This window comes from Streptomyces sp. NPDC058239, assembly GCF_042882185.1.
In the GTDB taxonomy this organism is placed as follows: domain Bacteria; phylum Actinomycetota; class Actinomycetes; order Streptomycetales; family Streptomycetaceae; genus Streptomyces.
In genome coordinates this window covers 113845-157128 of sequence record NZ_JBHVWS010000016.1, presented here as the reverse complement: position 1 = coordinate 157128, position 43284 = coordinate 113845, and the positions used below count along the sequence as shown (strand labels likewise).

General features: G+C 69.6%; 38 protein-coding genes, 3 pseudogenes and 2 riboswitches (1 of these 43 only partly in view). Of the genes and pseudogenes, 20 read left to right on the top strand and 21 right to left on the bottom strand.

Translation table 11 applies throughout. The annotated features are described in order from the left end of the window. The first annotated feature begins 1457 nt into the window (after positions 1-1457). A complete protein-coding gene (locus tag ACFVYE_RS19645; RefSeq protein ID WP_389606569.1) occupies positions 1458-2954 on the top strand; it encodes an IMP dehydrogenase in 1497 nt (498 codons plus the stop codon). 218 nt (positions 2955-3172) lie between these two features. Here ACFVYE_RS19645 and ACFVYE_RS19640 read toward each other — a convergent pair whose 3' ends face one another. The 4 genes from ACFVYE_RS19640 to ACFVYE_RS19625 form a co-directional block, all read right to left on the bottom strand. Continuing rightward, complete coding sequence (locus ACFVYE_RS19640; RefSeq protein WP_383977247.1) at positions 3173-3811, bottom strand: response regulator; 639 nt, start codon at positions 3809-3811, stop codon at positions 3173-3175. Continuing rightward, positions 3808-5043, bottom strand: a complete 1236-nt coding sequence (locus ACFVYE_RS19635) for a sensor histidine kinase (protein ID WP_389606567.1) — start codon at positions 5041-5043, stop codon at positions 3808-3810. The genes ACFVYE_RS19640 and ACFVYE_RS19635 overlap by 4 nt, the downstream gene beginning before the upstream one ends. A gap of 68 nt (positions 5044-5111) precedes the next feature. Further along, positions 5112-5840, bottom strand: coding sequence for an ABC transporter permease (locus tag ACFVYE_RS19630; RefSeq protein ID WP_383977251.1), 729 nt, complete (start codon positions 5838-5840; stop codon positions 5112-5114). Positions 5841-5906: 66 nt separating this feature from the next. Next, positions 5907-6824: an ABC transporter ATP-binding protein gene (locus ACFVYE_RS19625; RefSeq protein ID WP_383977254.1), complete on the bottom strand. Its 918-nt coding sequence runs from the start codon at positions 6822-6824 to the stop codon at positions 5907-5909. 573 nt (positions 6825-7397) lie between these two features. On the opposite strand from ACFVYE_RS19625, the pseudogene ACFVYE_RS19620 reads away from it, so the two are divergent. Together ACFVYE_RS19620 and ACFVYE_RS19615 are read left to right on the top strand one after the other, a co-directional pair. After that, positions 7398-7593 (top strand): annotated as a pseudogene (locus ACFVYE_RS19620) (RNA-binding protein); the annotation flags it as partial. 282 nt (positions 7594-7875) lie between these two features. Next, entirely contained in the window at positions 7876-8904 is a 1029-nt protein-coding gene (locus tag ACFVYE_RS19615; protein ID WP_383977256.1) for an NlpC/P60 family protein, read from the top strand. A 223-nt stretch (positions 8905-9127) separates the two neighbouring features. Here ACFVYE_RS19615 and ACFVYE_RS19610 read toward each other — a convergent pair whose 3' ends face one another. Then, a complete protein-coding gene (locus ACFVYE_RS19610; RefSeq protein WP_389606564.1) occupies positions 9128-10093 on the bottom strand; it encodes a pirin family protein in 966 nt (321 codons plus the stop codon). 178 nt (positions 10094-10271) lie between these two features. On the opposite strand from ACFVYE_RS19610, the gene ACFVYE_RS19605 reads away from it, so the two are divergent. Beyond that, a complete protein-coding gene (locus tag ACFVYE_RS19605) occupies positions 10272-10637 on the top strand; it encodes a tetratricopeptide repeat protein (protein ID WP_383961110.1) in 366 nt (121 codons plus the stop codon). Here the strand turns inward: ACFVYE_RS19605 and ACFVYE_RS19600 are convergent. Both ACFVYE_RS19600 and ACFVYE_RS19595 read right to left on the bottom strand, forming a co-directional pair. Beyond that, on the bottom strand, positions 10634-10870 hold the full coding sequence (locus ACFVYE_RS19600; protein ID WP_383961113.1) for a hypothetical protein: 237 nt from the start codon (positions 10868-10870) through the stop codon (positions 10634-10636). The genes ACFVYE_RS19605 and ACFVYE_RS19600 overlap by 4 nt on opposite strands. Before the next feature lie 53 nt (positions 10871-10923). Further along, positions 10924-11106: pseudogene (locus ACFVYE_RS19595) on the bottom strand (SDR family oxidoreductase); the annotation flags it as partial. A 261-nt stretch (positions 11107-11367) separates the two neighbouring features. Here ACFVYE_RS19595 and ACFVYE_RS19590 point away from each other — a divergent pair. Further along, positions 11368-11874: a GNAT family N-acetyltransferase gene (locus ACFVYE_RS19590; protein ID WP_383961116.1), complete on the top strand. Its 507-nt coding sequence runs from the start codon at positions 11368-11370 to the stop codon at positions 11872-11874. Between the two features lie 128 nt (positions 11875-12002). On the opposite strand, the gene ACFVYE_RS19585 is transcribed toward ACFVYE_RS19590, so the two are convergent. Together ACFVYE_RS19585 and ACFVYE_RS19580 are read right to left on the bottom strand one after the other, a co-directional pair. Next, positions 12003-12776, bottom strand: a complete 774-nt coding sequence (locus tag ACFVYE_RS19585; RefSeq protein WP_383961118.1) for a CbtA family protein — start codon at positions 12774-12776, stop codon at positions 12003-12005. 28 nt (positions 12777-12804) lie between these two features. Continuing rightward, on the bottom strand, positions 12805-13020 hold the full coding sequence (locus ACFVYE_RS19580) for a CbtB-domain containing protein (protein ID WP_124720415.1): 216 nt from the start codon (positions 13018-13020) through the stop codon (positions 12805-12807). Between the two features lie 45 nt (positions 13021-13065). After that, positions 13066-13158: riboswitch (adenosylcobalamin (AdoCbl) riboswitch) on the bottom strand. Between the two features lie 122 nt (positions 13159-13280). On the opposite strand from ACFVYE_RS19580, the gene ACFVYE_RS19575 reads away from it, so the two are divergent. The 3 genes and pseudogenes from ACFVYE_RS19575 to ACFVYE_RS19565 all read left to right on the top strand — a co-directional run. Beyond that, a complete protein-coding gene (locus tag ACFVYE_RS19575) occupies positions 13281-13874 on the top strand; it encodes a histidine phosphatase family protein (RefSeq protein ID WP_383961121.1) in 594 nt (197 codons plus the stop codon). 58 nt (positions 13875-13932) lie between these two features. Next, positions 13933-14152, top strand: a riboswitch (cobalamin riboswitch). A 163-nt stretch (positions 14153-14315) separates the two neighbouring features. Next, complete coding sequence (gene metE / locus ACFVYE_RS19570; protein ID WP_389606561.1) at positions 14316-16640, top strand: 5-methyltetrahydropteroyltriglutamate--homocysteine S-methyltransferase; 2325 nt, start codon at positions 14316-14318, stop codon at positions 16638-16640. 206 nt (positions 16641-16846) lie between these two features. After that, positions 16847-17707 (top strand): annotated as a pseudogene (locus ACFVYE_RS19565) (family 16 glycosylhydrolase); the annotation flags it as partial. 87 nt (positions 17708-17794) lie between these two features. Here ACFVYE_RS19565 and ACFVYE_RS19560 read toward each other — a convergent pair. Further along, positions 17795-19237 (bottom strand): dihydrolipoyl dehydrogenase family protein, encoded by a 1443-nt coding sequence (locus ACFVYE_RS19560; protein ID WP_383961127.1) that lies wholly within the window; start codon positions 19235-19237, stop codon positions 17795-17797. 116 nt (positions 19238-19353) lie between these two features. On the opposite strand from ACFVYE_RS19560, the gene trxA reads away from it, so the two are divergent. Beyond that, complete coding sequence (gene trxA, locus ACFVYE_RS19555) at positions 19354-19725, top strand: thioredoxin (protein ID WP_383961130.1); 372 nt, start codon at positions 19354-19356, stop codon at positions 19723-19725. A gap of 88 nt (positions 19726-19813) precedes the next feature. Here trxA and ACFVYE_RS19550 read toward each other — a convergent pair whose 3' ends face one another. After that, positions 19814-20095 (bottom strand): hypothetical protein, encoded by a 282-nt coding sequence (locus ACFVYE_RS19550; protein WP_327271353.1) that lies wholly within the window; start codon positions 20093-20095, stop codon positions 19814-19816. A 71-nt stretch (positions 20096-20166) separates the two neighbouring features. Then, on the bottom strand, positions 20167-21189 hold the full coding sequence (locus tag ACFVYE_RS19545; RefSeq protein WP_383961133.1) for a LacI family DNA-binding transcriptional regulator: 1023 nt from the start codon (positions 21187-21189) through the stop codon (positions 20167-20169). A 49-nt stretch (positions 21190-21238) separates the two neighbouring features. On the opposite strand from ACFVYE_RS19545, the gene ACFVYE_RS19540 reads away from it, so the two are divergent. The 3 genes from ACFVYE_RS19540 to ACFVYE_RS19530 all read left to right on the top strand — a co-directional run bounded on the left by ACFVYE_RS19540 (position 21239) and on the right by ACFVYE_RS19530 (position 23728). Beyond that, positions 21239-21457, top strand: a complete 219-nt coding sequence (locus tag ACFVYE_RS19540) for a hypothetical protein (protein WP_383961136.1) — start codon at positions 21239-21241, stop codon at positions 21455-21457. Between the two features lie 138 nt (positions 21458-21595). Beyond that, complete coding sequence (locus tag ACFVYE_RS19535; RefSeq protein ID WP_383961138.1) at positions 21596-23110, top strand: flotillin family protein; 1515 nt, start codon at positions 21596-21598, stop codon at positions 23108-23110. Positions 23111-23260: 150 nt separating this feature from the next. Then, on the top strand, positions 23261-23728 hold the full coding sequence (locus ACFVYE_RS19530; RefSeq protein ID WP_383961141.1) for a type II toxin-antitoxin system PemK/MazF family toxin: 468 nt from the start codon (positions 23261-23263) through the stop codon (positions 23726-23728). Here ACFVYE_RS19530 and ACFVYE_RS19525 read toward each other — a convergent pair. Then, complete coding sequence (locus ACFVYE_RS19525) at positions 23713-24549, bottom strand: TIGR02452 family protein (protein WP_383961144.1); 837 nt, start codon at positions 24547-24549, stop codon at positions 23713-23715. The genes ACFVYE_RS19530 and ACFVYE_RS19525 overlap by 16 nt on opposite strands. A gap of 150 nt (positions 24550-24699) precedes the next feature. Between ACFVYE_RS19525 and egtA the strand changes: the two genes are divergently transcribed. The 4 genes from egtA to egtD are packed head-to-tail and all read left to right on the top strand — an operon-like array spanning position 24700 to position 29094. After that, on the top strand, positions 24700-26019 hold the full coding sequence (gene egtA / locus ACFVYE_RS19520) for an ergothioneine biosynthesis glutamate--cysteine ligase EgtA (RefSeq protein WP_383961147.1): 1320 nt from the start codon (positions 24700-24702) through the stop codon (positions 26017-26019). Next, complete coding sequence (gene egtB, locus ACFVYE_RS19515; RefSeq protein WP_389606557.1) at positions 26016-27380, top strand: ergothioneine biosynthesis protein EgtB; 1365 nt, start codon at positions 26016-26018, stop codon at positions 27378-27380. The genes egtA and egtB overlap by 4 nt, the downstream gene beginning before the upstream one ends. Further along, positions 27380-28135, top strand: coding sequence for an ergothioneine biosynthesis protein EgtC (gene egtC, locus ACFVYE_RS19510; RefSeq protein ID WP_383961152.1), 756 nt, complete (start codon positions 27380-27382; stop codon positions 28133-28135). Before egtB ends, egtC begins: the two co-directional genes overlap by 1 nt. Beyond that, the gene (egtD, locus tag ACFVYE_RS19505; protein ID WP_383961155.1) at positions 28132-29094 is read left to right on the top strand and encodes an L-histidine N(alpha)-methyltransferase; all 963 of its coding nucleotides are present in this window, start codon (positions 28132-28134) and stop codon (positions 29092-29094) included. Before egtC ends, egtD begins: the two co-directional genes overlap by 4 nt. Here the strand turns inward: egtD and ACFVYE_RS19500 are convergent. The 3 genes from ACFVYE_RS19500 to ACFVYE_RS19490 form a co-directional block, all read right to left on the bottom strand. After that, positions 29037-29936, bottom strand: a complete 900-nt coding sequence (locus ACFVYE_RS19500) for a lysophospholipid acyltransferase family protein (RefSeq protein WP_383961158.1) — start codon at positions 29934-29936, stop codon at positions 29037-29039. The genes egtD and ACFVYE_RS19500 overlap by 58 nt on opposite strands. Then, the gene (locus ACFVYE_RS19495) at positions 29933-30748 is read right to left on the bottom strand and encodes a GNAT family N-acetyltransferase (RefSeq protein ID WP_383961161.1); all 816 of its coding nucleotides are present in this window, start codon (positions 30746-30748) and stop codon (positions 29933-29935) included. Before ACFVYE_RS19495 ends, ACFVYE_RS19500 begins: the two co-directional genes overlap by 4 nt. Before the next feature lie 173 nt (positions 30749-30921). Beyond that, positions 30922-32178 (bottom strand): extracellular solute-binding protein, encoded by a 1257-nt coding sequence (locus ACFVYE_RS19490; RefSeq protein WP_383961163.1) that lies wholly within the window; start codon positions 32176-32178, stop codon positions 30922-30924. A gap of 201 nt (positions 32179-32379) precedes the next feature. On the opposite strand from ACFVYE_RS19490, the gene ACFVYE_RS19485 reads away from it, so the two are divergent. After that, the gene (locus ACFVYE_RS19485; protein WP_266355349.1) at positions 32380-32595 is read left to right on the top strand and encodes a dodecin; all 216 of its coding nucleotides are present in this window, start codon (positions 32380-32382) and stop codon (positions 32593-32595) included. 51 nt (positions 32596-32646) lie between these two features. Here ACFVYE_RS19485 and ACFVYE_RS19480 read toward each other — a convergent pair whose 3' ends face one another. Both ACFVYE_RS19480 and ACFVYE_RS19475 read right to left on the bottom strand, forming a co-directional pair. After that, positions 32647-33135 carry a hypothetical protein gene (locus tag ACFVYE_RS19480; RefSeq protein WP_383961167.1) on the bottom strand — a complete coding sequence of 163 codons (489 nt, stop codon included), beginning with the start codon at positions 33133-33135 and terminating at the stop codon, positions 32647-32649. A gap of 12 nt (positions 33136-33147) precedes the next feature. Next, on the bottom strand, positions 33148-34299 hold the full coding sequence (locus tag ACFVYE_RS19475; RefSeq protein WP_383961170.1) for a hypothetical protein: 1152 nt from the start codon (positions 34297-34299) through the stop codon (positions 33148-33150). Positions 34300-34496: 197 nt separating this feature from the next. Between ACFVYE_RS19475 and ACFVYE_RS19470 the strand changes: the two genes are divergently transcribed. From ACFVYE_RS19470 to ACFVYE_RS19460, 3 genes are all read left to right on the top strand, one after another. Beyond that, positions 34497-35867, top strand: coding sequence for a polysaccharide pyruvyl transferase family protein (locus tag ACFVYE_RS19470; RefSeq protein WP_389606553.1), 1371 nt, complete (start codon positions 34497-34499; stop codon positions 35865-35867). Between the two features lie 201 nt (positions 35868-36068). Continuing rightward, positions 36069-38492 carry an ABC transporter gene (locus ACFVYE_RS19465; protein ID WP_383961176.1) on the top strand — a complete coding sequence of 808 codons (2424 nt, stop codon included), beginning with the start codon at positions 36069-36071 and terminating at the stop codon, positions 38490-38492. 248 nt (positions 38493-38740) lie between these two features. After that, positions 38741-40504, top strand: coding sequence for a glycosyl hydrolase family 18 protein (locus ACFVYE_RS19460; RefSeq protein ID WP_383961179.1), 1764 nt, complete (start codon positions 38741-38743; stop codon positions 40502-40504). 72 nt (positions 40505-40576) lie between these two features. On the opposite strand, the gene ACFVYE_RS19455 is transcribed toward ACFVYE_RS19460, so the two are convergent. The 3 genes in view from ACFVYE_RS19455 to ACFVYE_RS19445 are tightly spaced (at most 1 nt apart) and all read right to left on the bottom strand, a layout consistent with a single transcriptional unit that may run on beyond the window. Continuing rightward, the gene (locus ACFVYE_RS19455; protein ID WP_383961182.1) at positions 40577-41323 is read right to left on the bottom strand and encodes a succinate dehydrogenase/fumarate reductase iron-sulfur subunit; all 747 of its coding nucleotides are present in this window, start codon (positions 41321-41323) and stop codon (positions 40577-40579) included. Next, positions 41320-43269 carry a fumarate reductase/succinate dehydrogenase flavoprotein subunit gene (locus tag ACFVYE_RS19450; RefSeq protein WP_389606550.1) on the bottom strand — a complete coding sequence of 650 codons (1950 nt, stop codon included), beginning with the start codon at positions 43267-43269 and terminating at the stop codon, positions 41320-41322. Before ACFVYE_RS19450 ends, ACFVYE_RS19455 begins: the two co-directional genes overlap by 4 nt. Position 43270: 1 nt before the next feature. Further along, positions 43271-43284, bottom strand: the final stretch of a protein-coding gene (locus tag ACFVYE_RS19445; RefSeq protein WP_389606548.1) for a succinate dehydrogenase. It continues 694 nt past the right edge of the window; the window shows 14 of its 708 coding nt (coding positions 695-708); the start codon falls outside the window, past its right edge; its stop codon occupies positions 43271-43273.

Sequence of the window (43284 nt, the reverse complement as noted above, 5' to 3'; positions counted from 1 at the left end):
GGTGGCGACGCCGGCGACGGACATGGTGCGGAGGCGGGCGATGCGGCTGGTGCGGGTCTGCGTGTTCGTGGTCATACGGAAGGAACTCTCCAATGAGGGGACGTCATGGTGTTGCCGACCGGTTGCGGTGGCTTGCGGGGCGGTGCCCCGCACTGCGGGCCGGAGCGAACGGATCCGAAGGAATCCGTCCAGCCCTGTCGCGGCTTCCCGCAACGACAGCCATGGTTAGCGACGTGCGGCGCCGGGCGCAATGATGTGACGTACTACCCAACTTCGGAGAAATGTCCGAAATGATATGTTCTGTTGCGCTTCCGTGCTGTCAGGGCGGCCTCCGGACCTACTACCCGCCATAGAATGTGACACAGCTCCTATGGGTGGCATCACATCCGCGGCACCGAATCGGCCGTCCCGACGGGGGCGAGCGGGACACCCAGGCACCCGACCGGCGGGGGGCCGCTCACGAACGGCCCACCCCCGCCCGACCGACCCACCGCCCGCACGGCCCGAGACCTCGTCGCGGCCACAGGGTCGAACCGGATGCGACGCCGGCCGGGCCGCCGGTACGGCCACGCCAGGTGCCGCGCCGCCGATGCGGACGTGGAGGGCTTCCAGGACGACGGTCCGCTTCCCGGTGCCCTGCACGGTCAGCGCGAGCAATCGGTCGCCGCCCGGCACCGCATCGAGCGCCCCGGCCCATCCGGGTGCGTCCTGCTCGGAAGGCGGCGGGGGCACTTGCGCGGGCTGCCGGTCCACCAAGTAGTGCTGGCTGCACGGGTCTTCCCACTTGTACGGGTTGGTGGCGACGGTTGGTGCGGTGGCCTCTTCGGCGGACTCACCCGCGAAAATCTTCGGGGCGCCCGTACCGTTCCGAGACGTGGATCCGGATGGCGTCGGGCCCTTGCTGCCCGTGACCTTCGTGGTGGTCCGGTGAGCCCCGGGATGACTCCGAACCCTCTTCGGGAGCCACGAGCGGCAAGGGCCACAGGGCCCCGGTCCGGATGCTGTCGGCGTCCGGCTCCCCTTCCGCCGAAGCCTCGAAGAAGTCCAAGCCCATCAAGTCCGCGCTGCGGCCCAGCCCTTCGGGGCACGCGACACCCACGCGGGCCGCAGCCCCGTCCTCGCCGACCTGACCGGCATGCACCGCCGCACCGCGATCCGCTGGTCGCCCACGCCGGACGCGACTGGGCCGAGCAACTCGCAGCACGCGCCGAAGACCAGAAGGAGCCACCCGCGACCGGCGATCGCCGGTGAAGGAGAGGATTCGTGCAACAGCGGGGCAGTCGATAAGGTGCCAGGTCACGACCGCACCCGGTTCGACACGGGCTGGTCAGGGCTCTGCCGCAGTTCGTGGCACCTCCACAACTGCCATGCCGACACCTGCCTGCCCGGATCCTGGAACATGGGGCGATCTTCACGGCCGGGCAGTCAGGCCCCGGTCGACGGGTCAGGAGGAACGAGTGGCACAGATCATCGCCGAGGTCTCAAGGACGTTCAACGAGTTTCTGCTCCTGCCGAACCGGACCCGGACCGACTGCTCGCCTGCGACAGTCGACCTGTCCACGCCCCTGGTGCGGCACGTCGTGGGCGAGCAGTCGGCGATCGAACTGGGCTCCCCGTTCACGTCCGCGATCATGCAGGCTGTCAGCACACCGGAACTCGCGATCGCGCTCGCGCGCAACGGCGGACTGAGCTTCCTGCACCACAACCAGTCGATCCAGGACCAGGCCGCAGCCGTCCGCCAGGTGAAGAACTTCAAGGCCGGGTTCGTCACCAGCGACACCAACGTCCGCCCGGACGACAGCCTGAGCCACCTGGTCACCATCATGCAACGCACCGGTCACAGCACCGCCGCGGTCACCCACGACGGCACCGCCACCGGCCGCCTGCTCGGCCTGGTGACCTCCCGCGACTTCCATCCCCAGCGCCACGACCTCGACGGACCGGTGAGCGGTCGAATGACCGCCATCGCCGACCTGCCCCACGCCCGTGCCGACACCACGCTCTCCGAGGCCAACGCACGGCTGTGGGACCAGCGGCTGGACTGCTTCCCGGTGCTGGACGCCGAGGGCCATCTGCAGCATCTGGTGTTCCGGTCCGACTACGCGGACAACAAGCGCTTCCCGAACCAGGCCGTGGACACCGCCAAGCGCCTGCGCGTGGGCGCGGGCATCAACACCCACGACTACCGAGAGCGCGTCCCCGCCCTGCTGGAGGCGGGCGCGGACGCGCTGTGCTTCGACTCCTCCGACGGCTACAGCGACTGGCAGGCGCAAGCCCTCACCTGGGTGAAAAAGCACTACCCGGAGATCCCGGCCGGCGGCGGCAACGTGGTCGACGGTGAGGCCTTCACCTTCCTCGCCGAGGCCGGCGCGGACTTCGTCAAGGTCGGCGTGGGCGGCGGCTCCATCTGCATCACCCGCGACCAGAAGGGCATCGGCCGTGGCCAGGCCAGCGCGGTGCTGGACGTCGCCGCGGCCCGGGACGCCTTCCGTGATCGCACCGGCGAGTACGTGCCGATCTGCTCCGACGGCGGACTGGTACACGACTACCACGTGGCCCTGGCGCTGGCGATGGGAGCGGACTTCGTCATGATGGGGCGTTACTTCGCCCGCTTCGACCAGGCAGCCGGCGCGAAGCTCCCCGCCCGCGAGGGCTTCGTGAAGGAGTACTGGGGCGAGGGCTCGAACCGTGCCCGCAACTGGCAGCGCTACGGCCAGGGCAGCCAGGGACTGATCTTCGAGGAAGGCGTCGACGGCTACGTCCCCTACGCCGGCGACCTCGACGAAGGGCTCGCCCTGACCATCGCCAAACTCAAGACCACGATGGTGTCCTGCGGCTCCGCCACGCTTCCGGAATTCCAGTCCACAGCCCGGCTGACCCTGGTCTCCGACCAGAGCTTCCAGGAGAGCCACGCCAATGTCACCCTGCGGGACACCCCGGCGACCGTCGCCTGAGAGGCTGCCAGGAGCCACGGCCTACTGGCCGGAGGGGGAATAGCGCACAGTCGGAATAACCTGCCTTCCGCAGTCGTGACGGCATCCACAAGCTGCTGGACGTCGAGACCGCCCGAGCGGCCATCGATACCATCACCGGCCTCCGGGAAGACCTGATCACCTTTCAGTTCCGAGCCACCGCCGTCGCGGCACGGCGTACGGTCGGCGGGCGTCCGGGCTCAGGTCACCAGACCTCGACGGAACGCCTCGCCGACCGCGCCCGCTCGGTCGCGCACCCCGAGCTTGTCGTAGATACGCAGCAGGTGCGTCTTGACACTGGCCTCGGTGATGAAGAGCTCGCTCGCCACTTCCTTGTTGGACGCCCCGTTCGCGATGGGGCGCAGCACTTCGAGCTCTCGTGCGCTCAGTATGCCGTTGCCCGGCCGCCGTACCCGGTCCATCAGGCGCCTCGTGACGGCAGGGGAGAGCACCGCCTCGCCACGTGCCGCTCCCCGGGCAGAGCGGAGCAGTTCTTCCGTGGGCGCGTCCTTGAGGAGATAGCTCGTGGCGCCCGCCTCGATCGCGGGCAGCACGTCGTTGTCGGTGTCGAAGGTGGTCAGCACCAGCACACGTACGTCCGGTGCCGTCTTGCTGAGCCGTTGGATCGCGGTGACGCCGTCCATCACCGGCATGCGCAGATCCATCAGCACCAGGTCGGGCCCCAGCTCCGTGACCAGGTCGAGGGCTTCCGCGCCGTTGCCCGCCTCGCCGACCACCTCGAACTCGGGGCTGCCGGTGAACGCCCCGCGCAGGCCGTCGCGGACGATCGGATGGTCGTCCACGATCAGCAGCCGGATCGGTGCCGGCTGTTCGCTCATTCGCCACCACCCCGGCGGATCGCGGGCACGCTCGCGTTGATCGCGGTGCCCGAGCCGGGGGCGCTCTCGATGGTCAGCGTCCCCAGCACCCGGTCGAGCCGCTGCCGCAGGCCGTTGAGCCCGAAGCCGCTGTCGCTGTCCCCCGGCGGCGGCTCGCTGTGCTCGGTCACGGTGAAGCCGACGCCGTCGTCGCGAACGTCCAGCATGACCGTGTCCTCCAGGTAGGAAATGGTCAGTCCGACCTTCCTGGCACCGGCGTGCTTCGCCACGTTGGCGAGCGTCTCCTGGGCGACCCGGAAGAGGGCGACCTCGATGTCCGTCAGCAACGGCACCGGGTCACCCGTGGCCTCGACGCACGCCGGGACGCCCTGGAGGGACGACCATCGCTGCGCGAGGTCGTGGATCGCGCCCGGCAGGTGCGCCTCGTCCAGTTCCGCCGGCTGGAGCGCGGCCACCGACCGCCGGGCAGCCGCGAGGCCCTCCTTGGCCAGCACCCGCACCTGCTCAAGGTGCCACTCGCGTTGGTCGGGCTGCTCCCGGGCCTTGTCCGCGGCCTGGAGCTGCGTGACTATCCCGGTCAGTCCCTGGGCGATGGTGTCGTGGATTTCCCGGGCCATGCGCTGCCGCTCGTCCTGCATGCCCGCCTCCCGGGCCTGGGTGAGCAACTGGGCGTGCAGGCCGTTGTTCTCCGCGATGACGGTCTTCAGCTTCGTGACCAACCTCCGGCGTTCCTCACTGCGTTCGTTGAAGCGGTGCGAGAGATTGCCGAACCAGCCGATCAGGAAGGTCTGAAGGCACACGGACGCGACCGCGATCGCGATCCGCTCCGAGGTGTCGGGTACTCCGCCGGGGATCAGGTTGATCATCAGCGAGGTGGCGCCGATGCTGACGAAAGCCCACTGCGGCGGGAGCAGGTCGTACGCCTGGACGAAGCCGATCACGGCGAACACGAAGAAGATCGGATGCTGCGTCATCAGCACTGCGGCCAGGACCTGCTGGACTGCCACATAGGTCAGCATCGGACCGGTGCGGCTGGTCCATTCCCGTGACCGCAGTGTGTACATGGCGAGCGTCCACAGGGCGGTCACCGCGACCAGGGGGATGACAGCCGCGCGTGCGTTCACCGTTCCCTCGTCGGGCTGCACGAGGCACAAGACGGTGGCCACGCCCAGCAGCGCCAGGGGCAGGGGGGCTGAGAAACGGCGGAGGTCGATCGGTTCGTCGCTCTTCATGTTGATCCCCAGCCCCCGTGTGGTTCAGGAAGTCCGTTCAAGACCATACGTGGTCATGAAGTCCCGGCCTACTCCCAGCGGAAGAGACGGGCGGCCGCGACACCGCAGACCACCGCGTAGGCGGCCAGGACCAGGAGCGCGGTCATGCCGGGCCAGTCGCCCCGGGCCGCGTCGCCGAAAGCCAGGACGGACGCGCCCAGCGGCGTGAAGTCCCCGATCCGGTCGACCGCGGCGGGCATCTGCTCTCGGGGCACATAGAGCCCGGCGAAGAACATCAGCGGGAAGAAGAGAACGCTGCCCGCGCCGGTGGCGGCCTTGCTGGTCTTCATCACCGAGGCCAGGAAGAGCCCGATGGCCAGGACCGCCGTGACCGAGAGCACGAAGGCGAGCAGGAAGCCGCCGGCGTTGGCCGGCAGTTCGACGTCCCAGAGCAGCGCCGCGGTGCCGAGTACCAGGACGGTGGTGGCGGCGGTGACGGCCGTCTGGACCACGAGCTGGGCGATCAGCACCCGGGCCGGGCCCACCGGCGTGGTCGAGAGCCTGCGCAGAATGCCCTTTTCCCGGTAGCTCACCAGGTAGGTCGGCGTGATGAACAGGCCGACCAGCGCGAATGCCAGCACCACCAGGACGGGCGTGAAGTAATCGATGCCGCGCCGGCCGATTTCCGCGCTGACCTCACGGGACGACGGGAGGCTTCCGACGATCACCACGAGGGCGACCGGGAAGAGCAGCGTCCAGAAGTATGCGGTGGGGTCTCGCAGGAAGAGTTTGAACTCCACGACCGTGAGTCGGTTCATCGCCCGCACTGTTGTCTCGTCTCCTTACGGGGGGATCCGGGGTCTGCTTCGAGGGGGGCCGTCGGGCTACTGGGCGGGGCGGTCGAACCGGCGGCCGGTCAGCGCGATGAACGCGTCCTCCAGGCCGGCCGGCTCGGCCCGCAGGTCCGCGGCGACGATCTGGTTGCGCGCCAGTACCGACGTGACCGCGTGCACCAGGTTGCCGGTGCCGGTGACCACCACCTGCGAGCCGTGCCGCTCCACGGAGACCACCTCCGGGAGTGAGACCAGGAGTTCGTCGTCGAGTTCGGTGGTGGGCCGGAAGCGCACTTTCTGCTCGGCGTCCGCTTTGGCCACCAGACCGGCCGGGGAGTCCAGCGCGACGATCCCGCCGCCGTCGATGAGGGCCAGCCGGTCGCAGAGCCGTTCGGCCTCCTCCATGAAATGCGTGACCAGGACGACGGTGATGCCACGGTCGCGGACCTGCTCGATCAGGTCCCAGGTGTGCCGGCGGGCCGCCGGGTCCAGTCCGGTGGTCAGCTCGTCCAGTACGGCGACCTTCGGGTTGCCGACCAGCGCCAGCGCGATCGACAGACGCTGCTTCTGTCCGCCGGAGAGACTGCCGAACGGGCTGTCGCCCTTGTCCTGCAGATTCAGTTCCGCGAGCAGCTCGCGCCAGTCGGCCTGGTTGTCGTAGAAGGAGGCGTACAGTTCCATCGCCTCGGCGACCCGCAGCTTGTCCGGCATCTCGCTCTTCTGCAGCTGCATGCCCAGGATGTGACGCAGCTCGGCCGCGTCGCGCTGCGGGTCGAGACCGAGCACCGAGATGCTGCCTCCGTCCGGCTTGCGCAGACCGGCGATGCACTCGACGGTCGTGGTCTTCCCGGCTCCATTGGGGCCGAGGATCCCGAAGATCTCGCCCTCCTCGACCTCGAACGAAATGTCGTCCACGACGACCTTCTGGCCGTACTGCTTTCGCAGGTTCGATACGACGATCGCCGGCACGGTGTCGGTCTCCGTCCTCTTGGGTTCGACCAGTATTCGGCCGGCACCGCGCCGCGCGGATCGACCCGGCGACAGACAAACGGTGGAACTTCCAGCGATCGAACGGTTGACACCCGGACTGCCTCGCATGCTCCCAGCCGTCGGTCTGCCGAGTCCCGGCACCCCTGTGAATCCTTCCCGGACACTTCAACCCCTCGACGCGCTGCTCGACACCTACGCGTCCGACGCCGTCCCGGTCGCCTGGTGCGACACCAACGAGGCCCGGATGCGCCACTACGACACGCTGGTCGCGGACGCCGGTCACCGGCCCCGCCATTGCAGCCGACGACCCGCTGTGCCGCCGCGCGGGCTACCCGGACGGACTGCGCAGCGTCGCGGTCGGCATCGGCATCGGCATCGGCATCAACCGCAGCCTGACCACGGGCACTCCGGTCCGCCTGACGGACCTGGGACTGCGCCTGTCCTGAGCTCTGTGGAGGCCGGGGCACGCCACGCGCCCCGGCCTCCGGGTTGACCACGCCGTTCACTGCGTCCGCTACGACTCCGCCGCCGAGGGCAGTCGAATGCGAACAGCGCTGTGTGCGGGTGCTGTTCAGCAAGCCGGGTGTCACGGCGGACGAGCTCATCCGTCAACCGGCGCGTGGAACCGTCCGGACGGCCCGTCGCGTCGGTCTCCACTGACCATGGAGGTTGCCGACGGGGTGGCGAGGCGGGGGCCGTACCCATTGCGTCCGTCTTGCTCCTGGAGCACCTTTCGCCCGCCTGGTGAGACTTGTTGCGACTTGCCGGAAATAACGAAACGGACCGTCAAGTCGCCGCTACAACGTGTGCGATGTGAGTAAAGAAGTACCTCGTGTGACGAGATTTTTCCTGTGAGGATTTGAACTGATCACAAGATGGTCACTAAAGTCGGGCCTCGAACCTTCGCACGATTGATCACCCATCCGGGGTGGCAGCGAAGACACCGCCGAGTCCGTGACGTGCACGGAGCCGGGGATTCACTTCCCCCCACAGCCCGGTAGGCGGCTCGAGGAAGAAGGAGCTCGCCTTCGTGGCGTCCCACCGTCGTCCCAAGCAGCCGAGCCGCACCCGCGTGACCGTGCTCACCGCAACCGCCGCCGCAGCCGTGGCCCTGACCTCCCAGGCCGCCCACGCCGACCCGAAGCCCTCCAAGGGCGAGGTCAAGGCGAAGGTCGAGAAGCTCAACCACGAAGCCGGCGCGGCCAATGAGCAGTACTACGGCGCCAAGGAGAAGCAGCAGAAGCTGGAGAAGGAAGTCGGCGCGCTGCAGGACAAGGTGGCCCGCGGCCAGCAGGAGATCAACAAGCTGCGCAACGGCCTCGGTTCGCTCGCCGCCGCCCAGTACCGCTCCGGTGGCATCGACCCGTCGGTGCAGCTCTTCCTCTCGTCCAACCCGGACACCTTCCTCGACGAGGCCTCGGCCCTCGACCAGTTGACGGCCAAGCAGACCGAGACCCTGGGGAAGATCCAGGAGAAGCAGCGGGTCCTCGCGCAGGAGCGCAAGGAGGCCCAGGACAAGCTCGGTGACCTCGCGGACGTGCGCAAGACGCTCGGCGCGAAGAAGAAGAAGCTCCAGGACAAGCTGGCCGAGGCGCAGCGCCTGCTCAACACGATGACCCAAGCCGAGCGCACAAAGATGCGCGAGGACGAACAGCGTGCCAGCCGCGCCGCGAGCGACCGGGTCGACCTGGGCAACGAGGTCCCCGCCTCCGCCTGGGGTGCCGCCGCCCTGAATGCCGCCGCCACCCAGGAGGGCAAGCCGTACGGCCGCGGCGGCACCGGCCCCGGATCCTTCGACTGCTCCGGGCTGACCCAGTGGGCCTACGCCCAGGCCAACGTCCAGATCTCCCGGGTCACTTACACCCAGGTCAACGACGGCACCCATATCGGGCGCAGCGCACTGAAGCCGGGCGACCTGGTCTTCTTCAACAACACCGAGCACGTGGGCCTCTACGCGGGCAACAACACCGTCCTGCACGCCCCGTACCCGGGCACGTTCGTCCGCTACGAGTCGATGAACACCATCGGCAGCTTCCAGTTCGGCGTGCGCGTCGGCTGACCACGCCCGAACGGGCGAATTCCCGCGCCCGCGCAGACAGTCCGCCCCGCCGGAGACCACAGGTCACCGACGGGGCGGACCTCGATTCACCGACGCCCGACCGCTCCGCCACCAAGAGCAGCACCGGATCTTCCGGAGGCGCGCAGAACCGGTCCCGCCGTCGCGCGTGCGGCTGGTTCGCAGCCATCACTCGAACACCGGACCCCGACCACCTCAGTGCAGCTCAGCGCACCCTTCCGCGTGGTTTCAGCGCCACGGGCGGCAGTTCGGGAGCGGGCAGCCGGCCCCCGTCGTAGCCCTTCACCTCGCCGAAGCGGGAGCTCTCCATCCAGCCCCTCCGGGCCTCCTCGATTTCCTCGTGGGAACGGCCGATGAAGTTCCACCACATGACGATCTCCTCCTCGAAGGGCTCGCCGCCGAGGAGCATGAGGCCCGCGTCGGTGTCCGCGCGCAAGGGGAGTTCGGTGCGGCCGCAGCCGAGGTAGAGCATGGAACCGGGCAGCACGGGTACGCCGTCGACCTCGGCCTGCCCTGACATCGAGAGCACCGCGTACTCGAAGTCCGGGTCGAGCGGCAGACGGGCCTCGGCGCCGGCGGACAGGGCCAGGTCGGCACCGACGATCGGGGTGTACGCGGTGCCGGGCGAAGTGGCGCCGTCGAGTTCGCCCAGGATCAGGGTGGCGGTGAGGCCGGGGGCGGTGACGGTCGGCAGTTCGGTGTGGTGCTGGAAGTGCGGCTCGACATGGCGGTGGGCGTCGGGCAGGGCGACCCAGAGCTGGGCGCCGTGCAGAAACCTCGCATGCGACTTCGGGCTCTCCTCGGAGTGGCTGATGGCCCGGCCGGAGGTCATCAGTCCGAGCTCGCGCGGGCGGATCGTGCGGAGACTGCCGAGGCTGTCCCGGTGCAGGACCTCTCCGTCGTGCAGCCAGCTGACCGTCTGCAGGCCCATGTGGGGGTGGGGCGGTACTTGCATCCCTGGTTCGCCGGCAATGTCGTCGGGGCCGTAATGATCGACAAAGGCCCATGCGCCGACCATTCGGCGGCCCAGATTGGGCAGCAGTCTGCGGACCTCGGTGGACTCACCCAGCCGGACATGGCGCGGGGTGAGGAGTTCACGTACTGGCTCGGCGACGACGAAGCCCCGTCCTCCACAGACGGAGAGTGCGGCCTGGCGATCGAGATTGCTCATGGCGCTCAACCTATTCCCGTGCGGGCCCGGGGTGCCGGTACCCACGCCGATAATTTAGTGGAATATTCAACCAGTGTGCCATGTTCCGGTGACTGGAGCACGGCTGAGCGTACGGCCGGGTCAGCGGCAGGACAGGGCCGGGAGCGATCCCGGGACGGTCCGTGAACGAGGAGATCAAGTGAGCGACACCTATTTCGAGTTCGGTACGACCGCCGACCGCTGGGACCGTGCGCAGATGTTCTTCGAAGCGAAGGAGTACATGACTGCGGCCCGGATTCTGGAAGGCCTGGTCGAGGAGGCGCCGGAGCAGGTCTCCCCGCGTCTGCTGCTGGCCCGGGCCTACTACCACTCGGCTCGGCTCGGCAGGGCCGAGACGGAGCTGCGGGCGGTTCTGGAGCGCGACCCGGTGGAGCACTACGCGCGGCTGATGCTCGGCCGCACGCTTGAGCGCCAGGGGCGGAGCGCGGAGGCGACCGGTCATCTGCGGATGGCGGCGGCGTTCTCCGGGGACTTCGACTTCGACACGGACCGGACAGGGCTCTAGCGGTCGCGTGGAGCGTTCGACAGGCGGTTCGGCCATTCCGTCAGGAGGGCGCCCTCGGCCGCGCCGAGTACCGGATCCGACGACTGCCGCAGCAGCGTGTTCAGCCGAGCGGCGGTGGACGGCACGTGGGCCTCGGACACGGCGGCCCCCGTGTCGTCCGCGTCTGCGGAGGCGCCGGACGCATCCGGGGTGAAGACCGCGGCATGCACGGCGTCGCGTACCCGCCGTGACACGCTCGCGTCGCCGAAGGTCGCGGGGCGGGCGGGGCAGTGCTCCGGCGGGTAGCTCAGACGATGCCGCCGTTGGCGCGCAGCACCTGGCCGTTGGCCCAGCGGGCCGGGCCGGCGAGGAAGGAGATCACCTCGGCGATGTCCTGCGGGGTTCCCAGCCGCTCCAGCGGTGCCTGGCCGGCCGGCCTCGCGATGGTCTGCTCGTCCTTGCCGTCCAGGAACAGGGCGGTGGCGGTCGGCGTGTGGTGGCGTGCTGCTCGCCCATGGCGGCGCTCCCTGTCTCAGGTGGGCCGTGAGTTCCGCACCCCGGCGAGAGCAACGCTAAAACCGATACCGTAGCGACGCTACGCTACGCAATCTGCTGACAGCGCTACCCCGCGCCCCGCAAGGCCTCTGCAGGGCCTCAGCAGGACCCCACCGGAGCCCCCGCGCCGCTCCGGACGCTCCCGTCGGACAATCCCGATGCCTTCCGCCCGTCCGTCGTGATACTTCACTCGGTCATGACCGACCTTGAGACTCCCCGCCTCTTCCTTCGCCTGATGAGCGCCTCCGATGCCTTGCAGGTGATGGCGGGCAAGCCGGGAGACGGTGCCCGCTGGGCGCCCGGATACCCGTCCCCCGGCGAGATGGCCGCAGCCGAGCGCTTCCTCGACACATGCGCGACGACGGGTGATCCCAGCCCCTTCGGTTCGTACGAGATACGTCGCCGCGACGACGGAGAGGTGATCGGCGGGCTGGGATTCCATGGCGCTCCGGACGAGAACGGACACGTCACGATCGGCTACGGCCTCGTCCCCTCGGCCCAGGGCATGGGTTACGCCTCCGAGGCGCTGCGCGCACTGCTCCTGTTCGCCCGCGACCAGGGTGTGAGCTGCGTGCACGGCGACACCGATCTGGACAACCTCGCGTCGCAACACGTCATGACAGCCGTCGGTATGCACCTGGTGAAGGAGGATGCGCAGCTGAAGCACTACCGGATCGACTGGGATCAGCAGGCCGAGGGGTGAGCCCCCGGTCGCCCGGCCCCTTACGCGTACATACAGCCGCCGGCTCAGCCGCGCACCATGGGACGACGGAACCCGCCGGGAAGCTCCCGGCGGGTTCCGATGTCTGCTGGTGGCCAGTGGTGCGTCGGTCAGCCTGCCGCGGTGGCAGCCCGGTTCGCCGCACCGTTTCCGGTCCTGACGGAGTCGGTCCCCGGCACGAGAAGCCGTTCCGTCAGCCAGCCGAAGACGAGGCCGAAGGTGATCCAGAGAGTCGCCTGCACGGCGAGCGTGGCGAGGCGGAACTCCCACAGCAAGCCGGCCGGGAAGTCCTTTCCGACCTCGTTGAACGAGGGCAGGAACGCATAGGCGATCCCGATCACGACGACGTAGGCGGCGGATGCGGTGATCGTCGCGTTCCAGTTGCCCAGGCGTGGAGCCAGCCGCTTGCCGAAGATGACGACAGCGACGGCCAGCAGCACGCTGAGGGCGACCATCAGGAAGAACAGGGCGGTGCGTCGGCCGATCGTGTCGGGGTTGCCGACGGCCGGCGGGTTGGCCGGGTACTTCAGGAACGGCACGATGTACACCGTCAGCAGAGCCGCACCCGCGATCAGGGCGGCCGTGGCCCGCGGGCCGAATCTGCCGATCCGGCCGAGGGCGTAACAGAAGACGAGGGCGGCGATGCCGCCGATCGCCACACCGAAGACGAGCACACCGGTGGCAAGGCCGGCGGTGGACTGCATGGTGCGGCTGACGAGTTCCTCGCCGCCGCCGTGGTCATGGCTGTGCGCCTCTTCGAGAGCGATGGCCGCGTCCACCCGGGACTCGCCGAGGAAGTAGGCGACGACCAGAGCGAGCGCGCCCGCGGCGAGGCCGGCCAGCATGCCGCGGACGAGCAGGGCTCTGACAGATATGGAGTTCATGAGGATTTCCCCTGGATCGGACGGTACGTCAGTGGCAGGGGAAACCGAGGAGGTGGCGGCCGTCGTGGACCCACTCGTGAACACCTTCGCCGGAGATGACCGCGGTGGCGCCCTGCTCGGCGCCGACGAAGTACAGCAGTACGAGCATGAGGATGCCGAAGAAGACCGCCCAAGGGGCAATGGCCTTCAGGGAGATGGGGGTGATCGCCGGTACGGCGGTGGCGGGGGCAGCAGTCTGTGCCATGGCAGAACCTCCTGAGGGAACACGCGTCCCGTTCGTGGTGCCTGAGACGAAGGTGCTGGGTCTGACTTCCCGTACGGGTACGGGTTCACAGTGGCGCGACCGTGCCGGATTCTCACCGGACTTCCGTCACACTTCGTCATGCTCATCGGACGATACCGCCTGGGGGCAGGCGCGGCCATGGTGCCGTCGGTGGGGCCGGAAGGCCCGGATGCCATGGTGGGTGCACTTGAGGGGCCAGACTTCAGGGAGTTGACCCGGTCATGACGATAAAGGTGATGTTGATCTCACCGGCGCTCAACGCCGCGCTGCGCGAAGCCCGTTTCGACGGCGATGCGCCGCTGGACGCGGTCGGGGTCCGGCAGGCCAGGGCCGCTGCGGCAGCCGTGCCTGCGGCCGACCGGTATGTCTGCGGGCCGTCCGAACGGTGCGCCCGGACCGCCGACGCGCTGGGGTTGCACGCCGAGCACGAACTCGCGCTCCGCGGCTGGGACATGGGCCGGTGGAGCGGGCAGCGGCTGGAGGAGGTGAGCGGCAGCGAGCCGGAGGCGGTGTCGGTCTGGATGACCGATCCTTCGGCGGCTCCGCACGGCGGCGAACCGTTGCTGGAGTTCTGCGCCCGGGTCGGCCGCTGGCTGGAGTCCGTGGAGTCCCTCTACGGCGACGAGGGCGGCTGTGTGCTCGGGGTCGTCGAGCCTGCGGTGGTGCGGGCGGCGATCGTATCGGCGCTCGCTCTGCCGACGGGGGCGTTCTGGCGGCTGGACGTCGCCCCTCTGACGCTGACCGGGCTCAGCGGCCGGTCCGGACGGTGGAACCTGCGCTGTGGGCAGCCGCTGTCCCCCGCTCCGGGGCACTGACGTCCTCCCGTGGCCCACGGTATGAACAACTGACGTGCCGGAACCGCCGGTCAGCGCCTACTGTGGTGGTGCAGCTGGTTCGCCCTGTCCGCCAGACAGGCGCGTCGCAAGAGGGAACCCGGTGGGAATCCGGGACTGCCCCGCAGCGGTGAGTGGGAACGACCGCCGTCATCAAGCACTGGACCCGATACGGGGCCCGGGAAGCGACGGCCAGTAGGTGTCTCGTACGCGAGAAGTGCCCGCGAGTCCGAAGACCTGCCACTGCCCGTGCGCGTCGGACGCGCTCGGTGATCTCGGTGACCTCGTGGGCGGGTCGGCGTACATATCGGGCAGGGCACGCGCGCCTCCACGGCGCTGCGGTTCCGCCCGGTCCGTCATCCCTTCGCGCCTTCGATCCGTCCCGGGGTCGTATCAGGACACACGCTCGCGAAGGAGAGTTCCGTGACCAGCAAGTCCGCAGCCGCGGCAGCCCGGGCCACCGTGTACGGATATCCCCGCCAGGGGAGCAACCGCGAACTGAAGAAGGCCGTCGAGGGTTACTGGAAGGGCCGGGTCTCCGCAGCCGCCCTCCGGGAGACCGCCGCCGGCCTGCGCCGCACCAACTGGCGCCGGCTCGCAGACGACGGCATCCACGAGGTCCCGACCGGCGACTTCTCGTACTACGACCATGTGCTGGACACCAGCGTGATGGTCGGTGCCGTACCGGCCAGGCATCGTGAAGCCGTCGAAACCAATGGGCTGGACGGCTATTTCGCGATGGCGCGCGGTACGCAGGATGTGGCGCCGCTCGAAATGACCAAGTGGTTCGACACGAACTACCACTATCTGGTTCCGGAGCTCAGTCCCGACACCGTCTTCACCGCCGACTCCACCAAGCAGGTCGCGGAGTTCGAGGAAGCGCGGGCGCTCGGGCTCAGCCCTCGCCCGGTGCTCGTCGGTCCGGTGACCTATCTGCTGCTGGCCAAGCCCGCTCCGGGCGTCACCGCCGGCTTCGAGCCACTGACGCTGCTCGACCGGCTGCTGCCGGTGTACGCCGAGGTGCTGGCCGATCTGCGTGCCGCCGGTGCCCGGTGGGTGCAGCTCGACGAGCCCGCCCTGGTGCAGGACCGCACCCCGGCCGAGCTGAACGCCGCCGCCCGCGCCTACCGTGACCTGGGCGCGCTCACCGACCGGCCGAAGCTCCTCGTCGCCTCCTACTTCGACCGGCTCGGTGCGGCCCTCGCCGTGCTGGCAAAGGCGCCGGTCGACGGGCTCGCCCTCGACTTCACCGGTCCGGCGGCCGCCAATCTGAGGGATCTCGCCGCAGTCGGCGGTCTGCCTGGCAGGCGGCTGGTCGCCGGGGTCGTCGACGGCCGCAACGTGTGGATCAACGACTACCAGCAGTCCCTCACCACGCTCGGCACCCTGCTCGGCCTCGCCGGCCAGGTCGATGTGGCGGCCTCCTGCTCCCTGCTGCACGTCCCCCTCGACGCGACCGCCGAGCCTGACATCGACCCGCAGGTGGCCCGCTGGCTGGCCTTCGCCCGGCAGAAGTCCGCCGAGATCGCCACCCTGGCCCGGGGCCTCGCACAGGGTACGGACGCGATCGCCGCCGAACTCGCCGCGAATCGTGCCGATCTGGCCTCGCGGGCCGGTTCTGCGCTCACCCATGACCCGGCGGTACGGGCCCGGGCCGCTGCCGTCACGGAGTCCGACGGGCACCGTGAAGCGTCGTATCCGCAACGGGCAGCGGCCCAACGTGACCGTCTGCGGCTTCCGTTGCTGCCGACCACCACCATCGGTTCGTTCCCGCAGACGGCCCGACTGCGCACCGCACGCGCCGATCTGCGGGCCGGACGCATCGACACCGCCACCTACGACGAGCGCATCGAGTCGGAGATCCAGGAGGTGCTGGCGTTCCAGGAGAAAGCGGGCGTCGATGTGCTGGTGCACGGCGAACCCGAACGCAACGACATGGTGCAGTACTTCGCCGAGCAGCTCGTCGGGTACCTCGCGACTCAGCACGGCTGGGTCCAGTCGTACGGCACACGGTATGTCCGGCCGCCGATCCTGGCCGGGGACATCTCCCGGCCGGAGCCGATGACGGTGCGCTGGACGACGTACGCGCAGTCGCTCACCGCCCGTCCGGTCAAGGGCATGCTCACAGGTCCCGTCACCATGCTCGCCTGGTCCTTCGTCCGTGACGACCAGCCGCTCGCCGAGACCGCGCGCCAGGTCGCCCTCGCGCTGCGGGACGAGGTGAACGACCTTGAGTCGGCCGGAAGTTCGGTCATCCAGGTGGACGAGCCCGCCCTGCGCGAGACGCTGCCGCTGCGGGCCGCCGATCGCGCCGGGTATCTGGCGTGGGCGACCGAGTCGTTCCGGCTGGCCACCAGTGGCGTACGTCCCCGAACTCAGATCCATACGCATATGTGCTACGCGGAGTTCGGGGACATCATCAGGGCCATCGACGACCTGGATGCCGATGTGATCAGCCTGGAGGCGGCCCGCTCGCATATGCAGGTGGCCGACGAACTGGCATCGGCGGGCTATCCGCGGGAGGTCGGTCCCGGTGTGTACGACATCCACTCCCCGCGGGTGCCGAGTGCCGACGAGGCAGCGGCTCTGCTGCGCAAGGGGCTCGAAGCGATTCCCGCCGAACGGCTGTGGGTCAATCCCGACTGCGGCCTGAAGACCCGGGGTTGGCCGGAAGTACGAGCCTCGCTGGAGAACCTGGTCTCGGCAGCCACCGAGGTGCGGGCGGCTCTGCCGGGTAGCGCCCACTGACGGCGGTGCGGCCCGGGACGGGCGTCGCCCCGGGCCGCACCAACCACGGATGGCTGCAAGAAGTGTGGTCCGTACCAAAGCCTTGACACGGTCTGGGTTCACTTCTTAAATCGCATACAGAACGAAGGCCTCTCCCCCCGAACCCCCAGGATGAGGGTTTGTCATATGCATGACAGATTCTCGATACTCTGAACGGGAAGGACCCCATGACCTCCCCCCACCTCACCCGACGCCTCCTGGTGTCCGCTCTCTCCGTACTCGCCCTCGTCTCGGCCTCCTCCGGTCTCGCGACCGGGGTGCCTGTGCCCGAACCACGGGCCGCCGCGGCGGCAGCGTCGTTCACCGACGATTTCGACGGCCCCGCGGGCTCCGCCGTCGACGGCAGCAAGTGGCAGATCGAGACCGGCGACAACGTCAACAACCATGAGCGGCAGTACTACACGGCCGGGAACAGCAACGCCGCACTCGACGGCCAGGGCCACCTCGTCATCACCGCACGCAGGGAGAACCCGAACAACTACCAGTGCTGGTACGGCACTTGTGAGTACACCTCGGCGCGGCTGAACACATCCGGAAAGTTTTCCCAGACGTACGGTCACGTCGAGGCCCGGATGAAGGTGCCGCGCGGTCAGGGCATGTGGCCCGCCTTCTGGATGCTGGGCGACGACATCGGCCAGGTCGGCTGGCCCAATTCGGGCGAGATCGACGTCATGGAGAACGTCGGCTTCGAACCGTCCACGGTCCATGGCACCTTGCACGGCCCCGGCTACTCCGGCTCCGGCGGGATCGGCGCCGCGTACACCCTGCCGGGCGGGCAGGCGTTCGCCGACGACTTCCACACCTTCGCCGTCGACTGGGCCCCCGACTCGGTGACCTGGTCGGTGGACGGCAACGTCTACCAGCGCCGCACACCCGCCGATCTCGGCGGCAACACCTGGGTGTTCAACAAGCCCTTCTTCCTGATCCTCAACCTCGCGGTCGGCGGCTACTGGCCGGGCGACCCCGACGGCAGCACCTCCTTCCCGCAACAACTCGTCGTCGACCACGTGCGGGTCACCACCAGCAATCTTCGGCCGCCGGCCTGACCTCACCCGTCGCGCCAGGAGCGGCGGCCCGCCCGGGGAGCTGCTGGAGACGGGCGGGCCGGCCGGGCTCTACACGTCCCGGTACGCCTCAAGCAGGCGCAGCCAGACCTCGCTGATCGTCGGATACGCGGGCACCGCGTGCCACAGCCGGTCGATGGGTACCTCGCCCGCGACCGCGATCGTCGCCGAGTGCAGCAGTTCGCCGATGCCCGGCCCGACGAACGTGACACCGAGCAGGATCTCCCGGTCGAGGTCGGCAATCATGCGGGCGCGGCCTCGGTAACCGTCCGCGTAGAGGCCGGAGCCCGCCACCGCGGCGAAGTCGATGTCGACGGCGCGTACGCGGTGGCCGGCCTCCTCGGCCTCGGCGAGGGTGAGGCCGACCGATGCGGCCTCGGGGTCGGTGAAGACGACCTGGGGGACGGCCGCGTGGTCGGCGGTGGCTGCGTGGGCGCCCCAGCGGTCGGTCTCCAGCAGCGGCACACCCGCGGCGCGGGCGGCGATCGCGGCGCCCGCGATGCGTGCCTGGTACTTGCCCTGGTGCGTGAGGAGCGCCCGGTGGTTGACGTCGCCGACCGCGTAGAGCCAGGTGGTGCCGTCGACGCGGCAGCTGTCGTCGACGGCGAGCCAGGAGCCGGGCTTCAGGCCCACCGTTTCCAGGCCGAGGTCGTCGGTGCGCGGAGCGCGGCCGGTGGCGAAGAGGATCTCGTCGGCCTCGAGGCGCTCCCCGTTGTTCAGCTCCACGGTGACCGGGCCGTCCGGGACCGCGCGCCGTACAGAGGTCGCCGAGACTCCGGTACGGATGTCGGCGCCCGCCTCCGTCAGTGCCTGGGCGACCAGCTCGCCCGCGAAGGGTTCCATCTTCGGCAGGAGTCCCTTGCCGCGGATCAGCATCGTCACCCGGGCGCCGAGGGCCTGCCAGACGGTGGCCATCTCCGTACCGACCACGCCTCCGCCGACGATCACGAGGCGGCCGGGTACCTTCTGGGCGCTCGTCGCCTCCCGGCTGGTCCAGGGGCGGGCCCCGTCGATGCCGGGCAGGGCGGGTACGACGGCGCGGCTGCCGGTGCAGACGGCGACGGCCTGCCGGGCGGTGAGCCGGTGTTCCGTGCCGTCGGGGGCGGTGACGGAGACCGTTTTCCTACCGGTGAGCCGACCCTGGCCACGGTAGATGTCCGCTCCGACGCCCTCCAGCCAGGCGGCCTGTCCGTCGTCCTTCCAGTGCGAGGCGTATACGTCACGGTGGGCGAGGACCGCTGCCGTGTCCAGCGGTCCCTGCACGGCGTCGCTGAGGCCGGGGACTCGGCGGGCATCGGCACGGGCGATGACCGGGCGCAGCAGGGCCTTGCTGGGCATGCAGGCCCAGTACGAGCATTCGCCGCCGATGAGTTCCGCCTCGACGACCGCCGTGCTCAGTCCGGCGGCACGGGCCCGGTCGGCGACGTTCTCACCCACCGGACCTGCTCCGATCACCACGACGTCGTACTCGGTGTTCAGGGAAGCATCTGTCATGGGGGACAGTCTGGTCGTGGGTGTGCGCGACGGCCACATGGGCAGGCGGAATAGCGCAAGTACAGGCACGGTTGTGCCGGACAGGTCCGAACGGGCACAGGAAGAGGTAACAGAGCATGAGCACCGTTGAGCTCACCAAGGAAAACTTCGATCAGGTCGTCAGCGACAACGACTTCGTCCTGATCGACTTCTGGGCTTCCTGGTGCGGCCCGTGCCGGCAGTTCGCGCCGGTCTACGACGCGGCGTCGGAGCGCCACGGCGACCTGGTCTTCGCCAAGGTCGACACGGAGGCGCAGCAGGAGCTGGCAGCGGCCTTCGAGATCCGTTCCATCCCCACGCTGATGATCGTCCGCGACAATATGGCGGTGTTCGCACAGCCCGGGGCGCTGCCGGAGGCGGCGCTTGAGGACGTCATCGGGCAGGCCAGGAAGCTGGACATGGACGAGGTCCGCAAGTCCATCGAGGATCAGCAGAAGGAAAAGAAGTAGGCTCCGCGCGCGCCTGGACGAGGGGCCCGACCACACCGGTCGGGCCTCTTTCCGTGGCCTTCCACGGCCGGAAACGGGCGGCCCGGTCTCAGCTGTCGGCCTTGTCCTCGGCGTTCTTCTCCTTGATCCGGACCGAGAGGCCGTAGTCCAGCTCGGCTCCGTCGACCAGCAGGGCCTCTACCGTGCGCGTCGCCGGGTCGATGTCCGCCACGATGCCTTCGCCCGAATACCGGGGGTAGCCCGATGCCCCCGTCTCACCGGTCGCCGCCACGACCGCCGATCGGATGGCGCCGCCGGGCTCGGCGGCGTCGGTGGTGTCCTCGGCGAATCCGGGGACCAGCAGGATCTCGTAACTCTGCGGATGGCTCATGGTCATGACGCTAAGCAAGCGGCGCGCGGTGCGCACGTTGCCGCGCTGCTGCGCCGTGCGGAGTCGGCGGCTCAGCTGGACTCGCGGTGGACCGCCCGGGCCCGCAGCAGGTCGTGGTGCTCGGGGGCACCGCCGGGGTGCTGGACCAGCCGGTCGACGAGGTCCGCCAGCGGCTGTGGCGTGGCCAGTTCCATCCGCACGCTGCTGAGCCGGGGCCGCAGCAGTCTGCCGAGCATCAGGTCGTCGGCGCCGACCACGGCCGTCTCGCCGGGCACCTCGATGCCCGCGTCCTGAAGGGCCCGCATCAGGAGCATCGCGTATTCGTCGTTGTACGCGAACACGGCATCGAGGCCCGTGGTGCGCCAGCGGGCGGCCAGCCGGGCGGCCGCTTTCTCCTCGTACCGCAACGGCAGCGGCTCGATACGGGCCCCATGGCTCAGTGCGGCCTGCCGGGCTCCGGCCAGCCGGGGTTCGGCGAACAGGCCGAGGCCGCTTTCCTCGGGCATGACGACGCCGATGCGGCGCCGGCCGCGCTCCAGCAGATGTCCGGTCGCACAGCTGCCGACCTCCCGCTGGTCCATGACCAGCGCATGGGCACCGGTCACCGGACGGGGCCCGAGGGTGATCACGGCCTTGGCTCCGGACCGCCTGAGTACGGATATGCCCTGCGGTGTGAGGGCGATCGTGCCGGGTGCGATGACGGCGACAGGACGGAGTTCGGCCCAGGCGCGTGGCGCGTCGTCGGCGTCCAGACCGGTGCTGCCGTACTGGACCACGGTGTAGTCGAGGCGGCGCAGCCCGGATTCCAGCTGGTGGAAGAAGCGGTGGTGGAGCGGGCCGGCCGGGAAGTTCATGGTGGGGAGCAGCACCATGCGGGTGTGTCCGGCACGCAGGCTGCGGGCCGCCGCGTGCGGTACGTAGCCGAGTTCGGTGGCCGCTTCCCTGACCCGGCGGCGGGTGGGTTCGCTGATCCGCACGGACGCGTTGTTGTTCAGTACGTATGACACGGTGGCCCGGGAGACTCCGGCGAGCCGTGCCACATCGGCACTGGTCGGGACGGGGCCTTCGGCGGGCTGGTTCGGTAACTGACTCATGGCGTCGGGCAGTCTTCCAGACCTGTGCGGCGTGGGTACGCTCCGGGGCATGGATGACTCCTCGATGGTGGGACTGATCGGCCGGGTGACCGGGACGGTGGGGCCGGGGCTGGTCGGTGAGGTGATCGTACGGATCCGGGGCGGCGCCGAGCACTTCCTCGCGCATCCGGCCTCCGCGCAGGAACGCATCGAGCCCGGAACGGTGGTGACGGTGATCGAGTATCTGCCGCCACGGACGGTGTATGTGGCCCGCGCATACGGCAGTTGAGGCTCCGGCGGGGGGTTCTTCACACCTTTCGTCGTCAAGAATGCGGCAAGGTTGCGCAAGCGTCTTCTCCGCCGCCGCGAGCAGGAGAAGACTCCCTCTGTTCAGCGGTGCCGACGGGGCACTGCGATAAGGGGGCGCATGCCGATGGTCATCGGCGTCACGGCGGGTCTCGTACTCGCCGCCATCATTGTGTTGATCGGCCTGTTCAAGCTGATGTGGCGAGTGGCCGAGCCGAACGAAGCACTCGTCATCTCCGGTTCCAAGCACAAGACCGAGGGCCTCGGGCAGGGCATGGGATTCCGGATCGTCACCGGTCACGGCACACTCGTCCTGCCCGGGGTCCAGGCGGTGCGGAAGATGTCCCTGGACCTCAACGAGACCGAGCTGTCGGTCGATTGCGTCACGCATCAGGGGATTCCGCTGCGGGTGCGGGGCGTTGTCATCTTCAAGGTGGGCGACGATTTCGTGTCGATCGCCAATGCGGCTCGTCGCTTCCTCGACCAGCAGAAGATGATGTCGGAGCGGGTGCACAACGTGTTCGCCGGTCATCTGCGTTCCATCGTGGGTGGGTTGACGGTCGAGGACATGATCCGGGACCGGGAGAAGCTCACCGGACAGACCCGGGCGGCGTGCGGGACCGAGATGGAGAAGCTCGGGCTGATCGTCGACTCGCTCCAGATCCATGAGATCGAGGACCCGACGGGCTACATCAAGAACCTGGCGATGCCGCATGCGGCAGCGGTGCAGCGGGATGCCCGGATAGCGCAGGCCGAGGCCAACCGGCGAGCCACCGAGGCGGAGCAGCAGGCTGCCGCCCGGATGTCGGAGGCGACCCGCGACAGCGAGATCCTGCAGGCCGGGTATCAGGCCGAGCGCGACAAGGCCGCGGCCAGCTCCCGGCAGGCGGGTCCGCTGGCCGACGCGGCGGCGCGGCAGGAGGTCGTGGTCCAGGAGACCAGGGTCGCCGAACTGGAGGCCCAGCGGCGCGAGCAGCAACTGCAGGCCGATGTGCGCAAGCCCGCGGACGCCCAGGCGTACGAGAAGCGCACCCTGGCCGAGGGCGAGCGCGACGCCCGGATCTCGGCGGCCGAGGCGAAGGCACGGGAGACGGAGCTCGCCGCGGTCGCGGAGGCCAACCGGGTCAAGACGGCGGCGCTCGCGGAGGCCGAGGCGACGAAGGCGCGCGGCGCCGCCGCCGCGACGGCGACCAGGGCGACGGGTGAGGCGGAGGCCGCCGCGGCCCAGGCCAAGGGGCTGGCACTGGCCGAGGCGACCCGCGCCAAGGGCCTCGCCGAGGCGGAGGCGATCAAGGCCAGAGCCGCGGCCCTGGCGGAGAACCAGGAGGCGGTGGTCGCCCAGCAGCTGGCCGAGAAGTGGCCGGAGATCGTCGAGGCAGGCGCGGGCGCCTTCAGCAGCGTGGACCACATGGTGCTGCTGAACGGGGCCGACGGCATGTCGGACATGTTCGCGAAAGCGCTGACCATGGGCGGCACGGGCCTTGGACTGGCCCGGCAACTGCTGTCGACGATGAGTCAGGACAGCCCGGCGGAACCGGCGTCCAAGGTCAACGGGGTCACGCCGGCCGCTGCGCCCTCGCCGCGTAAACAGCACATTCCGGTGACGGGTGATCAGGAGGGCGGCACGCCTTCCTGACCGGTCCGGTCGGCCGTGGCCGGTGCACGCCCCTCAGCCCGGGGCGAGCACCGGCCACAGCTCCGGGTTCCCGAAGTCGGGCGTGCGTCCCGTTGCCCGTTCAGCGGCCCCGCTCCGTGGAACGGGCCGTGCAGGTCCTACGGTGTGGGGATGACCATCCAGCACCGTGACGACAGTTCCGACAGCCCGGCCGTCTTCCCCGGCCGCACCGGCCCGACCGCCACATCCGAGGCCGACCCGCGCGACGTGGGCCCGGTCCGTACCTCGTACGCCCCCGACCGGGACGGCGACCCCGACCCCGGCGAGATCGTCTGGACATGGGTGCCGTTCGAGGAGAACGACGGGCGCGGCAAGGACCGTCCGGTTCTGGTGGTGGCCCGCGAGGCGGCGGGCACGCTGCTCGCCGTGCAGCTCTCCAGCAAGCGGCACGACCGGGACGGCGAGTGGGTGGCGCTCGGGGCCGGACCGTGGGACAGCTCGGGCCGCCCGTCCTGGGTCGATCTGGACCGGGTACTGCGGGTGCACGAGGACGGGATGCGGCGTGAGGCGTGCGCTCTGGACCGGGACCGGTTCGATTCCGTCGCCGGCCGGCTGCGAGAGCGCTACGACTGGAACTGACTGCTGAACGTCCGGGCGAAGGCGGACCTGGTGGCTGATTCGGGGCTGCGGTCGAGGATGCCGAAGACGATCTGCTCGAAGTGCCCGGCGAATCTGCCGTCGTCCAGCAGCAGCGCCCGGAACGCACCGGCCACCTGCGCCGGATCGTTGCGGAACACACCGCAGCCCCAGGCGCCCAGCACCAGCCTGCGGTACCCGCGCACCGCCGCGACCTCCAGCACCCGCTCGGCCCGGGACGCGAGCGCGGCGGGGATGCGGTGCGCGTCCTCGGGGGCGCGGCTGCGGATGACTCCGGCGTTGGGTGCCGGGGAGGTGAGGAAGCCCGCGGTGTACGGGGTGTCGAGCAGCCGCCCCCGGTCGTCGCGGAACACCGGTACGCCCGGTGAGTGAATCACCCGGTCGGTGTAGAAGGCGCTGAGTTCTGTGCGGTGATGGGCGTAGAAGTCGGGGGCGCGCAGCAGCGTGGTGTACAGGGCGGAGCCGCGGCACAGGGCTTCCTCCTGGGCCTGTGCGCCGTTGAGATAGCCGCCTCCGGGATTGCGGGCGGAGGCGTAGTTCAGGACGGCGACCTTGCCGGGCGCTTCGCCGGCCATCCGGCGCGCCGCCTGCAGACTGCTCTCGTCGGTGACCTCGACGACCGGTGTGCGGTCGGAGTCGAGTGCCGCGACCGGTACCGGCTCGGGGCCATAGAGCCTGGTACCCGACAGTGCGGCGGTCAGCGCGCGCTCGATGCTCACCTCACGCCCTTCCTGCGTGCGGTAGCGGCCGGCCTCGACAATGGCTTCGGTCTCTCGCGCGATGCCGCGCAGCCGTGCGCTCATCGGTACTCCCCCGTGTGGTGCATACGGGGCATGCTCGGCGCTCCAGCGGCATGGATGCAACCGAATTTCCGACGCACAGGGGCACTCTTGTGCGATCTCCCCGTAGGGGTTTGGCTGGTACGGACGAACCGAGCAGAAGGAGGCCCCGGCATGTCATCCGACACACCCGGAGACCACGGTCCGCCCGGCCAGGCCCCGCCCCTCGGCGAGGGCGAGGCGGAGGATTTACTGCGCTGCATCTGTTTCAAGACCGGACCGCCCCGAACGGTCGGTGTTGAACTCGAATGGCTCATTCACCACCGGGACCAGCCCCGCGTCCCTGTCCCCCACCACCGCCTCGACGCGGCCGCCGACATCCTCCGGGCCCTGCCCCTGAGTGCGGCGCTCACCTTCGAACCCGGCGGCCAGCTGGAGCTCAGCTCGCGCCCCGCCGGCTCCCTGATGGCGTGCATCGATGCCACCGCCGCCGATCTCGACGCGGTACGTGACGCCCTGGACCGGGTGGATCTCGCACCGGTGGGTCTCGGCGTCGATCCGTGGCATCCACCGCGCCGCCTGCTGCACGAGCCCCGCTACGACGCCATGGAGATCTCGTTCGACCGGTCGGGACCGGCCGGCCGCGCCATGATGTGCACCACCGCATCCGTACAGGTATGTCTGGACGCAGGAGAGGAGGAACCGGGTCCGCTCGGCTACGGGCGGCGCTGGCAGCTGTCCCATCTGCTGGGCGCGGTGCTGGTGGCGGCTTTCGCCAACTCGCCGTTCCAGTTCGGCCGCCCGACACCGTGGCGGTCCACCCGGCAGTCGCTCTGGGCCGACCTCGATCCATGGCGGTCCCTGGCGCCGCCCGGCTGTCTGCCGCCGCGCGAGGCCTGGGCCACGCATGTCCTGGACACCCCGGTGATGTGCATCCGGGACGACGAGGGGCCATGGGCAGTGCCGGACGGTCTGACCTTCCGCGACTGGATCCGCACCGGCACGCCGAGACCACCTGTGCGCGCCGACCTCGACTACCACATCAGCACCCTCTTTCCGCCCGTGCGCCCGCGCGGACATCTTGAGCTGCGCATGATCGACGCGCAGCACGGCTCGGACGGTTGGCTGGTGCCGCTCGCCGTCACCACTGCCCTGTTCGACGACCCGGAGGCCGCCGAGACCGTGTACCGCACCGTCAAACCACTGGCCGAGACGGCCGGGTCACGGCCCGCGCCGCGCAATCCGCTCTGGGTGGGCGCCGCCCGCGACGGCCTGACCGATCCCGAACTGCGGTCGGCGGCCGTCACCTGCTTCGAACTCGCACTGGAGGCGCTGCCCCGGATGGGAGCGACCACGGCCGTGCAGGAGGCGGTGGCCGACTTCAACGACCGCTTCGTCGCCCGGGGCCGATGTCCGGCCGACGATCTTCCCGAACTGCTCGCGCCGGGTTCAGCGGGTGATTCGGGCCATCACTTCAAGGGGCCCCGCTCATGACCGACTCCCCCACGCCCGCCGCTTCCGGTCCGCACAGCACGGCCGGTCCGGACGAGGCGGACACCGAGGCGCTCCGCCGGCGCGCCCTCGCCGCGCTGCTCACCGCCCGTGAACGCACCTCACTTCTCACCGACAGCGTTGACGACCATGAACTGACCGCCCAGCACTCGCCGTTGATGTCTCCCCTGGTCTGGGACCTCGCGCACATCGGCAATCAGGAGGAGCTGTGGCTGTTGCGCGGGGTGGCCGGGCGGGAGGCGATGCGCCCGGAGATCGACGGGTTGTACGACGCCTTCGAGCATCCCCGGGCGACCCGCCCCTCGCTGCCGCTGCTGGCGCCCGCCGAGGCCCGTACCTACGCCGCGGAGGTACGTGGTCGCGCGATGGACGTACTCGACGGCACGGCACTGCACGGTGACCGCCCGCTGGTACGGGCCGGGTTCGCCTTCGGCATGATCGCCCAGCATGAACAGCAGCACGACGAAACGATGCTGATCACCCATCAGCTCAGATCGGGACCTGCCGTTCTGACCGCGCCGGTTCCGCCGCCCGCACCCGCCGACGCGGCGGGTCTGTCCGCCGAAGTACTCGTCCCGGGCGGCCCGTTCACCATGGGTACATCCACCGAGCCGTGGGCTCTCGACAACGAGCGCCCGGCCCATGTGCGTGATGTGCCGGACTTCTTCATCGACACGACCCCGGTCACCTGCGGCGCGTACCAGGGGTTCATCGAGGACGGCGGCTACACCGAGCGGCGCTGGTGGGCCCCCGAGGGGTGGGCCATGGTCCGCGAGCACGAACTGACCGCTCCGCTGTTCTGGCACCGGGACGCCGGTCAGTGGCTGCGCCGCCGCTTCGGAGTGACCGAGAGGGTTCCCGAGACCGAGCCGGTGCTCCATGTCAGCTGGTACGAGGCGGACGCGTACGCCCGCTGGGCCGGGCGCCGGCTGCCCTCGGAAGCAGAATGGGAGAAGGCGGCACGCCACGACCCGGTGTCGGGCCGTTCGCTGCGCTATCCGTGGGGCGACGAGGACCCGACTCCCGAGCGGGCCAACCTCGGTCAGCACCATCTGCGACCGGCACCTGCGGGGGCGTACGCCGCGGGCGAGTCGCCGCTCGGCGTGCGGCAGTTGATCGGTGACGTATGGGAGTGGACGTCGAGCGACTTCCTGCCGTATCCCGGCTTCGCGGCCTTCCCATACCGCGAGTACTCCGAGGTGTTCTTCGGACCGGCACACAAGGTGCTGCGCGGCGGCTCGTTCGCCGTGGATCCGGTGGCCTGCCGGGGGACGTTCCGCAACTGGGACCTGCCGGTGCGGCGCCAGATCTTCTCCGGATTCCGCACCGCGAGGGATCTCTGATGTGCCGTCATATCGCCTACCTGGGACCACCGGTGGCCCTCGGCGAGGTGCTGACACGGCCGCCCCACAGCCTCGTACGCCAGTCCTGGGCGCCGAGACACCAGCGGCATGGGACCGTCAACGCAGACGGTTTCGGCGTCGGCTGGTACGCGGACGGCGATCCGGTGCCCGGACGATACCGGCGCCAGGGCCCGGTCTGGGGCGACCAGACGTTCGCCGATCTGGCCAGATTGGTGCGCAGTCCGGCGCTGCTCGCCGCGGTACGCGACGCCACCGAGGCGGGCGCCGACGGCGAGGCGGCGGCCGCGCCGTTCGCCGCCGGGCGGCTGCTGTTCAGCCACAACGGCGCGGTGAAGGGCTGGCCTCAGTCCCTGGCACCGCTCGCCGCCGCGCTGCCCCCGGCCGAACTGCTGAACCTCACCGCCCGCTGCGACTCGGCCCTGATCTGGGCCCTCGTACAACACCGCCTCGCCGACGGCGACGAACTGCCGCAGGCCGTCGCCGACACCGTGCTCGACGTGGCGGCCGCGGCGCCGGAATCGCGGCTGAATCTGCTGCTCACCGATGGCACCACGATCGTGGCGACGGCCTGGGGAGACACCCTGTGGTATCTCGCCGAGCCCGGCCTGCGCACGGTCGTGGCCTCGGAGCCGTACGACGACGATCCGCACTGGCGCACGGTCCCCGACCGGACGTTGCTGACGTCGACCCGCGCCGAAGTTCTGCTGACCCCGCTCAAGGAGCCCACTGAGTGAGTCCCTTTCTACTGACCCGCACCCTGCCGACGGACGCGACGGACGCGGCGCTGCGCGCCGATGTGCTGCACGGCCTGACCCGGCACCCGAAGACGCTGCCGCCCAAGTGGTTCTACGACGCGCACGGCAGTGAACTGTTCGAGGAGATCACCCGGCTTCCCGAGTACTACCCGACCCGCGCCGAGCGCGAGATCCTGATCGACCGCGCCGAGGAGATCGCCGCGGCGTCCGGGGCGCAGACCCTGATCGAGCTGGGATCGGGATCGTCGGAGAAGACCCGGCACCTGCTGGACGCGCTGCCCGCGCTGCACAGTTATGTGCCGGTCGATGTGAGCGAGAGCGCGCTGCGCGGCGCCGCCGAGGCCCTGCTCGCCAAGCGGCCCGGCCTCTCCGTGCACGCCCTGATCGCCGACTTCACGGGCGGTCTCGCACTGCCCGGCACCCCGGGGCCTCGGCTGATCGCGTTCCTGGGCGGCACGATCGGCAATCTGCTGCCCGACGAGCGGTCGGCGTTCCTGAAGTCGGTCCGGTCGCTGCTCTCCCCCGGCGACGCGCTGCTGCTCGGCACGGATCTGGTGAAGGACGAGAAGGTGCTGGTCGCTGCCTACGACGATGCGGCCGGGGTGACGGCGGAGTTCGACAAGAACGTCCTCAGGGTCGTGAACCGGGAGCTGGGCGCGGACTTCGACCCGGCCGACTTCGATCACGTGGCGCTCTGGGACCCGGAGCGGGAGTGGATCGAGATGCGCCTGCGGGCCCGCGAGGCACTCACGGTGAAGGTCTCGGACCTGGATCTGGTGGTGGCCTTCGAGGCCGGTGAGGAGTTGCGTACGGAGGTGTCGGCCAAGTTCCGCAAGGAGGGGATCCGGGCCGAACTCGCCGCGGCCGGTCTGAGTATGGATCAGTGGTGGACGGACTCCGGGGACCGGTTCGCGCTGTCGTTGGCGACGGCCGTCTGAGCAAGACGGGCCAGGGTGCGGCGGTCCGGGCGGTCACCCGCCGGAATCTGCGGCAGGACGCGGATCTCCGCGGTCAGCCCGGCCGCCGTCACCACCCGCCACAGTGAGGCGATGAGTGGATCGTCGCCGACGAACGCGGCCGCACCGGCCGGGGCCGTGTCCTCCGCCGGAGCGGCGCGCTCGTGGCCGGCCGGCCGGCCGCCTCCGCCGGCGGCGACAGTGCTGCGCGGCGGAGCGGTGCGGTAGGTGATGCGTACCGGTTGAATGGTGGCGTTCGCGTCGATCGCGGCCTGGAACACGGCGGGCGCGAACCGCCCGCCGCCGCGCCCGCACCAGGTGGTGCCCTCCGGGAAGGCGACCACCCGTGAACCGCCGCGCAGTGCCGCCGCGATGTCGCGCACGGTCGTGGGCAGTGCGCGAAACCGTTCGCGTTCGACGAAGAGCGTGCCGCCGACGGCGGCGAGCCGGCCGAGCAGCGGCCAGTTCCCTATCTCGCTCTTGGCCAGCATCCGGCCGGGGAACACGGCCGCGACGATCGGGATGTCCAGCCATGAGATGTGGTTCGCGACGACGAGCGTGCCCGGTGCTCCCGCCCCGGGCGGGCCGATGACCCGCACTCGTACCCCGAAGGCCCGAACGACCCCGTACGCCCAGAGCCGGATCAACCGCTCCCGCCGTACCGCGCCGAGCAGCAGCACGAACGGGGCACCCAGCACCCCGGCCAGGATGAACGCGCACCCGGCGAGCAGCAGGACCACGGCCGCCGCGCGGCCCCGGGTGCGTCCGTCGTGACCTGCGCAGGTGAGCGGGGTGCAGGGTGAGGTGGGCAGCCAGGGGTTCACCGCAGTGGGGCGAGTGCGAGGAAGTGCCGCAGATAGCGCGGGTCGGTGCGGCGCAGCGACAGCAGTACGTACAGGTCGGCGACGTTGAAGTCGGGGTCGTACGCGGGCGCCCCGCAGACCCAGGCGCCCAGTCGCAGATAGCCGCGGAGAAGGGGAGGAAGCGTGGAGAGTCCGGTGGGCACGTCTCCGCGTCCTGCGGATCCGGCGGTGGGCTGCCAGAGGCGGTGGGGGGTGACCCAGTGGTCCTCGGGTGCCAGGTGCTTGGTCCGTACGGTTTCCCAGGCCCCGGCCGCGGCGACGCCACCGTCGGCGAGGGGGATCGAGCAGCAGCCGGCCAGCCAGTTGTGCCCGGTGCGTTCCATGTAGCGGGCCAGTCCGGCCCAGATCAGCGCGATGACGGCGCCGTCCCGGTGGGCCGGGTGGACGCAGGACCTGCCGACCTCGACCAGGTCTTCGCGGATCGGGCCGAGCCGCCCGAGGTCGAACTCGCTCTCCGCATAGAGGCGCCCGGCGATCCGTGCCCGGTCGGGCGGCAGCAGGCGGTAGGTGGCGACGACGTCGCCGGTGGTCTCCTCCCGTACCAGCAGATGGTCGCAGTAGGCATCGAACGCGTCGCTGTCCAGACCGGGTTCGGCTCCTTCCAGCCTGGCGCCGAGCTCACCGGCGAAAACCTGATGGCGCAGGCGCTGGGCGGCACGTACGTCTTCCTGGTCGACGGCGAGGGACACCCGGTAGCGCGACGGGGCCGGCGGGGAGGGCTGCGCGGGAACAACGGGGGCGGTGGGGAGAGAAGTGACGGGCAGCGCGTTCATGACGGTCTCCGGGGACGGATCGGCAAGGGCGGCCGCCGGGCCTTCGCACTGCTGCGAAGCCCGGCCCCCCTACTTCTTCCGTGACCGGCTGGATTCGACATGACCGCATGGGAGAGCCGGGATGTGCGAAGGCTGAATCCCGGGTGTGTCCGAGCGGATCGGTACGGGGTGTGTCAGCCGCCCGCGAGCTGGTCGGTGATCTTCTCCGAGGCCGACTTGGCCTCTTCCTGCGGGTCGCCGCCCTGGAGGACAGCCGTCATGTACGGCTTGATCGGGTTGACGGCCTCGACATTCGCCCACTGCGGCGAGTTGGGCGTCGCACGCCCCTTCGTGGCGCCCCGGGCCATCGCCGCGGTGCCCTCCTGTCCCACGATGACACGCGCGAGACCGGGCTTGTTGGGCACGTAACTCATGGTCCTGGCGAGTTCCTCCTGCCACTTCCGGCCCGCCAGCGCCTTGATCACATCGATACCCGCGGTGCGCTGACTCGCCTTCTGCGGAACGATCAGATCGGACCCGCCGGTGAACACGGAGCCGGGAGCCTTCGCGGTCTTGCCCGGGATCGGGAAGTAGCCCAGCTTTCCCTTGAGTTCGGGGTTCAGCTGCTCGATCTGCGCGGCGGCGCCGGGCACCGAAATGATCTGCGCGACATCGCCCTCGGCAAAGACCTTGGCCTGCGGGGGCCTTTCCTCGTCCGCGTCCTTGGGGCCGTCACCGAGCGCCTGGAGTTCCTTGTAGAAGCTCATCCCCCTGATTGCGCCGGGGCTGTCCAGGGCGCCTTCCCATTCGCCGCCCCTCTCCTCGGCCAGTTCGCCGCCCTCGTCCCAGATGAATCCGGCGAGGACATACCAGTTCTGGCCCGCGAGATAGATGCCCTGATTGCCGTTCCGGTTCAGCTGTGCGCTGACCGCGATCCACTCGTCCCGGGTCTTCGGCGGGGTCTTGATACCGGCCTGCCCGAAGAGGTCCTTGTTGTAGATCACCACTCGATTGGCTGCGTACCACGGGATGCCGTACTGGACGCCGTCGATGCTGCCCGGGTCGGCGAGACCGGGCAGCCAGTCCTCGCTGCCGAGGTCACGCATGGACTCCAGGGTGAGGTCGCTCAGCCCGCCGCTCTCCGCATACTGGGGGACCTGGGTGTTCCCGACCTCGATGACGTCCGGGGTGTCCTTGCCCTTGATCGCGTCGGTGACCTTCGGGCCGATGCCGCTCCAGCTCTGGATCTTGAACTCGAGCTCGATGGAGGGGTGTTCGTCCTCGTACGCCTTTGTGAAGCGCTTCAGGAAATCGGCGGAGACACTGTCCTTCATCAGCCAGATCGTGACCTTTTTGCTGCTGGACGCCTCCGAGCCCGGGACGAAGCCGCATCCGCCCAGCGCAAAGGTGGAAACGAGCACAACGGCTCCGACGAGTATGCGGTTCTTCACCAGGTTCACCTTCTGCGAAACGGCACGACGAAATCCAGAACCCGGTGTGGGGGATTGCGGGCGGCGCTCGCACGGGCGTGGCTGGATTTTGGTATGGACCTTTGCTCTGGTCAAGTCCCGTTCATCACACATTCCGCACACCGACCTCTCGCGCACCCGGGCCGGGTAGGGCACCGTGGTAGGGACGAGAGGAGACATAAGATGTCGAATCACACCTATCGGGTCACGGAAATCGTGGGAACCTCTCATGAAGGCGTCGACGACGCCATCCGCAGAGGCATCGCAAGAGCTTCGGAAACGTTGCACAATCTCGATTGGTTCGAGATCACGCAGGTTCGCGGAGAGATCACGGATGGCCGGATCGAGCACTATCAGGTAGGCCTGAAGGTGGGCTTCCGGCTCGACGAGACGAGCTGATCCGGCACGGCCGGACCCGGGCCGCGTCCGGCCGGTTCCACCACGCCGGAATCACGTACGGCCCTCACGCTCCTGCGCGTCCTCGAGCGCCGGCGACACCTTCGCCCAGCGGGCCCGCACCACGGCGAAGCCGGCCTGCTCCGCCGCATCGCAGACGAGTTCGTCGTCGTCGACCAGCATCCGCACCTCGTGCTCCCGGCCCAGCCGCTTCAGGGTCTCCAGCTTGGTGTACCGGGCCGGCCTGCGGTCGTCGTTGCGGCGCATGTACAACCGCCCCTCGGGCAGTCCCTGTTCCGTCAGCCAGGCCACGGTGTCCCGGCGGCAGCGCTCGGGCCGCCCGGTGAGATACCTGACCTCGCATTCCTCGGCACTGCTCAGTACCAGCCGTACCCCTTCGGGAAGCGGCGGGTCGTCGACAGCCGCGGAGAAGAAGCTGTTCCAGTCGCGCCGTCGCCCCTCCAGATAGTGCTGCCGGTGGCCGGCGTCCGCGAGCGTGCCGTCCAAGTCGAATACGGCCAGGGGCCGGTGGTCACTTCTCACACCCCCAGCAAATCAGACCAGCGCAACCACCAGGAGCACCAGCACGACCACCCCGGCCACCACTGCGGCGACCCGCAGGGACCGGCACCGCGACCAGATCGGGAGGACCTCGGGGCCATCGCGTCCGGGGAAGACATAGAAGACGTGGTCGGGATCGTCGGGGATCGCGACCGCGGCCAACTGCAGCAGGCCGATGTCGACGCGTCGGGCCACTTCGCCCTGGAGCGGTGCGAGGGCCGACTCGACGGCCTTGATGTGGGCCGGGTCCAGACCGCCGGGGAGCGGGCTGCCGACCGAGGTCAGAGTGACGCGTTCCCACGCTCCGACGCGTCCGGTCTGCTGCCGGACGCGCAGCGGCGGTGCCGGCTGCGGCAGCTTCAACGCGGTCCGCTCGGGTGCGTGCCCGACCGAACCCCCGGTCCACAGGGTGACCAGGCCCGTACCGTCGCACGGGGTGTGCGCCGTCGACCTCTCGCCCGAACAGACCGGGCAGACCCTGAAGCCCGTGTCGTCGCACTGCGGACACTTCTTGGTGCCCCTTCCCCGACATTCCGGACAGGCGGTGCGAGGCTTGCGGCACTTCACACAGGTGGTCCGCCCGGCAGTGGGCTTGCCCCGCGCCGACTCGGCCGTCGAGGGGTCCTTGCGGCGCCCGCCCGTGCCGTCGCACCAGGTGCACGGCTCGACACCCTTGCAGGCCGGGCACATCGGGCCGGTGTCACAGCGCAGCTTTCCCTTGGCCCGGCACCGCGAGCACGGCTGCCGTCCCTCGTCGCACCCGCAGGGCACCGTTCGCACCGAGCCACGGAGCACGAACTCCACCGTCCGTGAGACCGTCGGGTCCTTCGGCGGCTCGACCGGATGGTCGCGCAGATCGCCTTCGTACGTGGGCCGCCCCGACGTGTCGTAGGTGCCGGGCCTGGTCTCCGGCCGCGTGGTACGAGTCTCCACGCACCGGACGATTCTCAGGTCGAGCATCGGGAGCTGAGCGATGTCGGCGCCGGTCCGCCGCAGCTGCGGCCCCTGTCCGGGCCGGCCGGTGTGCCGGGCGATCGCTTCGAGGATGTCGTTCTCGGACAGTGGGTCGGCCCTGACGGCGCTTCCACCTCCCCGGTAGGCGCGCCCGTGCGCAGGACGCAGCGTACGGGCGTGGCCGTCCGGCACTCAAGAGTGCGTCGCGAGGACCTCACGAGGACCGCCCCGAGGTCTCCGTCACACCACCCGCGCGCCCACACGCGCGCGCGGATGTGTGATCATGCCCCTACGTTCCGCGCAGATCGCAAAAGGTTGTACAGGATGCGCATGGAACCAAAAGCGTTTGTAAAGCTATATTCAGGTTTGTGGCATCCAACGTTAACCATGTGAAGCGAATACTCCTGCGTTCAGGGAAGAGCCCCTACGACGTCGTCCCCGTCGAGCGAGCTCTCCATGACGACGTGTTCGCCACCAACTCAGGCAACCTGATCTTCAGCGACGCCGCTCACAAGATCCTGGAGACGCCACGTTCGGAGGTGGTGTCGAACGGCATCGCCACCAGGGTCGCCGATGCCGACCGGATCAACAGCGAGTACGACGTCTTCGTCATCCCGCTCGCCAACGCCTTCCGGCCCTCCTTCGAGCGCCAGCTGGAGCGTCTGACGCAGCTGATCACGAAACTGAAGATCCCGGTCGTCGTCCCGGGTGTGGGTGCCCAGACCGGAATCAATTACTCCGCGGAACGGCTGCGGCCCATGCAGCCGACGGTCCACGCGTTCGTCTCCGCCGTGCTCGACCACAGCGCCTCCATCGGCGTGCGCGGGGAGTTCACCGAGCGGTATCTGCGGGACATGGGATTCCGTGACGTGGAGGTCATCGGCTGCCCCTCGATGTTCCTCAACGGCAGCAGGCTCGACATCCGGGAGGGCGGCCGGGCGCTGGGGCCCGAGTCGCGGATCGCCATCAACGGATCCCATGACGCCGTGCGGAAGCACAAACTCGGGCAGATCATCAACCGCACCCACGCGCGCTACCCCCACCTCCGGTTCATCGGGCAGAACCTCTCCGACGCACGTCAGCTGCACTGGCGCGACCTGTCCCATCAGAACGCCTCGCTGACCGACATCCCCACCCACCCCGACCACCCCATGTACGGGGAGGACAAGGTCCGGGTCTACATCGACCCGGTCACCTGGATGGACGACCTGCGGGGCTTCGACTTCTCCTTCGGCTCCCGGATCCACGGCAACATCGCGGCACTGCTGGCCGGAACGCCCGCCACCGTGCTCTGCGGCGACTCCCGGACGCTGGAGCTGTGCCGCTACTTCGACATCCCGCACCGGATGCTCACCGAGGTCCCCTTCGACCTCGACCCCGCCGACCTCTACGCCGAGGCGGACTTCGGGCCGCTGATGCGCGGTCACCGGGAGCGGTTCGACCGGTTCATGAACTTCCTCGACAAGAACGGCCTGGAGAACACCTTCACCCACGGCGACGGCGGTGCGGCCTTCGACGCACGGATGAGCACTCTGGCCTTCCCTCCGGGTATCCGCCCCTGGGTCGGAGCCGACGCCTCCACGATGGGTGCGCGACTCAACTGGCTCCAGTCCCAGCTGACGGACCTCACCGCCCAGAACACCCAGCTCAAGCGGAAGCTCGCGAAGAGCACCGCACTGCCCGTCCAGCGCTCCACGTACCAGCGGGCCCGCAGTGTCGTGGGAAGGCCCATAAAGCGCGCCCTGCGTCCGTCGCGCTAGGACCTGTCCGAACCTCCGAGGCCGGTCCTGCAGGACCGGCCTCCGGTCGTCCGGGGCCCGGGAAATGGTCCGGCAGCCCTGCGCCGACCGGTCCCGCACCTACGGGCCTCACCGCTCCTGAGCCGGTCCTGACGCCTAGAATCGGAGTGTTTGTCCCCAGGCCGTCGGCCCTGCCCCGATCCGTACGGAGTCCCCGCGCACATGTCCACCCCCCACGATCCTTACGTCCGGGTGCGCGGCGCCCGTGAACACAATCTCCAGGACGTCTCGGTCGACATCCCGCGCGACACACTCACCGTGTTCACCGGCGTCTCGGGCTCCGGGAAGTCCTCCCTCGCGTTCGGGACGATCTACGCCGAGGCGCAGCGCCGCTACTTCGAGTCCGTCGCCCCGTACGCCCGCCGGTTGATCCATCAGGTCGGTGCACCCGCGGTCGGCGAGGTCACCGGACTGCCGCCCGCCGTCTCGCTGGAGCAGCGCCGCTCGGCGCCCGGTGCCCGTTCGTCCGTCGGGACGGTCACCACGCTCTCGAACTCCCTGCGCATGCTGTTCTCGCGCGCCGGGGACTACCCGGCCGGCGCCGAACGGCTGGACTCCGACTCCTTCTCACCGAACACCGCCGCCGGGGCGTGTCCTGAGTGCCACGGTCTCGGCCGTATCCACCGGACCACCGAGGAGCTGCTCGTACCCGAGCCCTCGCTGTCGATCCGGGACGGTGCGATCGCCGCCTGGCCGGGGGCCTGGCAGGGCAAGAACCTGCGAGATGTGCTGGACGCGCTGGGCTACGACATCGACCGACCGTGGCGCGAGCTCGACGCCGGGGACCGGGAGTGGATCCTGTTCACCGATGAGCAGCCGGTGGTGACGGTCCATCCGGTGCGTGACGCCGGGCGGATCCAACGCCCTTACCAGGGCACGTACATGAGTGCCCGCCGTTATGTGATGCACACCTTCGCGGACTCCAAGAGCCGTACTCTGCGGGCGAAGGCCGAGCGCTTCCTGACCAGTGCCCCCTGCCCGGTGTGCGGCGGCAGCCGGCTGCGTCCGGAGGCGATGGCCGTCACCTTCGCCGGCCGCTCGATCGCCGAACTCGCAGCGCTTGCGCTCACCTCACTCGCCGAGGTGCTGCGCGCGGCGGGCGGCGGTGACACGGCACGGGTGCTGACGGCAGATCTGCTCGCCCGGATCGAGACGGTCACCGAGCTCGGACTCGGCTATCTCAGCCTCGACCGTACGGCTCCGACACTGTCCTCCGGCGAGCTGCAACGGCTTCGGCTCGCCACTCAGTTGCGCTCCGGTCTGTTCGGTGTCGTCTATGTGCTGGACGAGCCGTCGGCCGGTCTGCACCCGGCGGACACCGAGTCGCTGCTGGGGGTGCTCGGCCGGCTGAAGGAGGCCGGGAACTCGGTCTTCGTCGTGGAGCATCAGATGGATGTGGTGCGCCGGGCGGACTGGCTGGTCGATGTGGGACCGCTGGCCGGTGAGCACGGGGGCCGGGTGCTGCACAGCGGTCCCCCGGCCGGACTTGCGCAGGTGGCGGAGTCGGCGACCCGGCGCTTCCTCTTCGACGACGGACCCGCTCCGGTGCGGGAGGTGCGTACGCCGTCGGGGTGGCTGAAGCTGAACGGGGTCGACCGCCACAATGTGCGGGGGGTGGACGCGGAGTTTCCGCTCGGGGTGTTCACGGCCGTCACCGGTGTCTCGGGGTCGGGGAAGTCGACCCTGGTCGGTCAGGTGCTGGCCGGTGTCCTCGCCGACCGGCATGCCTCCGCCATCGCCGACCTCCCCACCGAGCGTCCCACGCCCGGGTGCGCGTCGGTGGAGGGACTGGAGGCGGTGGACCGTCTGGTGCAGGTCGACCAGAGGCCGATCGGCCGTACTCCTCGGTCCAATCTGGCCACGTACACCGGGCTCTTCGATGTCGTACGGAAACTGTTCACCGAGACGGACACGGCGCGCGAGCGCGGCTACAAGGCCGGACGGTTCTCGTTCAACGTGGCGGGCGGGCGGTGCGAGACCTGCCAGGGCGAGGGGTTCGTCTCCGTCGAACTGCTCTTCCTGCCCAGTACGTACGCGCCCTGCCCCGACTGTCACGGTGCGCGGTACAACCCTCGGACCCTGGAGGTCACCCTGCGCGGTCTCGACATCGCGCAGGTGCTGGATCTGACGGTGGAGTCGGCGGCCGGCTTCTTCGCCGGTACGCCCGCTGCCGAGCGCAGTCTGCGGACTCTGCTCGACGTCGGGCTCGGCTATCTGCGGCTCGGCCAGCCCGCCACGGAGCTGTCGGGCGGCGAGGCCCAGCGGATCAAGCTCGCCGCCGAGCTCCAGCGCACCCGCCGAGGCCACACCATGTATCTGCTCGACGAGCCGACGACCGGGCTGCACCCTGCCGATGTAGAGGTGCTGATGCGCCAGTTGCACGGTCTGGTCGACGCGGGCAACACGGTTGTGGTCGTGGAGCACGACATGGCGGTGGTGGCCGGCGCCGACCGGGTGATCGACCTCGGTCCCGGCGGCGGCGACCGGGGTGGCCGGATCGTGGCGGCGGGACCGCCCGCCGAGGTCGCGCGTGCGGAGGGCAGCCGTACAGCGGCGTACCTCAGGGCGTCCCTCCGTCTCCCCTGAGGATTCAATCGAGTTCAACTCCCCTGTTTCCACCGAGAGTTGCCGCATCAGGCAAGCAATGGGAAATGAAAAGGCAAAGAACATTGACCACAGGCTGGTCCAGACCAATTATGGGCATGCCTCACGGCCGCTCCATGCCGTGCGGCATGTGACCCCCGGCCGGGATTCACAGGAACGGGCCGCGCCCCCGACGGGGCGCGGTCGAGCCGTGCGATCCGCCCGTTGTCTCACCCCGCTGGGAGCACCCCATGAGACGTCCAAGAACACTCGGCGCAGTCCTGAGTGTCCTGGCAACGACCATCGCGTCCGCCGGCCTGATCCTCGGATCGGGAGCCGGTGCGCAGGCCGCCACGACCGCCGCCACGCCCCTGCCCGCACATGTCTTCGCCCCGTACTTCGAGGCGTACAACGGAGACAGCCCGGCCGCCCTCTCCGAGCAGTCCGGCGCCAAGTATCTGACCATGGCCTTCGTCCAGACGGAGGCCCGCGGTTCCTGCACCCCGTACTGGAACGGCGATTCCGGCCAGCCCATCGCACAGTCCGAATTCGGCGCCGACTTCACCACCATCCGGTCGCGCGGCGGCGATGTGATCCCGTCGTTCGGCGGCTACGCGGCCGACAACGGCGGCACCGAGATCGCCGACAGCTGCACCAGCGTCGACTCGATCGCCGCGGCGTACGAGAAGGTCATCACGACCTACGACGTGTCCCGCCTCGACATGGACATCGAGGACAACTCGCTGGAGAACGGCGCAGGAATCGACCGCCGCAACAAGGCGATCAAGAAGGTGCAGGACTGGGCCGCCGCCAACGGGCGCTCGGTGCAGATCTCCTACACCCTGCCCACCACCACGAGCGGTCTCGCCGACAGCGGTCTTGCGGTGCTGGAGAACGCCGTGTCCAACGGCACCAGGGTCGACGTCGTGAACCTCATGACGTTCGACTACTACGACGGCGCCTCGCACAACATGGCGCAGGACACCCAGACGGCGATCACCGGCCTGAAGGGCCAGCTGGCCGGCCTGTACCCGGCGAGGACCGACGCCCAGCTGTGGGGCATGACCGGCATCATCGAGATGCCGGGCATCGACGACTACGGCCCGGCCGAGACGTTCACCACGGCCGACGCCACCTCGGTCTACAACTGGGCCGTGTCCAAGGGCGTCAGCACCCTGTCGTTCTGGGCGCTGCAGCGCGACAACGGTGGCTGCCCCGGCACCGGGGGCAGCGACAGCTGCTCCGGCATCGCGCAGGACACGTGGTACTTCTCCCACACCTTCGAGCCCTTCACGAGCGGCACCGGTCCGGTGACGGACGACTACTCGGTGACCGTCGCACCCGGTTCGGCCACTGTCGCCCCCGGTGGCTCCACCACGGCGGCCGTGAACACCTCGGTCACCTCCGGCAACGCGAAGACCGTCGCGCTGACGACGAGCGGGGCGCCCGCCGGGGTGACAGCGACCCTCAGCCCGGCCTCGGTCACCGCAGGGGGTACGTCGAAGCTGACGGTCGACGCGTCGGCTTCCGCGGCGCCCGGCACGTACCGGATCAATGTGACCGGCACCGCGGGCGCGCTCAGCCACGCGGCGACCTTCACCCTGACGGTGTCGGGTCCGGGTGGTGGCACCGGCGCACTGGTCAACGGCGACTTCGAGACGGGTTCGCTGAGTCCCTGGACCTGTGAGTCCGGCGGCGCGGTCGTCTCCACTCCTGTGCACGGCGGTTCGCACGCGCTCGCTGCGGCGGCCGACTCGTCCCGGACGGGCGAGTGCACGCAAACGCTCAGGCTGTCCCCCAACACCAAGTACACACTGAGTGGTTGGGTGCAGGGCAACTACGGCTACCTCGGTGTGCGGGGCGACGCCTCGGCGAGCACCTGGGGTTCGTCGAGCGGCTATGCCAAGCAGTCGGTGGCGTTCACCACCGGCTCGACCGGCACGGTGACCGTCTATCTGCACGGCTGGTACGGGCAGGGAACGGTCTACGGCGACGACATCTCGGTGACGTCGTGACCTGCCGGTCGGTCTGAGACTTCCCGGCCCCTGAGGTGGGCGGCCTCCGGGGCCAGGGACTCTGCCATGGTCTCAGCGGTGCACCTTCCGGGTCGCCCGCAGCCACTCCTTGTTCATGGCCGAGATCGACGGCAGCGGGATGCCCTTCGGGCAGGCCGTGGCGCACTCCCCGGTGAGTGTGCAGCCGCCGAAGCCCTCGCTGTCCATCTGTCCGACCATGTCGAGCACCCGGGTCTCGCGCTCCGGGGCGCCCTGCGGCAGGACATTGAGGTGGTTGATCTTCGCCGACGTGAAGAGCATCGCCGAGCCGTTGGGGCAGGCCGCGACACAGGCGCCGCAGCCGATGCACTCGGCGTGCTCGAAGGCGAAGTCGGCGTCCGGCTTGGGCACCGGTGTGGCGTGTGCCTCGGGGGCGGTGCCGGTCGGGGCGGAGATGTAGCCGCCTGCCTGGATGATCCGGTCGAAGGCCGAGCGGTCCACGACCAGGTCCTTGACGACCGGGAAGGCCGAGGCGCGCCACGGTTCGATGTCGATCGTGTCGCCGTCCTGGAAGGACCGCATGTGGAGCTGGCAGGTGGTGGTGCGTTCCGGACCGTGGGCATCGCCGTTGATGACGAGGCTGCAGGCGCCGCAGATGCCTTCACGGCAGTCGTGGTCGAAGGCGACGGGATCGTCTCCGGTGAGGATGAGCTCCTCGTTGAGGGTGTCGAGCATTTCCAGGAACGACATGTCCTGCGAGATGCCGTCCACCTCGTAGGTGGACATGGCGCCGGGGGCGTCGGCGTTCTTCTGGCGCCAGACGCGCAGGGTGAGCTTCATGCGTAGCTCCGCTGAGTGGGGTGGACGTACTCGAAGACGAGGTCTTCCTTGTGCAGGACGGGTGCCTCGCCGGTGCCGGAGAACTCCCAGGCGGCGGCGTAGGAGAACTCCTCGTCCCGGCGGGCGGCTTCGCCGTCCGGGGTCTGTGACTCCTCGCGGAAGTGGCCTCCGCAGGACTCGGCGCGGTGCAGGGCGTCGAGGCACATGAGCTCGGCGAGCTCCAGATAGTCGACGACGCGGTTGGCCTTCTCCAGCGACTGGTTGAACTCGTCGCCGGTGCCGGGCACCTTGATGCGACGCCAGAACTCGTCGCGGATCTGCGGGATCCGGTCGAGGGCCTTGCGCAGCCCCTCTTCGGTGCGGGCCATGCCGCAGTACTCCCACATGAGTTCACCGATCTCGCGGTGGAAGGAGTCGGGGGTGCGGTCGCCGTCGACGGAGAGCAGCAGATTCAGCCGGTCCTCGGTGTCCGCGACGACCTCTTCGACGGCCGGGTGCGAGGCGTCGACCTCGTCGTGGTGCGGGTTGCGGGCCAGGTAGTCGTTGATGGTCGACGGCAGGACGAAGTAGCCGTCGGCGAGGCCCTGCATCAGCGCCGAGGCGCCGAGCCGGTTGGCGCCGTGGTCGGAGAAGTTGGCTTCGCCGATGGCGAAGAGGCCGGGGATGGTGGTCTGGAGGTCGTAGTCGACCCAGAGTCCGCCCATCGTGTAGTGCACGGCGGGGTAGATCCGCATCGGGGTCTCGTACGGGTTCTCCGCGGTGATCCGCGCGTACATGTCGAAGAGGTTGCCGTACTTCTCCTCGACCTTGGCCCTGCCCATCCGCTGGATGGCTTCGGCGAAGTCCAGGTAGACGCCCTGTCCGCCGGGTCCGACACCGCGGCCCTCGTCGCAGACGTTCTTCGCGGCGCGCGAGGCGATGTCACGCGGCACGAGGTTGCCGAAGGCCGGATAGATGCGCTCCAGGTAGTAGTCGCGCTCGTCCTCGGGGATCTCGTTGGCGGGGCGGTTGTCGCCCTTGGCCTTCGGGACCCAGATCCGGCCGTCGTTGCGCAGCGACTCGCTCATCAGTGTCAGCTTGGACTGGTGGTCACCGGTGCGCGGGATGCAGGTGGGGTGGATCTGGGTGAAGCACGGGTTGGCGAAGTACGCGCCGCGCCGGTGGGCGCGCCAGATGGCGGTGGCGTTGGAGTTCATGGCATTCGTCGACAGGTAGAAGACGTTGCCGTAGCCGCCGCTGGCCAGCACGACCGCGTCGGCGAAGTACGTGTCGATCTTCCCGGTGACCAGGTCGCGGGCGACGATGCCACGGGCCTTGCCGTCGACGATGATCAGGTCGAGCATCTCGGTCCGTGCGTGCAGTTCGACGTTGCCCGCGGCGATCTGCCGGGACAGTGCCTGGTAGGCGCCGAGGAGGAGCTGCTGCCCGGTCTGGCCGCGGGCGTAGAACGTACGGGAGACCTGGACGCCGCCGAAGGAGCGGTTGTCGAGGAGGCCGCCGTACTCGCGGGCGAAGGGAACTCCCTGGGCGACGCACTGGTCGATGATCTCGACGGAGATCTGGGCGAGCCGGTGGACGTTGGACTCGCGGGCGCGGAAGTCGCCGCCCTTGACCGTGTCGTAGAAGAGCCGGTGGATCGAGTCGCCGTCGTTGCGGTAGTTCTTCGCGGCGTTGATACCGCCCTGGGCGGCGACGGAGTGGGCGCGGCGGGGCGAGTCCTGGAAGCAGAACTGGACGACGTGGTAGCCCTGTTCGGCCAGCGTCGCCCCGGCCGAGCCACCGGCGAGGCCGGTGCCGACGACGATGACGGTGTGTTTGCGTCGGTTGGCCGGGTTGACCAGCTTTGCCTGGAAACGGCGGGTGTCCCAGCGTTCGGCGACGGGGCCTTCGGGGGCCTTGGCGTCGACGACGGGCGCGCCCGTCTCGTAGTGCGAGTAGTCGGTCATGTCAGCTCACGACTC

Coding starts and splice junctions, on each gene's coding strand:
- trxA (WP_383961130.1), top strand. CDS start 19,354: ATGAGCACCGTTGAGCTCACCAAGGAAAACTTCGATCAGGTCGTCAGC.
- egtB (WP_389606557.1), top strand. CDS start 26,016: ATGACCGACTCCCCCACGCCCGCCGCTTCCGGTCCGCACAGCACGGCC.
- ACFVYE_RS19640 (WP_383977247.1), bottom strand. CDS start 3,811: ATGAGCGAACAGCCGGCACCGATCCGGCTGCTGATCGTGGACGACCAT.
- ACFVYE_RS19630 (WP_383977251.1), bottom strand. CDS start 5,840: ATGAACCGACTCACGGTCGTGGAGTTCAAACTCTTCCTGCGAGACCCC.
- ACFVYE_RS19550 (WP_327271353.1), bottom strand. CDS start 20,095: ATGAGCCATCCGCAGAGTTACGAGATCCTGCTGGTCCCCGGATTCGCC.
- egtC (WP_383961152.1), top strand. CDS start 27,380: ATGTGCCGTCATATCGCCTACCTGGGACCACCGGTGGCCCTCGGCGAG.
- ACFVYE_RS19530 (WP_383961141.1), top strand. CDS start 23,261: ATGACCATCCAGCACCGTGACGACAGTTCCGACAGCCCGGCCGTCTTC.
- ACFVYE_RS19535 (WP_383961138.1), top strand. CDS start 21,596: ATGCCGATGGTCATCGGCGTCACGGCGGGTCTCGTACTCGCCGCCATC.
- ACFVYE_RS19585 (WP_383961118.1), bottom strand. CDS start 12,776: ATGAACTCCATATCTGTCAGAGCCCTGCTCGTCCGCGGCATGCTGGCC.
- ACFVYE_RS19545 (WP_383961133.1), bottom strand. CDS start 21,189: ATGAGTCAGTTACCGAACCAGCCCGCCGAAGGCCCCGTCCCGACCAGT.
- ACFVYE_RS19455 (WP_383961182.1), bottom strand. CDS start 41,323: ATGAAGCTCACCCTGCGCGTCTGGCGCCAGAAGAACGCCGACGCCCCC.
- ACFVYE_RS19575 (WP_383961121.1), top strand. CDS start 13,281: ATGACGATAAAGGTGATGTTGATCTCACCGGCGCTCAACGCCGCGCTG.
- ACFVYE_RS19495 (WP_383961161.1), bottom strand. CDS start 30,748: ATGAACGCGCTGCCCGTCACTTCTCTCCCCACCGCCCCCGTTGTTCCC.
- ACFVYE_RS19540 (WP_383961136.1), top strand. CDS start 21,239: ATGGATGACTCCTCGATGGTGGGACTGATCGGCCGGGTGACCGGGACG.
- ACFVYE_RS19610 (WP_389606564.1), bottom strand. CDS start 10,093: ATGAGCAATCTCGATCGCCAGGCCGCACTCTCCGTCTGTGGAGGACGG.
- ACFVYE_RS19525 (WP_383961144.1), bottom strand. CDS start 24,549: ATGAGCGCACGGCTGCGCGGCATCGCGCGAGAGACCGAAGCCATTGTC.
- ACFVYE_RS19460 (WP_383961179.1), top strand. CDS start 38,741: ATGAGACGTCCAAGAACACTCGGCGCAGTCCTGAGTGTCCTGGCAACG.
- egtA (WP_383961147.1), top strand. CDS start 24,700: ATGTCATCCGACACACCCGGAGACCACGGTCCGCCCGGCCAGGCCCCG.
- ACFVYE_RS19635 (WP_389606567.1), bottom strand. CDS start 5,043: ATGAAGAGCGACGAACCGATCGACCTCCGCCGTTTCTCAGCCCCCCTG.
- ACFVYE_RS19580 (WP_124720415.1), bottom strand. CDS start 13,020: ATGGCACAGACTGCTGCCCCCGCCACCGCCGTACCGGCGATCACCCCC.
- ACFVYE_RS19485 (WP_266355349.1), top strand. CDS start 32,380: ATGTCGAATCACACCTATCGGGTCACGGAAATCGTGGGAACCTCTCAT.
- ACFVYE_RS19560 (WP_383961127.1), bottom strand. CDS start 19,237: ATGACAGATGCTTCCCTGAACACCGAGTACGACGTCGTGGTGATCGGA.
- ACFVYE_RS19450 (WP_389606550.1), bottom strand. CDS start 43,269: ATGACCGACTACTCGCACTACGAGACGGGCGCGCCCGTCGTCGACGCC.
- ACFVYE_RS19465 (WP_383961176.1), top strand. CDS start 36,069: ATGTCCACCCCCCACGATCCTTACGTCCGGGTGCGCGGCGCCCGTGAA.
- ACFVYE_RS19590 (WP_383961116.1), top strand. CDS start 11,368: ATGACCGACCTTGAGACTCCCCGCCTCTTCCTTCGCCTGATGAGCGCC.